We start from the raw sequence: 55,343 nt of genomic DNA, 5'->3' as shown, positions 1-55,343 counted from the left end.
CCCGGTCACCCACCGGGTGCCGCGGACCACGCGCGGGTCCACGAAGAAGGGGATGCCGGTCGAGGACTTCTCGCCGAGCACGGCCTGGTCCGGGGACAGCCCCGGCCCGATGTAGCCCTTGACCAGCAGCGGGCAGGCGCGCAGGTCCTCGTCACCGGCCTGCTCCACCAGCACCTCGCCGGAGACGTCCAGGGCGGCGCCGATGCCGGCCTCGATGCGCTTGAGGTCCACGGCGCGGTCGCCGGGCAGGCCGACCGCCACGAGTCGCCTGGCGCCGTCGGGCAGGACGACGGCGAGCACCACGTTCTTGAGGGTGTCGCCGGCGGTCCAGGGTCCCTCGGCGCGCGGGTGCAGCTCGTTCGAGCGCTGCACGAGCGTGTCGATCGTGGGGCTCTCCGGGGTCTCGAGCACCCGTGCCTCGGGGGCCCCGGCGGGATCGGTCTCCGCGGGCACCACGGTGGTCACCGCCTCGACGTTGGCCGCGTAGCCGCCGGGCGAGCGCACGAACGTGTCCTCGCCGATGACCGTGGGGTGCAGGAACTCCTCGGAGCGGGAGCCGCCCATGGCCCCGGACTGGGCCGAGACGGCGACCACGGGCAGGCCGAGGCGCTCGAAGATCCGGACGTAGGCCTCGCGGTGCCTGGCGTAGGACTCGTCGAGACCGGCGTCGTCGACGTCGAAGGAGTAGGAGTCCTTCATGACGAACTCGCGCCCGCGCAGGAGACCGGCGCGGGGGCGGGCCTCGTCCCGGTACTTCGCCTGGATCTGGTAGAGGGTGACGGGGAGGTCCTTGTAGGAGGAGTACAGGTCCTTGACGAGCAGCGTGAACATCTCCTCGTGCGTGGGCGCGAGCAGGTAGTCGGCGTCCTTGCGGTCCTTCAGGCGGAACAGGTTCTCCCCGTACTCCGTCCAGCGGTTCGTGACCTCGTAGGGCTCGCGCGGCAGCAGCGCCGGGAAGTGCACCTCCTGGGCGCCGATCGCATCCATCTCCTCGCGCACTACCTGCTCGACCTTCCCGAGCACCCGCAGGCCCATCGGCAGCCAGGTGTAGATGCCCGGGGCGGCCCGGCGGATGTAGCCGGCGCGGACGAGCAGCTTGTGGCTGTCCACCTCGGCGTCGACCGGGTCTTCGCGGAGGGTTCGCAGGAACAGGGAGGAGAGTCGCAGCGCCACGAGGGCTCCGTTTCTCCCGGGGAGCGCGGCGTGGTGCGGCCGGGCCCGGGCGTCGAGAGGGTGGGCGGCGCCGACGGCGCCGCTGATTCCGGTCAAATCTACACCCCCCGCCCGGCCCGGCCGCACCGGGATCGGCGGCCCCGGGCGCTCAGAGCAGGACGGTGGCGAAGGTCCCGACCCGCTCGAAGCCGACCCGCCGGTAGGTGGCGAGGGCCCGGACGTTGTAGTCGTTGACGTAGAGGCTGACCACCGGGGTGCGCCGGCGGGCGAGGCGCACGGCCGCCGCCATGCAGGGCGCCGCCAGCCCCCGGCCGCGGTGCGCCGGGTCCACCCACACGCCCTGCACCTGCGCCACGCCGCGGGCCACCGAGCCGAGGTCGGCCTTGAACACCACGCGGCCCCCGTCGTCGGTCAGCACGAGGCAGCGCCCCGCCTCGACGAGCGCGGAGACCCGGTCCCGGTACCCGCGGTCGCCGCCCGTGTACGGGGAGTACCCGACCTCCTCCTCGAACATGGCGGCGCTCGCCGGGAGCACGGCGGGGAGGTCCTCGGGGCGTGCCACGCGCACGCCGGGGTGCGGGGCGGGCGCCGGGTCCCGGTCGATGGCCAGCAGGGGCTGGACGGGGCGCAGGTCGAAGGGCCGGGGCCACGAGCGCTCCACCCGGGACCACAGCCCGAGGACCAGCTCGGCGGGCCCGAACAGCGAGGCGTGCCGGGACCCGCCCCGCCGCAGGTGCCCTCCGACGAGGTCCAGGCCCGGGCCGTCCAGGGACACGGGCACCACGTTCGTGCCCACCCAGCACGCGCCGGTCAGCTCACCGTTCGGCCCGGCGGTGCCGACCACGGGCGGGATCCGCGAGCCTTTGCTCCCGCGGTACGACTCGACGTGGGCGGCCACGAAGGCGTGGGCGACGGGGTCCGCCTCGAGCAGCCGGTCCAGCTGGGCCGGATCGACCTCCCCCGCCGGCACCAGCCGCGGCGCCGTCCTCCGCTGCGTCCTCACCCGCCCGTCACCGGCCCGTCAGCTGACGCTCACGACGGGGCTGCCCGCCGTGGTCTCCCCGTTCTCGTCCGTCTCCATCTCGGCGGCGATGCGGTTGGCCTCCTCGATCAGCGTCTCCACGATGAGGTCCTCGGGGACGGTCTTCACGACCTCGCCCTTGACGAAGATCTGGCCCTTGCCGTTGCCGGAGGCCACGCCGAGGTCGGCCTCGCGGGCCTCGCCGGGGCCGTTGACGACGCAGCCCATCACGGCCACCCGCAGCGGGACGGTGAGCCCCTCGAGGCCCGCCGTCACCTCGTCCGCGAGCGTGTAGACGTCGACCTGCGCGCGGCCGCAGGAGGGGCAGGAGACGATCTCGAGCTTGCGCGGGCGCAGGCCCAGGGACTGCAGGATCTGGTTGCCGACCTTGACCTCCTCGACCGGCGGCGCCGAGAGGGAGACGCGGATGGTGTCCCCGATGCCCTGGGAGAGCAGGGCGCCGAAGGCCGTGGCGGACTTGATGGTGCCCTGGAAGGCGGGGCCCGCCTCGGTCACGCCGAGGTGCAGGGGCCAGTCGCCGCGCTCGGCGAGCAGCTGGTAGGCCCGGACCATGGTGACGGGGTCGTTGTGCTTGACGGAGATCTTGAAGTCGTGGAAGTCGTGCTCCTCGAACAGGGACGCCTCCCACACGGCGGACTCGACGAGCGCCTCGGGCGTGGCCTTGCCGTACCTGTCCATGATCCGCTGGTCGAGGGAGCCGGCGTTCACGCCGATCCGGATGGACACCCCGGCGGCCTTGGCCTCGCGGGCGATCTGGCCGACCTGGTCGTCGAACTTGCGGATGTTGCCCGGGTTCACGCGCACGGCCGCGCACCCGGCCTCGATGGCCGCGTAGACGTACTTCGGCTGGAAGTGGATGTCGGCGATCACCGGGATCGGGGACTTCATGGCGATGATCGGCAGGGCGTCGGCGTCGTCCTGGGACGGGCACGCCACCCGGACGATGTCGCACCCGGTGGCGTTGAGCTCGGCGATCTGCTGCAGGGTGGCGTTGATGTCCGTGGTGGGGGTGGTCGTCATGGACTGCACGCTCACCGGCGAGTCGGAGCCGACGCCCACGGACCCGACCCGGATCTGCCGGGTCTTCCGGCGCGGGGAGAGGACGGGCTGGGGCGCGGCGGGCATGCCGAGGCTGACCGGGGTCAAGGAGTTCCTCCGAGGAATCGAGGGCAGGAGCTGGAGCGGTGGCGCCGGGACCCGCTGGCCGGGCCCGTCACCGGTTCCCATTGTGCCCCATGCTCCGGGGCGGCCCCCGGTGCCGGGGGTGCGATTCCTCCCACGCCGAACGCCCGCCGGCCCCGGGGGCGCGCCGGCCGGCCCGGGCTCAGAACAGCCGGACCGGTTTGACGATGTCCGCGTAGATCAGCAGCACGGACATCCCGATCATCAGCACGGCCACCGCGTAGGTCACCGGCAGCAGCCGGGCGGGGTCGAACGGGCCGGGGTCGCGGCGGCCGAGCAGCCGGGCGCTCCCCCGGCGCAGCGCCTCCCACAGCGCCCCGGCGACGTGCCCGCCGTCGAGCGGCAGCAGCGGCAGCAGGTTGAAGACGAACAGGGCCAGGTTGACGGAGCCGACCAGGCCCACGAGGGAGGCGGCCTTGTCCCGCAGCGCGATCTCCTCGTGCGCGGCGATCTCCCCCGAGATCCGGCCGACCCCCACCACGGAGATCGGCCCGTCCGGGTCCCGGGGCGCGTCGGAGAACGCCGCCTCCCCCACCTCGTAGATCCGCTGCGGCAGGTGCAGGACCACCCCGGCGATCTGCTGCAGCCCGTCCAGCACCGCCCCGGGCACCGCGGTCAGCGGCTGCCGGACGGGCTCGCTCGTGGGGCTGATGCCGATGAACCCGACCTCCTCGTAGCGGGGGGCGCCGTCCTCGCCGGTCACGGCGGCGCCGGAGTCGTCCAGCACGGGCCGCGAGGAGAGGATGGGGGTCAGCGCCGCGGACACGGTCCGGCCGTCCCGCTCGACCACCACCGGGATCCGTTCGCCGGCCCGGTCCCGGATCCGGGCGGTGAGCTCGTCCCAGGAGCCGACCGGGGCGCCGTCGACGGCCGTGACGACGTCCCCGGGGCGCAGCCCGGCGGCGTTCGCGGGGGCCTGGGGGTCCTCCGGCCGGCACTCGGTCTGCCCGGCGGCCTGGCGCTCCGCGGCCACCACGCACTCGGACACCCACGCGACCGTCGTGGTGGGCGTCGCCGTCCCGAAGCCGGAGAGCAGGACGGCCAGGCACAGGGTCCCGAGCAGGAGGTTCATCACGGGGCCGCCGAGCATGATCACGATCCGCTTCCACACGGGCAGCCGGTAGAACACGCGGTCCTCGTCCCCGGGGAGGAGCTGGTCCGCGGCGCCGCCGCGGACCTCGGCCGCCATCTGCTGGAACACGCCGGTGCTCGAGGCGCGGGCCGTCGAGCCCGCGCGCGCCGGCGGGTACATCCCCACCATGGAGATGTAGCCGCCCAGCGGGACCGCCTTGAGCCCGTACTCCGTCTCGCCGCGCCGGCGGGAGAGCACGGTGCGCCCGAAGCCGACCATGTACTGCGTGACGCGCACGCCGAAGAGCTTGGCCGGCACGAGGTGGCCGATCTCGTGGAGGGCGATGGAGACCGCGATGGCGGCGGCGGCCAGCAGCACGCCCACGAGGAACAGCACGACACCCATCCGTCGGACCTCCCGGGATCGTCGAGGGACCCCGGCGGGCGCCGGGGACGTCGGGGCCGTGCGCTCGGCACGGCGAGGACCAGTCTGCACCACGATCCTGGACGTCGGGCACCGGGCGCACCAGGGCACGACGACGGCCGGTGCCCTCCCGGGAGGGAGGCGCACCGGCCGTCGGTGGGCTGCGGGGCGGGGCGCCTCAGCGGCGCAGGATCCGGCGGGCCAGCCGGTTGCCCACCACCTGCACGAGCTGGACCAGGACCACGATGACGGCGACCGCCGCCCACGTGACCTCGTCGTTGAACCGCTGGTAGCCCAGGCGCAGGGCGAAGTCGCCCAGGCCGCCGGCGCCGATGGCACCGGCCATCGCCGACATGTCCGTGATGCCGATGACCAGGAACGTGTAGCCGAGCACCAGGGGGCCCAGCGCCTCGGGCAGGATCACCGTAGTGATGATCCGGCCGCGGGAGACGCCCATGGAGCGGGCCGCCTCCACGACCCCGGGGTCCACGCTCATGAGGTTCTGCTCGACGATGCGCGCCACCGCGAACATGGCCCCGATGGTCATCGCGAAGATCGCGGCGTTGGGCCCCAGCCGGGTCCCGACGACCCCCTGGGTCACCGGTCCCAGCGCGGCCAGCAGGATGATGAACGGGATCGGCCGGACGAAGTTCACCACGAGGTTGAGGCCCTCGTGCACCGCCCGGTTCTCCAGGATGTTGCCCCGGCGGGTGACGTAGAGGCCGACGCCCACGAGCAGACCGAGCAGGCCGGCGAGCAGCAGCGTGACCGCCACCATGTAGAGGGTCTCCCCGAGCGCGGACAGCAGCTCGGGTCCCAGGACGGACCAGTCGTTCACGCGGCCACCTCTCTCAGGGTCGTGATGCGGGACATCTCGTCGACCACGGCCTGCACGGCCGCGTCCGCACCGGTCAGCTCGAAGGTCAGGGACCCGAACGACTGCTCCTGGAGCACGCTGATCCCGCCGTAGGCGATGGTGAAGCGGACCCCGCGGGCAGCGCCGTCCGAGAGCACCCCGCCGATGTCCACGCCGTCGCCGACGTCCACGATCACCAGGCGCCCCCGGTGGGCGCGGCGCAGCCGCTCGACCTCACGGGCGTCGGGCACCGAGTGCAGGACGGAGGAGACGAAGCGGCGGGCGGTCTCGGTGCGGGGCCGGGCGAAGATGTCCACGGTGGAGCCGTGCTCCACGACCTTCCCGTCCTGCATCACGGCCACGCGGTCGGCGATCGCGCGGACCACGTCCATCTCGTGGGTGATGATCACGATCGTGATCCCGAGCTCCCGGTTGACCCGCTGCAGCACCTGCAGCACCTCCTGGGTGGTCTCCGGGTCGAGGGCGCTCGTCGACTCGTCGGCCAGGAGCAGCTTCGGGCTGGTCGCCAGGGCGCGGGCGATGCCCACGCGCTGCTTCTGCCCGCCGGAGAGCTGCTCCGGGTAGTTGCCGGCGCGGGCGGCGAGACCCACGAACTCGAGCAGCTCGGCCACCCGCGCCCGGCGCTTCTCCTTCGGCCAGCCGGCCCGCTTGAGCGGGTACTCGACGTTGCCGGCGACGGTGCGGGAGGTGAAGAGGTTGAACTGCTGGAAGATCATCCCGATCTCCTGCCGCACGGGCGCCAGCTCGGTCTCGCGCCGGCCGGCCACCTCGAAGCCCTCCACGGTCAGGGAGCCCGAGGACACGGGCTCGAGCCCGTTGATCAGGCGCACGAGGGTGGACTTGCCCGCCCCGGAGTAGCCGATCACGCCGAAGATCTCGCCGCGGCGGACGTCGAGGGTGACGTCGTCGACCGCGAGCACCTCGCGCGCCGCCCGCCCCGAGCCGGTGCGGAAGGTCTTGGAGACGTTGCGGAAGGAGACGAGCACCTCGTCCGGGCGCCCGGGTGCGGGCGGCCCGGCGGGGACCGCCGCGCTCACTGCTCCTGGTCCTTCAGCTCCTGCTGGTAGCGCGCGGTCAGCTCCTGGAGCTCCTCCGGCTCCAGCTGCAGCGGCACGGCGGTGTCCTTGGTCTCCTCCATCTCGGCGTCGAGCACGGCCTGCTCGTGGTAGAGGTCCGCGACCTGCCGGAGGGTCTCGTCGTCGGCGAGCTCCTCCGTGGTGGTGAAGAGGTTGACGTAGGCGCGGGAGCCCTCGGACTCGGGGTCGTCCTGGGCGAGCGCGGACTGCGGGTCGATGTCGGCCCGCGAGAGGAAGTCGTTGTTGATGACCGAGCCGGCCACCGAGTCGAGCGAGAGCACCGTCTGCTCCGCGGAGACCGGGGTGACCCGCACCGTGGAGGCCTCGGTGTCGACGTCGAGCTCGGTGGGGATGAGGGTGTCGCTGCTCAGCTCCACGAGACCTGCGGCCTCGAGCACGAGCAGGGCCCGGGAGAGGTTCACGGCGTCGTTGGGCACCGCGATCTCGTCGCCCTCCTGGAACTGCTCCACGGAGTCGTACTGGTTGGAGTACAGGCCCAGCGGATAGATCGAGGTCGAGCCGATCGGGGTGATGGAGCCGCCGGCCGCGTTGTTGTAGTCGGCGAGGAACGGGACGTGCTGGAACCAGGTCATCTCCACGTCACCGGACTCGGTGGCGGGGTTCGGCTGGTTGTAGTCGGAGAAGTCGACGTACTCGACGGTGATGCCCTGCTCCTCGGCCACCCGCTGGAGGGCGTCGTGGGTCGGGTCGGTGCCCACCACGCCGATGGTGACCTTGTCGTCGGCCAGCACGCCCTCGCCGGAGGACTCCCCGGCGGAGCCGCCGCAGGCGGTGAGGGCGAGGCCGAGGGTCGTGGCCAGGGCGAGGAAGGGGAGGCGCTGCGATCGCATGTGGTGCCTTTCCGTGGGTCCGGGGTGTCGGAGGTCTCCACCGGGGCCAACGGGTCCGGCGGCCACGGTCGAGGGCGCGCCGGAGGGCGCGTGCGCGGTCGGACCGTACTTGCCGCCGGCCGTCGTCGGCCGGTGCCGGATGGTTCACCTGGGGCACCCCACTACGGGAGAGGGTTGCCGCCCAGCAAGCCAGGGCTGCACGCTGGGACTCGTCATCCGCCAGACAGACTAGCACGTGCGGCGGGGCCGGGCCCGGCCCGGTCAGCGGGCGAGGACCTCGCGGGCCCGCCCGCGGGCCCAGCGCTCGGCCGCCAGCACGGCCTCGAGCTCCAGCGGGCCTGCGTCGTCGTGCTCGCCCAGCACCGCCTCGACCGTGTCCACGATGGCGGGGAACCGGATCCGGCCGTCGTGGAAGGCGTGCACCGCCTCCTCGTTGGCCGCGTTGAACACGGCGGGGAAGGTCCCGCCCCGCTCCCCCGCCGCCTTGAGGAGCTCGACGGCGGGGAATGCCACCGGGTCGAGGGGCTCGAAGGTCCACTCCGTGGCGCGCGTCCAGTCGCACGGCAGGGCGGCCCCGGGCACCCGGTGCGGCCAGGCCAGACCGAGGGCGATGGGCAGGCGCATGTCCGGGGGCGAGGCCTGGGCGAGGGTGGAGCCGTCCACGAACTGGACCATGGAGTGCACGACCGACTGGGGGTGGACCACCACGTCGATGCGCTCGAGGGGGACGTCGAAGAGCAGGTGGGCCTCGAGCACCTCGAGGGCCTTGTTCACCATGGTCGCCGAGTTGGTCGTCACCATCAGGCCCATGTCCCACGTCGGGTGGCGCAGCGCGTCCCGGGGCGTGACCGTCTCGAGCTCCGCCCGGGACCGGCCGCGGAAGGGCCCGCCGGAGGCCGTCAGCACGAGCCGGTCCACCTCCGCGGCGGTGCCGCCGCGCAGCGCCTGCGCCAGCGCGGAGTGCTCGGAGTCCACGGGGATCAGGGCGTCCGGGTCCCCGGTGGCCGCGGCGGCGGCCTTGACCAGGGCGCCGCCGGCGATCAAAGACTCCTTGTTCGCCAGGGCGAGCCGGTGCCCGGCCCGCAGCGCCGCCAGCGTGGGGGCGAGCCCGATGGAGCCGGTGATCCCGTTGAGCACGAGGTCGGCGTCGGGGTGGGCGGCGACCGCGGACGCGGCGTCGGGCCCGTGCACGACGTCCGGGCGGTATCCCCCGGCCCCGGCGGACGCGGCCCGGTCCGCGATGAGGCCGGCCAGCCGGGCGGCGTCCTGGGCGGTGCCGCTGGTCGCCACGAGCGCGGCGCGGGTCTCGAGGGCCTGCTCGGCGAGGAGCTCGAGGTGCCGTGCTCCGGCGGCGAGGGCGACCACGGTGAACGGGTCCGCGCCCTCGAGCTCGCGGGCGGCCCGCACGACGTCGAGCGCCTGGGTGCCGATCGAGCCCGTCGACCCGAGGACGCTGATCCGGCGGGGGCCGGCGGCGGCCAGGGCGCGCAGCTCGGGTGTCGGGCGGGTGCGGGGCGAGGTGGCGGGGGGCGTCATGGCCCCAGTATCCCCCAGCGCCACTCCTCGGTGCGGTGCCCGCAGGGGGTGCCTGCGGACGGCCCGGAACGGGCCGAGGCCCCGTCCACCGGGAGCGGTGGACGGGGCCTCGGCGACCGACGGGGGTGGGATCAGCGCGTGGCGCGACCCTTGCGGCCGGAGACCGCGCCCCAGATGAAGAGCACGATGAGGGCTCCCACGACGGCGGTGATGATAGTGCCGATGTCGAACGCGGACTCCAGGTCCCCGATGCCGATCAGCGAGCCGAGGAAGCCTCCGAGGAGGGCCCCCACGATGCCGAGGACGATCGTGACGATGATGCCGCCACCCTGGCTGCCCGGCATGATGAGCTTGGCGAGGGCGCCTGCGATGAGGCCGAGGATGATCCAGCTGATGATTCCCATGATGGCTCCTTATCCGTCCCGGGAGGGACTTTTATTGTACGCAACCGGCGAGTATCCCTGGAATACCCTGAGGTTGCTTCTGCGCCTCACCCTAGCCGACGGTCAGCCGCCTGTCTGTTCCCGTTAGCCAATCGACGCGTTCCCCCGGACGCGGACCGGCCCGCCGGAAGCCGGGGCTTCGGGCGGGCCGGTGGATCCTCCCAGGTGGGAGCGGGAATCCGTCAGTGGGCGACGGGCTTCTCGGCGCCGATGCCTGTGAGGGAGCGCACCTCCATCTCGGACTGCTTGATCGGGTCCTCGAGACGGCGCTCCGTCATGGAACCGATGAAGCCGAGCAGGAAGGAGGCCGGGATCGAGACGATGCCCGGGTTCTGCAGCGGGAACCACGCGAAGTCGGCGGTCGGGATCATCGACGTCTCGGAGCCGGACATGACCGGGGAGAAGACGATGAGGCCCACCGAGAGGATCAGGCCGCCGTACATGGACCAGACCGCGCCCCGGGTGGTGAAGCGCCGCCAGTACAGGGAGTACAGGATGGTCGGCAGGTTCGCCGAGGCCGCGACCGCGAAGGCGAGCGCCACGAGGAACGCGACGTTCTGGCCCTGGGCGCCGATGCCGCCCGCGATGGAGACGAGACCGATGACCACCACCGTGGTCTTCGCCACCTTCAGCTCCTTGCGGGGATCGGAGTTCCCCTTCTTGATCACGCTGGTGTAGATGTCGTGGGCGAACGAGGCCGAGGCCGTGATGGCCAGGCCGGCGACGACCGCGAGGATCGTGGCGAAGGCCACCGCCGCGATGATGCCCATCAGCAGGGACCCGCCGAGCTCGAAGGCCAGCAGCGGGGCCGCGGAGTTCACGCCGCCGGGTGCCGCCTGGATCCGCTCGGCGCCGATGAGGGCCGCCGCGCCGAAGCCCAGGATGAGGGTGAAGAGGTAGAACAGGCCGATCAGCGAGATGGCCCAGACCACGGAGGTGCGCGCCTCCTTGGCCGTGGGCACCGTGTAGAAGCGCATGAGCACGTGGGGCAGGCCCGCCGCGCCGAAGACGAGGGCCAGGCCCAGGGAGATGAAGTCCAGCTTGCTGGTCTCGCTCACGCCGTACTTCAGGCCCGGCTCGAGGATGGCCGGGTTGCCGGAGACGGCGACCGCGTCACCGAGCAGGGAGGAGAAGTTGAAGCCGTAGAGCGCCAGGATCCAGACGGTCATGACCGCCACGCCGGAGACCAGGAGCACCGCCTTGATGATCTGCACGTAGGTGGTGCCCTTCATCCCGCCCACGAGGACGTAGACGATCATGAGCACGCCCACGACCACGATGACCAGCGACTGCCCGACCCGCGAGCTGATGCCCAGCAGCAGCGACACCAAGGCGCCCGCCCCGGCCATCTGGGCCAGCAGGTAGAACGCGGACACGGCGAGGGTGGAGATGGACGCCGCGACGCGCACGGGGCGCTGGCGCAGGCGGAAGGACAGGACATCCGCCATCGTGAACTTGCCGGTGTTGCGCAGCAGCTCGGCGATCAGCAGCAGCGCCACGAGCCAGGCCACGAGGAAGCCGATGGAGTAGAGGAACCCGTCGTAGCCCTGGAGGGCGATCGCGCCCACGATGCCCAGGAAGGACGCCGCCGAGAGGTAGTCGCCCGCGATGGCCAGGCCGTTCTGGGTGCCGCTGAAGCCACGGCCGCCGGCGTAGTAGTCGGCCGCCGTGGACGTGGACTTCGAGGCGCGGAGGACGATGACCATCGTGACGACGACGAACGCGCCGAAGATGGAGATGTTGATCCAGGGCGTGCCGACCGTCTCCGTGGTGGCGGCCGTCATGGGCGCGAGCGCGGTGTGCAGCTGGTGCATCGGTCAGTTCTCCTGTCCGTGGACGCCGCCGGTGGTGCCGAGGCTGGGCTCGAGACGCTCCCGGATGGCCGTGGCCTTCGGGTCCAGCTTGCGGTTGGCGAAGGACACGTAGGCCCCCGTGATGGCAAAGGTCGTGACGAACTGGAGCAGGCCCAGGACGACGCCGAGGTTGACGTTGCCGATGACCTGGATGGCGAACAGCTGCGGCGCGTACATGGCGAGCACCACGTACAGCAGGTACCAGACCAGGAAGGCGACGGCGAGCGGGAAGACGAAGCCGCGATGGGTCTTCCGCAGCTCCTGGAACTCTGGCGACCGCTGGGCCGCGGGGAAATCGATGTCGGCGACGAGGTCGTCGGCGTCGATGGGTGGCTGGGTGGACATGGGCTACCTCCTCATGTGATGTGGCCCACACTAGGCCGTTGTATGCACAGGAGCAAGGCGTGACACCCAAAAGTTGCTTTTCAGGGGTCAGGATGAACACGGAACGGCGTTTCTGGACGAGGACCGGTCCAGCATGTATACACAGAGGCTTCGGGGAGCCTGTTTCAGCGAGAGGCCAGGAGCAGTTGGACGGCGCGGTCCAGGAAGGCGTCCACCTGCTGCTCCTCGTAGCTGCGCTCCCCCTGCGCGGGCGGGAACACGGCCCGGCGCAGCTCGGCCGGCGCGAGGTCCGCGGCGCCCTCCAGCCGGGCGCCCAGGCGCTCGCAGAGGACGTCCACGTGGGCCGCGGAGTAGCCCTGGGCCCGCGGCCGGGAGGGGCGCCGGAAGCGCTGCGTGCGCGGCCGGTCGAGACGGTTCCGGAGCAGCCGGGTCAGGGCGTCGACGTGCTCCTGCCAGGCCTCGGGGCCCCGGTCGCGCAGGCACTGCTCGCGCTCGGCCGCGGCCAGCGCGTCCTCGGCCGCGTCCAGCAGCCCGTCGACGGCCTCCGGCCGGTAACCGCCCCGCGCGTCGGCGAAGACGGCGGCGCGCACCTGAGTGCTCAGCACGGCCCCGGACCGGTGCGCCGGTCCGGGACCGGGCGGCGCGTCCTGCAGGGCCGCGTGCACGCCGGCCAGGAGCTCGTCCACCTGGACGACGTCGTAGCCGCGCTCGGCCTCGGTGCACCGCGGGATGCGGGCGGTGGCCGGCCGGGCTCCGGGGCGGTCGGGAGGCATGGGCTGCGGGTCCTGGACGCCGGGCTCAGGCGCTCGCGGCGAAGAGCTCGAACAGCAGGTACCCGGCGGGCACGGCGAAGAGGATGGAGTCGATCCGGTCCATCACGCCCCCGTGGCCGGGCAGGAGGGTGCCCATGTCCTTGATCCCCAGCTCGCGCTTGACCATGGACTCGGAGAAGTCGCCGAGGGTGGCGGCGAGCACGAGCACCGCGGCGAGCACGGCGCCCTCCCACCAGGCGTGGTCGAGCAGCAGCACGGCGCACAGGACGCCGATGAGCACCGAGCCGCCCAGCGACCCGGCGAAGCCCTCCCAGGACTTCTTGGGGCTGATCCGCGGCGCCATGGGGTGGCGGCCCCAGACCACGCCCACGGCGTAGCCGCACGTGTCCGAGCCGACGGCCAGCAGGATGACCGTGAGCACCTTCAGGGGGCCCGCCTCGGTGTGGTAGAGCAGCAGGGCGATGCTCAGCAGGAAGCCCACCCAGACCAGGGCGAACACGGAGCCCATGATGGACAGGATCATGCCGTCCCGGCCCCCCAGGGCCCGCCAGACGATCACGAGCGTCAGCCCCACGATCACGGCCATCATCAGCGCCTCGCCGCCACCGGCGAACGCGGCGACCGGCATCAGCACGCCCGCGGTCACCGCCGGGACGCGCGGGATGACGATGCCGCGGTAGCGCAGGGACCGGCCGACCTCCCAGACGCCGATCCCCGCCGCCGTCCCGGCGAAGAGCGCCAGGACGAGGGGCTGGACGAACAGCCCGACGAGCAGGGTCCCGATGAGCACCACGGCGACGCCCACGGCGGCCGGCAGGTTCCGGCCGGCGCGGGAGGGGGCGGTGTGCCGGCGCCCCGGCGTGCCGGGGGTCGTCGCGGCGCCGGCCCGGACGGGCGCCGGCCGGGCACGCGGGGAGAAGGCCCCCCCGGCGGTTCCCGGGGAAGCCTTCGTCTCCTGGTGCGGTCGCGGCTGGTCCGGCATCAGACCTGCAGCAGCTCCGCTTCCTTGTTCTTGAGCATCTCATCGATCTGGTCGATGTGCTTCTTGGTCGCGGCGTCGAGGTCCTTCTCGGCGCGCTTGCCCTCGTCCTCGCCGATGTCGCCGTCCTTGACGGCCTTCTCGATCTGGTCCTTGGCGTGCCGGCGGATGTTGCGCACGGAGACGCGCGCCTCCTCGGCCTTGTGCCCGACGACCTTGACGTACTCCTTGCGCCGCTCCTGCGTCAGCTCCGGCATGACCACGCGGATGACGTTGCCGTCATTGGCGGGGTTCGCCCCGATGTCCGAGTTGCGCAGCGCCTTCTCGATGTCGTTGAGGGCGGAGCGGTCGTACGGCGTGATGAGCAGCGTGCGGGCCTCGGGGTTCTGGAAGGAGGCGAGCTGCTGGAGCGGGGTGGGAGTGCCGTAGTACTCGACCAGCAGGCTCGAGAAGAGGGAGGGGTTGGCCCGGCCCGTGCGGATCGCGGCGAAGTCCTCCTTGGCGCCTTCCACGGCCTTGCCCATCTTGGTCTTCGCTTCGGACATGGTCTCTGAGATCACGTAGGGGCTCCTTCGTCGTGTCGCACGGAGTCCTCCGCGCGGGGTCGGTTCGGCCGGTCGCCGCGCGGGAACCACGCCGCCCGGCCGTGCTCGCCCCAGTCTAACCGGGGGCCGCCCGGCACCGGCTCACGCGGTGACGAGGGTGCCGATCTGCTCCCCGAGGATCGCGCGGGTGACGTTGCCCTCGCCCTCCATGCCGAACACGCGCATCGTCACGTCGTTGTCGCGGCACAGGCTGAAGGCCGTCTGGTCCATGACCCGGATGTCGCGGGCGAGGGCCTCGCCGTAGGTGAGGGTGGACAGCCGCTGGGCGTCCGGGTTCGTGCGGGGGTCCGCGGTGTAGACGCCGTCCACCCCGTTCTTCGCCATGAGGACCTCGTCCGCGTGGACCTCCAGGGCCCGCTGGGCCGCGACGGTGTCGGTGGAGAAGTAGGGCAGCCCGGCGCCGGCGCCGAAGATCACGACGCGGTCCTTCTCCATGTGCCGGATGGCCCGGCGCGGGATGTAGACCTCGGCCACCTGCTCCATCTTGATCGCGGACTGCACCCGGGTGTCGACCCCGCACTGCTCGAGGAAGTCCTGCAGGGCCAGGCAGTTCATGACGGTGCCCAGCATCCCCATGTAGTCCGCACGGGAGCGGTCCATGCCGGCCTGGGAGAGCTCCGCGCCGCGGAAGAAGTTGCCGCCGCCCACCACGATGGCGGTCTCGACCTGGCCCACGGTGGCCGCGATCTGCTCGGCGATGTCGCGGACCACGCGCGTGTCCACCCCGATGGAGCCGCCGCCGAAGACCTCGCCCGAGAGCTTCAGCAGCACCCGGCGGCGGGCGGGGGCGACCCGGGGGTCCCTGCTCAGGCGCAGGGCCTCGTCCTTGATCTCGGAGGCTGAAGTGGTGGGCATGGTTCCTCCCGGCGACGACGGAGCTGCGTGGACCGGCTCGGCCCCGCGAGGGTGCAGCTGGCGCGGGGGGGCGGGCCTCCCTCAGCATACAGAACGCGTCCGCCCCCGGGCGCCGGCCCCCGGGGCCTCGAGGGCGTCGTCGCAGGCGGGACCGGGAACGACGACGGAGGCGCCCCTGCCGCGCAGGAACGCCTCCGTCGCGAGCGGGCGCCGGGCGCCCGGGAGAGGGCCGGTCAGGCGCCGACGCGGAAGCGGGCGAAGGCCGTGGCGGTCGCACCGGCCTCCTCGAGCACCTTGCCGACGGTCTTCTTGGAGTCCTTGGCGAAGTCCTGGTCCAGCAGGACGACGTCCTTGAAGTAGCCCTTGAGGCGGCCGTTGATGATGTTCGGCAGGATCTTCTCCGGCTTGCCCTCGGCGCGGGCCGTCTCCTCGGCGACGCGCTTCTCCGACTCGACGGTCTCGGCGGGCACGTCCTCCTGGGAGAGGAACGTCGGGGACATCGCGGCGATGTGCACGGCGACGTCGTGGGCGACCTGCCCGGCGTCGGCACCGGCCACGGCCAGCAGCACGCCGACCTGCGCCGGGAGGTCCTTGGAGGTCTTGTGCAGGTAGACGGCCACGTTGTCGCCCTCGACGCGGGCGATGCGCCGGACGACGACCTTCTCGCCGAGCAGGGCACCGGTCTCGGTGACGAGCTCGGAAACGGCCTTGCCGTCGACCTGGGCGTCCATGAGGGACTCGAGCGTGGTGGCGTCGGCGGCCACGGCGGCGTCGAGCACCTTGTTGCCGAACTCGACGAACGGGGCGGACTTCGCCACGAAGTCGGTCTCGGAGTTGACCTCGACCATGTACCCGACGGTGCCCTCGACGCGCGCGGCGACGAGGCCCTCGGCCGTGGCCCGGCCCTCGCGCTTGGTGACGCCCTTGAGACCCTTGACGCGGATGATCTCCTGCGCCTTCTGGAGGTCGCCGTCGGCCTCGTCGAGCGCCTTCTTGACGTCCAGCATGCCGGCGCCGGTGCGCTCACGCAGGGCCTTGATCTCGGTGGCGGTGTAGTTCGCCATGGAAACTCCTCACTCGGTCGGTGGTGCCGGCCGGGGCGGGCACGGGCCCGCCCCGGCCGGCCTCGGGCGGGGACGGTGCCCCGCCGGGGGAAACGGACGGTGGACGGAGACTACTCGGCGGCGGTCTCGGTCTCGGCCGGGGCCTCGGCGGGAGCCTCGGTCTCGGCCGGGGCCTCGGTCGCGGCGGCGGTCTCGGCCTCGGCCGGGGCAGCGGTCTCGGCCGGGGCCTCGGTCGCGGCGGTCTGCTCGGCGGCGTGCTGCTCGAGCAGCTCGCGCTCCCACTCGGCCATCGGCTCGGCGGCCTGGTCGGCACCGCCGGACTTCTTGTTGTGGCGCTCCATGAGCCCCTCGGCCACGGCGTCGGCGATCACGCGGGTCAGGAGGTTGACGGAGCGGATGGCGTCGTCGTTGCCCGGGATCGGGAAGGCGACCTCGTCGGGGTCGCAGTTGGTGTCGAGGATCGCGACGACCGGGATGCCCAGCTTCTGGGCCTCGTCCACCGCGAGGTGCTCCTTCTTGGTGTCCACGATCCAGATCAGGGAGGGGGCCTTGGTCAGGTTGCGGATGCCGCCGAGGGTGCGCTCCAGCTTCTCCTTCTCACGGCGCAGGAGCAGGAGCTCCTTCTTCGTGTACTGCGAGCCCGCGACGTCGTCGAAGTCGATCTCCTCGAGCTCCTTCATGCGCTCGATGCGCTTGGAGACCGTGGCGAAGTTCGTGAGCATGCCGCCGAGCCAGCGGTGGTTCACGTAGGGCATGCCCACGCGGGTGGCCTGCTCGGCGATGGCCTCCTGGGCCTGCTTCTTGGTGCCGACGAAGAGGATGGTGCCGCCGTGGGCCACGGTGGTCTTGACGGCCTCGTAGGCGCGGTCGATGAAGGACAGCGACTGCTGGAGGTCGATGATGTAGATGCCGTTGCGCTCGGTGAAGATGAAGCGCTTCATCTTCGGGTTCCACCGGCGGGTCTGGTGGCCGAAGTGCACGCCGCTGTCGAGGAGCTGGCGCATGGTAACGACGGACATGTCGTCTCCTGGTCTCTCGTGCGGGAGGGCGTGCGACGACGCCCGGCCCGCGGGTTCGGTTCTCGGCTGCGTCCGGCGGACGAGCCCCTGGTGCAGCGGTGGACGGACCCTGCGGGTCCGTCTCCCGGCCGCCGTGCCGCACCCCGCCGGGACGGGGAACGCGGACCGGGGCGGCCGGACCGGGACGGGAGGTCCCGGCGGCGCTGCGCGCGAAGTCAGCTGCTCGCCACCGCGCCGTCGGCTCCGGCGTCGGGGCCGGGTCCGGGTGGGCGCGAGGGCGCGCCACGAGAGGCGCCTCAGAGCACACTGCGGGATCGAGTGTACTACAAGGGCCTCGTCCGCCCTGCACCCGGCCGGGGGCTGCCGGAGGGGCCCCGGGACCGTCCACAGCACGGGGCCGGGCGGCCCTCCGCCCGGCCCCGGTGGCGGACAGTCGGGACATGCCCACCGGACCCTCCCCGCTCCTCCGTCTCCTGCACCGGCCCCGTGCCCGGACCGGGCCGGCCGGCGTGGTGGGGCTCGCGATCGTGCTCGTGCTGGGGGTGCTGCTCCCCTCCCCCGGTTCGGCGGCCCAGGGGTGGGCGTGGCCCCTGTCGCCGCGGCCGGCCGTGGTGGGCGAGTGGGCCCCGCCCGCCCAGCGGTGGGCCCGGGGCCACCGGGGCGTGGACCTGGACGCGGGCCCGGGCGCCGCCGTGCGCGCCCCGGCCGCGGGAACGGTGGCCTTCGTGGGGTTCGTGGTGGACCGCCCGGTGCTCACGCTCGACCACGGCGGGGGTCTGCGCTCGAGCTTCGAGCCCGTCGAGTCGTCCCTGGTCCCCGGGGACCGGGTGCACCGCGGCCAGGTCGTGGGCGTGCTGCGCGGCCGGGACCACTGCGGGCCGGGAACCTGCCTGCACTGGGGCGTGCGCCGGGACGGCGACTACGTCAACCCGCTGCAGTTCGTCGGCGCGCTCGAGCCGTCGGTGCTGCTCCCCGTGCCCGAGCGGCTGCGCGCGGCCGCTCAGCCCTCGTCGTCCTGAGCGTCGTCGACGCCCTCCTCGACCTCCTGCTGGACCTGGTCGGCGCCCTCCTCGACCTGACCGGCGCCCTCCTCGACCTCCTGCTGAACCTGGTCGGCGCCCTCCTCGACCTCCTGCTGGACCTGGTCGGCGCCCTCCTCCACGTCCTCGGTGGAAGTGTCGCAGCCGGTCAGTGCGGCGAGCGCCAGGGCGGCGACGGACAGGAGGCTCCACGGCGTGCGTCGGCTCATCTCGGCGTCCTCTCGGTGGGTGGTGCGCGGATCGGACCACCAGTGCACCACATCCGCGGGGGACGCGCACCCGGTGGACGGCGCGGGCCGGCGGGTGCGCCCTCCCCCGGGCGGACCGTGGTTGCGGTGGCCCGGGATTGCTACTGTGGTGCCGATGTCTTCAGCCGACGAGGAGTCGATCAGCACCACGCCTGGACGGGCCGCAGGGGTCGTCGCCGTGGGCATGTGCATCGCCGTCTGGTGGCCCGCCTTCACCCTGGGTGCCTGGGGACAGCTCTTCTTCGACCAGAAACTGACCGTCTGGGTCGCGGCGACGGCGGCGCTGTTCGTCGTGCTGTTCCGCCGCCACGGAGAGCAGCGGCGCAAACACCGGGCCGCCGCTCTGCTGGTCCCCACGCTGTGGCTGGTGCTCGCGATCGTGGTCGAGGACGACGGAGGGTTCCTCGACGTGCTGACCGAGACCCTCGGCGTCGCCGTGGCCTTCCTGGGGATCCCGGCGACGATGTGGGTGCTGGCACGCATCATCTGGCCGGAGTTCGGCGAGGGCTCCCTGTCCCCGGCGCGGCGCTTCCTGGTGATCGCCCTGGTGCTGTCCATCGCCGCCGCCTCCTACCTGCTCGGGGTCAACCACGCCGCGTTCCTCACGTGCGAGGACTTCGTCGTGAGCGGGAACTCTGAGCCCGCCGGCTGCACGCCCGGAGCGCGGAGTCCCCTGTCCGACCAGTGAGGGTGCACTGACTGCCGGCCCTTTCCGAATCGTCTGCGCCGCGGTCGATGCGGCAGGCCGGGTTCCGGGCGCGCGGCCGGCTCACCCGTGCGGGGTGAGGACAGCGACGGCCACGAGCGGGACGGTGGACGTGCACGGATCCGGTGACCTGACGATGGGCGACCACTCATGGCCGATACGAGTACGCACGAGGGACCGACGGTCCGGATGCAGCTGCAGCTCGCGGGTCCGGCGGTCCTCGTCGGCGCCGTCTCGGCGCTGGGCCTGTTCGTGGTGGACGAACTGGCGCTCGTCGTCGAGCACCTCCTCTGGTCGAGCCTGCCCTCGGCGTGGGAGGTCGATCCGGAGTCGGGCTGGTGGATCTTCGGGGTCCTCGCCCTGACGGGCCTGGTCGTCGGTCTCGTGGTGCAGTTCGTTCCCGGACACGGCGGCCGTGACTCCGCGACCACGGAGCTGATCGCGCCGCCGCTGGCGCTGAGCGCGGTTCCCGGCCTGGTCCTCGTGACAGTGCTGGGCCTGGCCGGCGGGGTGAGCCTGGGACCGGAGATCCCCATCATCGCCGTCAACACCGCGGTCCTGGTGGCACTCGTGGCCCGGTGGCGGCCCGGGGTGCCGACCGGGCTCGTCGTGATGACCACCGCCTCCGGAACCGTCGGCGCCCTGTTCGGGACACCGGTCGCGGCCGCCCTCGTCTTCACCGGAGTCGTCGCCGGGTTCAAGGACGGGGGCGCCCTGTGGGACCGGCTCTTCCTGCCCCTGGCGTTGGCAGCAACGGGCGCGGTCACCATGCGCTGGCTCGACGGGCCCCAGCTGCCCGATGCGGGATTCCCGCCGCTCGGCACCCCCGGTGCGGTGCATCTGGCGACCGGCCTCGCCGTGGCGGTGGGCGGCACCCTGACGGGGCTGGCCGCGGTGCACGCGTTCCCCCACGTGCACCGGTTCTTCCACGGCCTGCGGCATCCGGTGCTCTACACCACCCTCGGCGGCCTCCTGCTCGGGGGCCTGGGGGTCCTGGGCGGTCCGCTCACCCTGTTCAAGGGCGCGCACCAGATGGGCGAGCTCGTCCGGAACCCGGCGGAGCACTCCCCGCAGGAGCTGGTCCTGGTCCTCGTGGTCAAGCTCGCAGCACTGCTCGTGGCCGCCGGCGCCGGCTTCCGGGGCGGGCGCATCTTCCCCGCCGTCTTCATGGGTGCCGTCGTCGGCCTCCTGGGCCACGCGCTGATCCCGGGGATGCCGCTGGGACTGGCCATCGCCTGCGGAATCCTCGGCGTGGTCCTGCCCGTGGCGCGCGACGGGTGGATCGCCCTGTTCATCGCCGTCGCGGTGGTCGGCGACATCACCGTGCTGGTCGTCCTGAGCCTCGTCGTCCTGCCCCTCTGGCTCATGGTGTCCCGGGCGCCCGAGATGATGGTCGAACCGCCTCCGGCGCGCGTCGGGACGGAGCCCGCCCCCTGACCGGCACGTCCCCGGGTGCGGCTCAGGCGGCCGCGGGGGCAAAGGGGAAGAGGTCCACCGCTCCTCCGTGCACGACCACGCAGGTGGACTCCGGCACCTCCTGCCACGCACCGCGCAGATCCCCCAGGGGCTCGGACACCACCATCCGCGAGTCCTCGGAGACGTCGTGGAGCATGGCGTGGTCCGGGTACTGGGCGCGCAGCGCCGAGACGTCAGCGCTGTGGAAGAGCGATCGGGAGCGGCCTTCGCTGGAGTAGCGGAACGCCCAGATGGTCTCCCCGTCGGTGGTGGCCACCGTCATCTGCATCGGGTCCGGGACGCCGTGCCGGCGCCCGGCCTCCTCGACGAGTCCGACCGCCGCGGCCACCGCCGCCGGCGGGTCCTGCGTCAGGCCGAGGGTCAGGGCGAGGTAGAAGAAGACCTCCGAGTCCGTGGATCCCTCGATCTGCGGGAAGAGCCCGGGATCCACGGCCAGGACCAGGTCCCGCTTGAGGGTCAGGAAGTCCCGGATGAGCCCGTTGTGCATCCACAGCCACCGGTCGTGACGGAACGGGTGGCAGTTCGTCTGCTGGACCGCCGTCCCGGTGGTGGCGCGGATGTGGGCGAACACGTGGCTCGGCGATGCATGCAGCGCCAGTTCGTGCAGGTTGCGGTCGTTCCAGGCCGGCTCCGTGCTGCGGAACAGCCCCGGTGTCGGCCGGGACCCGTACCAGCCGACGCCGACGCCGTCGCCGTTGGTGGTCTCGACGCCCAGGCGCGAGTGCTTGCTCTGCATCACCAGAGAGTTCGTGGGTTTGAACAGCAGGTCCTCCAGGCTCACCGGTGAACCGGTGTACGCCAGCCAGCGGCACATCTCATCCTCCCCTGCGGGGTCGTCGGCCCGCGACCGTCCGTCGAGCGTCGTGCGGGACGCGGCCCCGGCCGATCAGCTCCTGTCGTCGGCGGACAGCGCGGCGGCCGGGTCCTCGGCGAACGCGCTGAGCAGCTTCTCCTCCTGGTCCCGGGAGAGGTTGGTGTGCACCAGGTGCATGTCCTGGCCGGCGAAGGCCTCCTGGACCCGGTCCAGCACGGCACCGGAGGTGAGCACGAACAGCGCCGAGGTGCCCGGGGTGACCTCGTCGCGGACCCGGTTGATGAAGCCGTCGTCGATCCCGGTGTCGGTCAGCATCCCGCTCAGGGCCCCGGCAGCGGCTCCCACGGCCATGCCCAGCAGGGGGACGAAGAAGATCAGGCCGAACAGCATGCCCCAGAAGGACCCGCCGAGGGCACCGGCCCCCACCAGGTTGTTGAGCTGCCGGGTCCGGGGCTTCTTCTTCCCCTCCGGCCACGTCACGATCGCGGCGTCGTGGACCCGGATCAGTTCCTGTGTCGTCAGTCGCTGCAGGGTCTGTGCCGCGGCCTCGGCCCCCTCGGCGGTGGTGAACTTCCATACGGTCAGAGTGGCCATCGTCCTGCTCCCGAAGTCGTGCGGCGGTGTGGTGGTGGTGCTCGTCGAGGTGGACGGGACGGGCGCGTCGGCCCGCGGCGGTCCAGCGGCCGCAGGCCGCCGGGCACGGGCCTCGGCGTCCGTGCTCGCCGACCCGTTCCCAGGATGGACGTCCGCGCCCGGTCACGGCTCACCCGTGGTGGGTGAAAACCGGGCGCGGCCCGACGCTGCTCCCGCCCGGGGCACCGGTCCTCGCCGGGCTTCACCCGCGGCGGGTGAAGCACCCGCGTCCCGGATGACCGACGGTGGACACCACGGCAGGGAGGCACGTGATGGCGGAACGGACGAGCGCCGAGACCCCGGGGCCCGGCGGAGGGACCACGGCGCTGCTGGACGGCAGACCGCTGGTGGTGCTCGTGGGACTCGCTGCGGTGGTCGTCGTGGTGATGGGGCTGCGGGCGATGTCGGACCTGCTGAGCCTGGTGTTCCTGGCCCTGGTCATGACGGTGGCGGCCCATCCGCTGCGAGGGTGGTTCCAGCGCCGGGGCCTTCCGGGGTGGATGGGCACCGCCGTCGCCCTGGTCGCCGTCTACACCGCGATCCTGGCCCTGTCCGTCTCCCTGCTCATCGCCGGGGCGCAGTTCGCCACCCTGATCCCGTCCTACCAGGCGGAGCTGGACCGGATGCTGGACGGCGTGACCGGCGGCCTCGAGCAGCTGGGCATCGGTGAGGAGCGGCTGGCCCAGATGTTCGCGGGATTCGATCTGGGGCGACTGGCCGAGTTCGCCGGCGGACTGCTCGGCGGGCTGCTGGGACTGCTCTCCGACGTGTTCTTCATCGTGACGCTGGTGCTGTTCATGGTGGTCGACGCCGGGAGCTTCCCCCAGAAGCTGGCCCGCCTGCGGGGGGCCCACGGGGAGCTCGCCGCGGCGCTGCGGGGCTTCGCCGCCGTGAGCCGCAAGTACCTGCTGGTCACCACCGTGTTCGGACTCGTCGTGGCGGTGATCGACACCGTGGCCCTGGCCTGGCTGGGCGTCCCCGTCGCGGTGCTGTGGGGACTGCTGGCCTTTGTGACCAACTACATCCCCAATATCGGCTTCGTGATCGGCGTGGTCCCGCCGGCGATCATTGCGCTGCTGGAGGGCGGTCCGGGGCTGATGCTCGCCGTCGTGGCGGTCTACAGCGGCATCAACGTGGTGATCCAGTCCTTCATCCAGCCGAAGATCGTGGGCGACGCCGTGGGACTGTCCGCCACCATCACCATGCTGTCCCTGGTCTTCTGGGCCGCGACCCTGGGGGCGCTCGGCGCGCTGCTCGCCGTGCCGCTGACCCTGTTCTTCAAGGCCGTCCTCATCGACGCCGACCCCCGTGCCCGGTGGGTGACGCCCCTGCTCTCCGGAGGGACGGCCCGGGCCCCTGCCCCGGCGCCGGCCGGCGGCGGCGCGGACCGCGGCGTCCCCGCGGGAGCGGGCGCCCCGGGAGGACCGGTGCGGCGGGATCGGCCGCCGGCGGAAGAGCCCGTTCCACCAGGCGGTCGGCCTGGCGGAACGGGTTTCTCGGTAGGGCCGGTGGGGCTTGAACCCACGACCGAAGGATTATGAGTCCTCTGCTCTGACCAGCTGAGCTACGGCCCCGCGCCGGGACGGGCCCGGCGGCGCAGCACCACGTTACCGCACGAGGGAGGCCAGCCTGGTCCGGATCCGTCGTGGCCCCGCGGCGCGGGCGCGCGCCGGCTCCTGGTGCTCGCGCGCTCCCGGAGCAGGAGTGCGCACGGACTCCGGGTGCTCGCCGCGGTAGAGCCGCAGGAACGTCTCCAGGGTCCGCGGGAAGCTGTGCTGCGCGACCTTGCGGCGGCTCTCCCGGCCCATCCGGGCGCGCTCCTCGCGCGGGGCGCCCAGGACGAGGGCGAGCTTGCGCGCCAGGTCCTGGGCGTCGCCGGGGGCGAAGAGCCAGCCGTTGACGCCGTCCTCGGCCAGGTGCGGCAGGGCCCGCGCGTCGGCCAGGACCACGGGCCGGGACGCCGCCATCGCCTCCAGGGTGACCAGCGACTGGAGCTCGGCCGTGCCCGGCTGGCAGAACACGTCGGCCCGCAGGTAGGCCGCGCGCAGGCCCTCGTCCGGGACGTAGCCCAGGAAACGGACCCGGTGGGCGACCCCCAGGGCACGCGCCAGCTTCTCGAGCGCGGGCCGCTGCTCGCCGTCGCCCACGATCTCCAGGTGGGCGTCGAGCTCGGCGGGCAGCACGGAGATCGCCTCGATGAGCACGTCCACGTTCTTCTCCACCGCGAGCCGGCCGGTGAACAGGACGGTCGGGTGCGCGGCCGGCTGCCGCCGCTCGCCGTCGTGGGCCTCGTAGTCGGCGATCCGGATTCCGTTGGACACGGCGAGCACCGTGTCGGGGAAGCCGTTGCGGCGCATGGCCTCCACCGCGAGCGGGGTCGGTGCGGTCACCACGTCGCAGGCGCCGAACACCCGCACCATGTCCCGCCACGACACCGCGCGGTAGCGGTTCAGAACCCATGCCGGGAACGGCAGGAACGGCTCCAGGTTCTCGGGGACGAAGTGGTTGGTGGCCACGGTGCGGATGCCCCGCCGCCGGGCCTCCCGCACCAGCATCCGGCCGAGGATGTAGTGGCACTGGACGTGCACGACGTCGGGGCGCACCTCGTCCAGCACGCGGCGGATCTCCCCGGCCACCTGCCACGGGAAGCACAGGCGGAAGTACGGGTGGGTGAAGGCCCGGTGGGAGCGGAGCCGGTGCTCGACCACGCCGTCGTCCTCGGCCCGGTACGACGGCCCGGGGTCCGGCCGTGCGCACAGGACGTGCACCCGGTGGCCCTGCTCGTGCAGGCCCCGGGCCAGACGGTGCCCGAACTGCGCGGCCCCGTTGACGTCCGGGGGGTAGGTCTCGGCGCCCAGGAGGACGGTCAGGGGGCGTGCGGCGGAGGGGGTGTGGGCGCTCAAGCGTGTCTTCCCGGTCGGTCGTGTGCGGGGCGGTCGGATGCCGTGGGGCGGTCGGATGCTGCGGGGCGCCGTGCGGCGGAGCCCGAGGGGGGCTGCGCCCGGTCCTGCCGTGCGCGTTCGGCCCGGCGCTCGAGCACCTCCGGGTGGTGCTGCGAGAGCACGGCGACCCCGACTATAGCAACGCCGCCTGCCGCGGCCATGAGCATCCCGACCGGGACGGAGAAGCCCGGCACCGCCTCGCCCAGCACCAGCAGCCCCAGGAGGACGCCCACCATGGGGTCGATCACGGTCAGCCCCGCGATCACGAGGTCCGGCGGACCCGACGCGAAGGCCGTCTGCACGAACCACCCGCCCAGCACGGCGGCGACGACGGCGGTGCCCGCGGCCAGCCAGTTGACGTCGTCCAGGGGCGTCCCGGCGCTGCCCTGGATGCGGATCAGGGTCAGCCGCACGAGCACCGCCACGAATCCGTAGAGGATGCCGGCGCCCACCACGTAGAACGTCCCGCCCAGGCTGCGGCCGAACATCGCCGCGGAGACCCCCAGGACGCAGATCAGCACCACGAGCATGACCACCACGGTGTGCTCGGCCCACCGCGAGATGCCCCGGGCGGGGTCGGTCGCCGCCACGGCGCACGTCACGAAGACCGCCCCGCCCGCGGTGCACAGTCCGATCGCCGTCCAGGTGCGCCGGTTGATCCGCAGCCGGCGGTGCCGTGCGTGCAGCAATGTGGTGATCACCAGGGCCACCACGCCGATCGGCTGGACCACCGTCACGGTGGCGAGTCCCAGGGCGGTGACGTTGAGGCCGGTGCCGAGGCCCAGCAGGGTGAGACCCAGCAGCCAGCGGGGACGGCGCAGCAGGACCGCGATGCTGCGCAGGCGCAGCCGTCCCTTCGCGACGTCCGCCACGGCACTGCCCTGCTGCTGCGTCCCGACGGCCAGGCACACGGCCGAGAGCAGCGCCAGGGCGACCGCCAACCACTGGCTCATGGCATCCACCGATCTGTCGTCACGCCCGGGAGTCTATCGAGCCGGCCCGCCCGTCCGGCCCGGGGCGCGTGGACACCCGGTGAACGCACGGGGAAGGCCCGGAAGCCTGTGGCTTCCGGGCCCTCGACCGGTGCGCTCGTCCACGGGGAACCCATGGACGGCGACGTCACCGGAACAGCTTGCGGAGGAAGACGACGAACGCGCTCCCCGCCACGGCCAGCACCGTGAGCGGCTGCCACCGCTCGCCGAGGCCGGACCCGGCGGACGAGCCGGAGGTCGAGCGGGACTTCGCGCCGCCCTGGGCGAGGAGGCCCTTCACGTCCTTCGGGGTGGTCTTCACGGTGCGGCTGGTGCGGTCCACGAAGCCCTTGGTGGTGGACTGGATGGTCTCCGCACGGCCCTGCACGTCGTCGCGCAGCGTCTTGAGGTGCTCGCGGCGCAGCTTGAGCCGGTGCCGCAGCTGCTCCTCGGTGGGCGCCGGGGGCTTCTGCTGGGCCGGGTCCTGCGCGGCCTCCCGCTTCTCCTGCTCCTTGCGCTCGCGGGCCAGCTGCTCCTCGCGCTGGACACGGCTCTCGGTGTAGGCGGAGCCCTCCTTGACCACGCCGAGGTCGTACTTGACCCCGAAGAGCGCCTTGCGCGGCACGAGCGGAAGGGCCTTCTTGATGGTGGACACCCCGATGAGCGCCGCGACGGTCAGGATGATCAGGAACAGCACGGCGAGCAGCAGGGCGGCCAGCCAGGCCGGCATGATCTGCGACAGACCCGCGATCGCCGCGCCGACCAGGGCGATCGTGGCGAGCAGCAGGAACACGAGGCCGACGACGACGAAGGCCGCGCCCTTGCCCAGCGTCTTCGCCTTCTCCGTGAGCTCGAGCTTGGCGAGCTGCGCCTCGTCCTTGAGCTGCTTGGGCAGCAGCCTGGCGAAGACCTTGACGACATCGAGGATCGACGCCGATCCGGGATCGGAGTGCTCCGACCCCGCTCCCGACGCTCCGCCCGTGCTGGGGCCTACCGAATGACTCATGCCCGCCTCCGTTGATGATGAGAAAAGTACGTGGACTGAGCACCAAGCTACCATCGGGGACGCCGCCGGCGGGCGCGCACGGGCCGGTCGTCCGCCGGAGCGGCGCACACGGAAGGTGCCCGTCCGATCGCCGGACGGGCACCTTCCGTGTGCGGGTGACTAGTGCCGCTTCTTGTCGTCCTTCTTCTCCTTGTTGTCGACGAAGTGCACCTTGACGTACTCCTTCTTGCCCTTCTTGCCCTTCTCGTCGGAGCAGACGAGGACCTTCCACTTCGCGTCGTGCTTGTCGACGGACCACGCCTGGCGCCGCAGGTCCTTGAGCGCCCGCTCGCTCTTCAGACCGCACTTGTTGGCGGCCCGCTTGGCGGCCTTGTCATAGGACAGGTCCTTGGTCTCGACGCTCTTCTTGGCCCCGTTCTTCTTGTAGGTCTCGATGTGCACGACGACCTTGCCGTCCGTGGTGTCCCTGTCGCCCCACCCCCCGGCGAGCGCCGGCGTCATGGACCCACCCGTCACGAGCAATCCCGCCAGTGTGGCGGCGGCCAGCCTGCTGCGCAGATTTTTCACTTTGTCCCCCTCGTCGGAAAAGATGAGGTGAGCCTAAGTCCGGCCTGACTAGGGGTTCAATAGCAAATCTTGACAAAGACAAATCATTACGTTCACAAATCGGCTCTGTCACGAGCGCGACCCGTCGGTAGTATCCAGGACCCCCGCCCGGGCCTAGTGGCGCCCCGCCCCGGAGGATCCCAGGAACCGTCGCCGCGCACTCTTCGTCACGGCGCCGAGCGCCCGCTCCAGCGGCCCCTGCCCCATGGTCCGCTGCCACGTCACGGCGAACAGGACCGCCGACACGAGCTGGACGGCGAGCCACAGATGGGGCCGGTCCTCGTGGACCTCGAACGACAGGACGACCAGGTGCGCGGTGTACAGGGTCAGGGTCATCGAGCCCATCGCCGACAGGGGCAGCAGCCAGGCGCCGACCACGCGGGAGATCAGCAGGAAGGCGCCCAGGACGGCCATGCCCGTGCCGAGGCTGACCGCGATGGCCAGGGGGGTGTTGGTGTGCGGCGCGTCGACGGCGAGCGACCACCAGGTGTCGGTGGGCAGCCAGTCCTCGCCCCAGACCAGGATCTTGTCCAGTTGCCTCGCGTCCCCCGACGAGGAGGCCAGCAGCCGTTCGTAGCCGCCGAGGCCGTGGAGCAGGACGTACGAGGCCGCCTGCGCGCAGACCGACAGACCCACGCCGACCGCCAGGAGGCGCAGCTGGGTCGCCCTCCTCCGCAGATCGAGCCGGCCGAGCCCCATGCCGGTCAGCAGGTAGGTCAGGTAGGCGAGCGCCGGATAGGTGCCGGTCAGCAGCAGCTGGGCCGCCGTCGCCCCCGGCTCCGTCAGCAGCTCCCCGAACGCGGGGTTGTCGGCGACGGGCTCGGGCAGTGCGTCGCGCAGCGACTGCATGAGCACCGGAGCCACGAGCAGGAAGACCGCCGCCGAGCCGAACAGCGGCTTCGGGCCCGCGCGCAGGAAGGGAACGGCCAGGAGGAAGAACACGCCGTAGTAGATGAGGATGTTGTCCGCCGGCAGGTCGTCGGCCAGCAGGGATCCGATGGCCAGTCCCAGCACCGCGATCAGCACCGCCCGCACCACGAGCGCCACACGGTCGGCGCCCAGCTCCCGGGCTCCGTGCGGGCGGGGTCCACCGGTGGACAGGGCGAGTCCCACGCCCGCCAGCAGCGCGAACAGCGCCGCCGAGTCCCCGGAGAAGAGGATCTGCGACCAGGTCGGCTCGCCGGTCTCGTCGTCGGAGGACGGCAGGACGTGAACGGACATGAGACCGATGAGCGCCAGACCGCGGGCCGCGTCGACGCCGGTCAGACGCCTCGACGGCTTCCCCGCGGCGCCCCGCTCCCGGGACGGGGCGGGTCCGCCTGCCCTGGCCGACCAGCGCATGGTGCCCCCTGAGATGCCGAGCCTCGTCCGGAAGCCCGCCGAGGATGCGGTCCGGTGCGTCCAGGATCTCGGCTCGTCCGGGACCGCCCTGGACTCATGATGCGCCCCGGACTTCCGTGCCCGCTAGGAGAAACATAAGGATTCCATAAGACCTGCGCGCGCCTCGGACCGGGGCGGGCAGTCCGCTCCCCGCCGCTTCCGCCCTGTCGGGCAAAGAGCGGGCATTACTTTTGCCACTGGATGCGGGTCAATGGAAGGGAGCTTGATCCGAGCTCCCGCCGGAAGGACGACCACCATGACCGCCATCCCCCGGGCCCATCCCGCCGAGTCCCTCGTCCGGGCCGGCGTCGTCGGCGCGCTCGCCGCCCGCGGCGTCACCGTCACCTCCGTCGAGATGCTGTTCGACGGCCAGGAGTGGGCCGTGACCGTGTCCCACCACCCGCCCGACATGTCGGAGAGCGACGTGCGGGTGGCGGTCTGGACCGCCGTCCTCAACTACACGGCCGTCTTCGACGTGCCGGCCCCTGCGGAGGGGGTCCGGATCAGCGTCACCGGCTGACGCGCGACGCGCCGGGGCGTCACGGCCATGAGGTTGGCCGCGTCGTGGGTGCGACACCGTCGAGGTGCCCCTGAACGCCACGGACGAGCAGGTCCGGGCCGCAGCCCGCGAGCTCGCCGCCGAGTACGCGCACTGGAGGCAGTGGGTAGCACTCCTAGGCGGTCACCGACCGGCCGGGAGTGATACCGGCGGCGAATGCGCTGGAGAAACCATAGGGCTGTCTCAGCATCACCACAGGGCCAGTCCGTACAAATGGATCATGACCCGGGGCTACCGTATCCGGGTCAGACCCCGAGGAGACCCCCGTGGAGCACGAGCCCCCTGTCGAGCACGACGCGGACGCAGAGGTCGCCGCCGCCCTGGAATCCCGCCATCCGGGACTGCAGTTCCGCCGTGACGAGGACGGGGCGCTGCACCGCTTCAGTGACATCCCGCTCACGGCCACCGGCGTGCTGTCCGGTCGCCCCTTCGTCTTCACCTACCGGGGCGACCTCGCCCGCTTCCGTGTGTGGCCCACCGGCACCCAGACCCCGAGCGTCCATGACCACCGGCCCTCCGGGTTCCCGAAGCTGGAGTCCTCCCGCGGCAAGATCGTCGGCGACCCGCTGTCCAGCTCCCTGACGGCCGACCAGCTCATCGAGGTGCTCGGCGAGATGATCAAGATGGCTCTCACCCATCTGAAGCCGGGCCCCGACTCCCTCCTCCCGGTCACGATCACCATGCCGGGTAGGCTGCTGGAGCCCGAGCAGGTCACCGCGCTGCTGGCGCCGTTCACCGGCCGGGACCTGCCGCCGCAGGAGGCGTTGCTGGACTGCGCAGATCTGAGCAGCTTCTCCCTGGAGGCCCTGGGCCTGCTGGCGGAGCGCACTGCCGACCTGTTCAACATCATCACCCTGGTCGGGGCCAGTACCGAGCTCGCCGAAGCGTTCACCGACGATGCGCAAACAGAGGCGATACGCCACATGAAGCACGCCCTGATGGCTCGGCGCCGGGCCGAGCGCGAAAGGCGCGAGGGGCGCGGCTGAGACGGGCTGTCAGCACACATGGTCTCCTGACCCGCGCGCGGCCGCCCGACACCAGAGGACTCCCTGATGATCCTCACTCGCCCCCAAGGAGGCGGCCACCGCCCTGGAGGACCGATTCCTTCGCCCTGCTCCTGAAGCACCGGGGCGATCAGTTCCCACAGGCGGTCATCGACCATCCACGACTGCGTCCTCGTCGTCGTGCAGGCACTGTGAACCACTCACACACGAGTGAGCAATGACGGACCGGGTCCTGAGACCAGGTCCCGGTGTCCCCAGGATGCAGCCGTCGTCGGGGACGACGGAGGCCCCCACCGGCGTTTCCGCCGGTGGGGGCCTCCTGTGCTGCTCCCCCGACTGGACTCGAACCAGTAACCCTTCGATTAACAGTCGAATGCTCTGCCAATTGAGCTACGGGGGACCGTGCACGCGGACGTGCAACGAGCCATCACTTTACCGTTCCCAGCGGGCTTCGACAAATCCGGTTCCGCCCGGTGGCGTCAGTCCTGGCGGAGGCCGCGCCGCTGCATCTCCAGCTCCAGCAGCTCCCGCTGGAGCTCCTGGTAGCGCTCGCGCTGCCCGGTGGGATCCGTGCGCTGGAGCTCCGCCAGCCGGTCCGACTTCCGCCGGTTGATCTGCAGCTCGAAGAGTCGGTTGAGGATGTCCGCGGTGTAGCGCTCCAGCTGTTGCTGCGTGGTGGCCGGCAGCGGGGTCACGGCGAGCTCGGCGAGGTAGCCGTGCAGCGGCTCCGGAAGGTGTCCGCGCACCCCGTCCACCCATGCCTGCCCGCTCGGCACGGCGGACCCGTCGCCGAGGAGCTCGGCGCGCGCGGCGAGCACGGCGTCGTGCACGGCCCCGTGCACGGGGTAGCGGAAGGCGCTGAGCCCGAACTCCTCCCAGTGCCGCGCGAGCATCAGGTCCGGGCACTGGATGACGGTCTCGAGGGCCTCGCGCTCCATCCGGGCCACGGGCTCGCGCGGGTCGGGCAGCTCGACCGGGGCCGGCCCGGACGACTCCGGCTCCGCCGGCCGGTGCGGCGCGGGGGCCTCCTCCCGGTGGGCGCGGCCGGCGGCGTCGACGGCCCGCTGGACCTCCGCCGGCTCGAGCCCGAGCCAGCCCGCGAGCTGCCGCGCGTAGGCGGGGCGCAGGGAGCGGTCGCGGATCCGCGCCACGATGGGCGCACAGGCGCGCATCGCCCGGATGCGGCCCTCGATGGTGTCCAGGTCGAAGTTCTTCAGCGTCGCGCGGATCGCGAACTCGAACAGGGGGCGGCGGTTCTCCACGAGCTCGGCCACGGCGGCGTCCCCGCGGGCGAGCCGGAGGTCGCAGGGGTCCATGCCGTGGGGCTCGACCGCCACGTAGGTCTGCGCCACGAATTTCTGGTCCTCCTCGAACGCGCGCAGGGCGGCTTTCTGCCCGGCGGCGTCGCCGTCGAAGGTGAAGACGACCTCTCCCCCGCCGCCGTCGTCGGAGAGGAACCGCCGGACGATCTTGATGTGCTCGGCCCCGAAGGCGGTGCCGCACGTGGCCACCGCCGTGGTCACGCCCGCGAGGTGGCAGGCCATGACGTCGGTGTAGCCCTCGACGACGACGAGGCGCCGCTGCCTGGCGATCTCCCGCTTCGCGAGGTCGATGCCGTAGAGCACCTGGGACTTCTTGTACAGGGCGGTCTCGGGGGTGTTGAGGTACTTCGGGCCCTGGTCGTCGTCGTGGAGCTTGCGGGCGCCGAAGCCGATGACCTCGCCGGCGACCGCGCGGATGGGCCAGACGAGCCGGCCGCGGAACCGGTCGTAGAGCCCGCGGTTGCCCTCGGAGAACATCCCGGTGAGCTTGAGCTCCTGGTCCGTGAAGCCGCGCTCCCGCAGGTGCTTGAGGAGGTGGTCCCAGCCGCGGGGCGCGTAGCCCACGCCGTAGCGCCGGGCCGCCTCGCCGTCGAAGCCCCGCTCGCCCAGGAACTGCTGGGCGGGGGCGGCCTGGCGGGTGTAGAGGTTGCGCTGGAAGAACTCCGCGGCGACCTTGTGCGCGTCCAGCAGGCGCTGGCGGCGGCCGACCTCCTCCTTGTTCGGCCCGGAGCCCTGCTCGTAGTGCAGCTCGTAGCCCACCCGGGCCGCGAGCTTCTCCACGGTCTCGGAGAAGGTGGTGTGGTCCATCGTCATGAGGAAGGAGATGACGTCCCCGGACTCGTCGCAGCCGAAGCAGTGGTAGGTGCCCATCTGCGGCCGCACGTGGAAGGACGGGGTGCGCTCGTCGTGGAACGGGCAGAGCCCCTTCCAGGAGCCGATGCCGGCGCTCTTGAGGGTGACGTAGCCGTCGACGATCTCCTTGATGTCGGTGCGCGCCCGCACCTCGTCGATGTCCTCGCGTCTGATCAGTCCTGCCACACCGCCAGTCTAGGCGCGCGGCCGGACGGCGGAGGGCCGCCCCGGGCCGCACGGTGGATCGCCGTGCGGCCCGGGGCGGCCCGTGGAGCGGGAGCCGTCAGCGGCTCAGCGGGAGCGTTCCCGCAGGTCCTGCCGGGTCCGGGTACCGGTCAGGGCGAGGCCGCCCAGGGCGCCCACCGCGGCGAAGGCGAAGAAGCCCCACGGGTAGGCCAGGCCCGCCGTCAGCAGGGTGCCCCCGATGATCGGGCCCGAGATCGCCCCGAGCCGGCCGACCCCGGCGGACATGCCCAGCGCCGTGGCGCGCACGCGCGGCGGGTGATTGGCGGCGGTGAACGCGTAGACGAGCACCTGGGAGGAGAACACGAAGCAGCCGGTGACGAAGACCATGGCGTAGATCCCGAGCAGCGGCAGCTTGATCGCCAGGGCCGCGAGCAGCCCGGCCGAGCCGAGGAACCAGATGATGCCCGCTGCGCGCGGGGTGATCCGGTCGGCCACCCGGCCGGCGACCGCCAGCCCCGCGATGGCGCCCACGTTGAGGATCAGCAGGAAGCCGAGGGAGTTGCCGAGGTCGTAGTCGGCCGCCCGCATGATCTGCGGCAGCCAGGTGTTGAGCCCGTAGACGAGCAGCAGGCCCATGAAGGAGGCGACCCAGATGGCGATCGAGTTCCGGCGCCAGCCGGTGGAGAGCAGCATGGTGGCGCCGACCTTCTCGGCCTGCTCCTCGGCGGTGTGGTGCTCGAGGTGCACGCCGTAGTGCTCGGCCACGGCGCGGGCCTCGGCCATCCGCCCCTTGGACGCGAGGAACGAGGGGGACTCGGGGAGGAACACGAGCATGAGAGGCACGAGGACGAGCGCCGGCAGGGAGCCCAGGACGAACATCTCCTGCCAGCCGAACTGGACGACGACGACGATGGCGAGCGCCGCGGTGAGCACCGCGCCCACGTGGTAGCCGGTCATCACCAGGGTCGTGGCGTTGGAGCCCCGGCCGAGGCGGGCGAACTCGGTGACCATCGCGATGGCGGTGGGCAGGCAGCCGCCGAGGCCCAGGCCGGCGAGGAAGCGCAGGAGGCCGAAGACGAACACGCTCGGGGAGAACGCCGCGGCGAAGGTCAGCAGGGAGAACATGACCACGGCGCCGATGAGCATCTTGCGGCGTCCGAGCCGGTCGGTGAGGTAGCCCATGGTCAGCGCGCCGATCATCATGCCCACGAGGCCGACGGTGGCCACGGCGGTGCCCTGCGCGGTGGTCATCCCGAGCTCGTTGTTCTCGAGCATGGACGGCAGCACCGCGCCCAGGACCACGGCGTCGAAGCCGTCCAGCAGCACCGCGATCCAGCACAGCGGCGCCACCCACGCCCGGGAGCGGAGGACGGGCCGGGCGCCCGGGGAGGAGGGGGACGCGGCCTGCGGGGCGGGTCCGGTGGAGTTTTCCATGACGATCAGACCTTTGTGAGGAGGAGCACAAACGCGCCGAGTCTAGGGAGCGGCGCCGCGTGCGACCCAGCGCACAGTCATTGAACGGGATCGGCCGCCGCTCCGGTGGGACGGCTCACCAGAGCGGCTTGTCCCCCACCCGCCAGTGGGTGCCGCGGATCCGGTCGTGCAGGGACACGGCGGACAGGTCGGTGAGGGACGCGATCTGGTCCACCACGAGGCGCAGGCGGGCGGCCTCCGTGCCCGGCCCGTCGCCGAGGTCGTGCCAGTCGGCGGTGAAGGCGGGCGAGAGGAAACGGCCGTCGGAGTCCATCAGCGCCCCCACCAGGATCGAGAGCACCTCCTGCTGGTTGTCGTAGATCGGCTGGGCGTCGCGCACCGTGATGACGTAGGTCGTGGCGATGCCCTTGAGCACGCCGATCTCCTCCGTGGTCCCCTCCGGCACCACGAGCTGGGCGTCGTAGCGGGTCAGCGGGTCCTCGCCGTAGATGTCCCGGGTGGCGCCGACCGCGGACATCGCGAAGCGGCCGATGAGCTGGCTCGTCATGTTCTTCAGCCGGGCGAGGTCCTTGCGGGACCCGTCCATCTCCCGGACCCACAGGGACGAGTCCTCGAGGCGGGTCAGGGCGGCGTCGAGGGACTCCGGCGCGGCCTCGGGCAGGTACCAGCGCCGGGTGAGCTCGAGCACCCGGTCCCGCTGGGTGGTGTCGGCGAGCCAGCCCAGCTGCACGAGCCCGGAGGCGATCGCGTCCTCGACGTCGTGCACGGAGTAGGAGATGTCGTCCGAGAGATCCATGACCTGGGCCTCGAGGCACTTGGTGCGCGCCGGGGCGCCGTCGCGCAACCACGCGAACACCGGCAGGTCGTCCGTGTAGACCCCGAACTTCGGGGACCTGGTCCCGTCCGGGCGCAGCGGCGCCTCGTGGGCCTCCCAGGGGTACTTGCACACGGCGTCCAGCACGGCGCGGGTGAGGTTCAGGCCCGCAGGCCGCCCGTCGTCGTCGAGCACCTTGGGCTCGAGCCGGGTCAGCAGGCGCAGGGTCTGCGCGTTGCCCTCGAAGCCGCCGATGTGCTGGGTCAGCCGGTGCAGGGCCGCCTCCCCGTTGTGCCCGAACGGCGGGTGCCCGAGGTCGTGGGAGAGGCAGGCGGCGTCGACGACGTCGGGGTCGCAGCCGAGCATCCGGCCCAGCTCCCGGCCGATCTGGGCGACCTCGAGGGAGTGGGTCAGGCGGTTGCGCACGAAGTCGTCGGTGTCCGGGGAGACGACCTGTGTCTTGGCCGCCAGCCGCCGCAGCCCCGAGGAGTGCAGGATCCGGGCGCGGTCCCGCTCGAAGTCGGAGCGGTACTTGTTGTGGTGGTCCTCCGCCACCCAGCGCGCGACGTCGCGGGCCTCGTAGCCCGGGGCGGGCGCGCCGGTGCGGTCGATCTCGATGGACGTGTGGGGCATGCCCGGTCCTTTCCGTGTGGTGGGGACGGCTCAGCCGCCGGAGACGTCGAGCTCCGCCGCGACCAGCCCCAGCCGCTCGGCGTCCCCCAGCTCGCGGGAGCCCAGCCAGCCGTCCGGCAGGTGCGGCTTCTTCGGGGAGCCGGCGCGGCCGCGCGGGCCCTCGACCGCCTCGCCCGGGTAGCCGAGGGACAGGTCGAGCTCGTCCAGCAGCTCGCGCAGGGTCGCGAGATCCGGCACCTGGGCCATCCTGGCGCGCAGCTCACCGCCCACCGGGTAGCCCTTGAAGTACCAGGCGACGTGCTTGCGGATGTCGCGCAACCCCTTGGCCTCGTCGCCGAACATCTCCACGAGCAGCTCGGCGTGGCGGTAGATCGTGCGGGCGACCTGGTCCACCCCGGGGCGGAAGCGGTCGGGGCGGCCTTCGAAGGCGGCCTGCAGGTCCCCGAAGAGCCAGGGCCGGCCCTGGCAGCCGCGGCCGACGACCACGCCGTCCACGCCGGTCTGCTCGACCATGCGCACGGCGTCCTCGGCGCTCCAGATGTCCCCGTTGCCGAGCACGGGCACGTCCGGCAGGGCCTCGCGCAGCTGCGCGATGGCGTCCCAGTCCGCGGTCCCCGAGTAGTGCTGCTCGAGGGTGCGCCCGTGCAGGGCCACGGCCGCGACGCCGCTGTCGCGGGCGATCCGGCCGGCTTCGAGGAAGGTGAGGTGACCGTCGTCGATGCCCTTGCGCATCTTGACCGTCACGGGGACGTTCCCGCGGGAGGCCTCCTGGACGGCGGTGCGCACGATCGCGGTGAACAGGTCGGTCTTCCAGGGCAGGGCGGAGCCGCCGCCGCGCTTGGTGACCTTGGGGACGGGGCAGCCGAAGTTCAGGTCGATGTGGTCGGCCCGGTCCTCCTCCACGACCATCCGCACGGCCTGCCCGACGTGGACGGCGTCCACGCCGTAGATCTGGATGGAGCGGGGCGTCTCGTCCGGGTCGTGGTCGATGATCCGCATCGACTCGGGCCGGCGTTCCACGAGGGCGCGGGCCGTGACCATCTCGGTGACGTACAGGCCGCCGCCGTACTCGCGGCACAGTCGGCGGAACGCCTTGTTGGTGACCCCGGCCATCGGCGCCAGCACCACGGGGACGTCGATCGTGAGCGCGCCCAGGTGCAGCGGCGGCAGGTCGAGCCGGGCGGGGTGGTTCTCGGTACGGGTGTCCATCACCGGGGAATTCTCTCACGGACGGCAGCGGCACAGGGCCCCGGGGTGCTCCCCGGGGCCCTGCGCCGGCCGGCGCGGGTCAGATCCAGCGCGGGTTCGCCACGTCGGCGCCGACCTCGAGGCGGGCCCCGCCGCGCCCGGAGGCCCACTGCGCGACCGCGGCCAGGTCCCCGCGCACCAGGATCCCCGCGTCCTGGCCGGCGCCGGCCCCGAGCTCACCGAGCTCCGGGGCGTCACAGACCTGGATCCGCAGCCCGGGGTCCTTGTCCTGTCCCGCCCAGTTGCCGGTCACGTCCTTCAGCAGCCGGGTCAGGACCTCGGCCGGGACGTCCGAGAAGCGGGCCCCGTTGTCGAGGTCGACCGCGTGGATCCAGACCTCGCGGTTGCGCATCCAGACGGTCTCCGTGGCCGGCACGGTCCTGCCCTGGGCGGTCCGCACCTCGTGGCTCCACGCCGCCTCCGGGGTGTCCCGCCACTCGACGTTCAGGGACACCGAGGCGTGGTCGTTGAGGTGGCGCAGCGCCCGGGCCGGCAGGGTCGCCCCGTAGGCGATCTCCTGGTTGCGGGCCTGAGGGGAGGAGTACATCGGGGTCTCCACCCCGGTGTTGGCCCACTGCACGAGCCGGGTCAGGGCGCGGGCGTTGTAGCCGACGTGGGCGATGACGTGCCGGCGGGACCAGCCGGGCAGCAGCGAGGGTCCGTCGAGCTCGTCGTCCGTGAGCTCGTTGACCTTGCGGGACCAGAACGCCGTGCCGCGGCGCACCAGCAGCAGCTGGGCCTTGAGGTCCTCGTCGGTGGTGAGGTCCTGACGGGCGACCATGCCTGACTCCTCTCGTGCCCGCGCTCAGGCGGGGTCGACGATCTTGTTGGTGAGCACGCCCAGACCGTCGATCTCGACCTCCACCACGTCGCCGGACTTCAGGAAGACCTGCGGGTTGCGGGCCCGGCCCACCCCGCCGGGGGTGCCGGTGAGGATGATGTCCCCGGGGTTCAGCGGCAGCATCGTGGAGAAGTAGGCCACGAGGTGCTCCGGGGTGAACAGCAGGTCCCCGATCGAGTGCTCCTGCATGGTCTCGCCGTTGACCCGGGTGTGCAGGACGGCCTGCTTCGGGTCGAACTCGTCGGCGGTGACCATGACGGGGCCCACCGGGGTGGACTTCGCCCAGATCTTGCCCTGCAGCCACTCCTTGGTGCGGAACTGCCACTCGCGCATGGAGATGTCGTTGGCGGCGGCGTACCCGGCGATGTACTGACCGGCGTCGGCCTCGTCCACCTTGTACGCGCGCTTGCCGACGACGACGACGAGCTCGCCCTCCCAGTCCAGCTGGGGGTCCTCGGCGACGGCCTCGATGTCGTCGTTCGGGCCGGTGAGGGTCTCGGTGAACTTGGCGAAGATCGTGGGGTAGGACGGCAGGTCGCGGCCCATCTCCTGGATGTGGCTCTTGTAGTTGAGCCCCACGCACAGGACCTTGCCGGGGTCGGCGACGATCGTCTCGAGCTCGGCGCCGGCGGCCGGGTGCGTCGGCCCGGAGGCGTCGGCGGCGATTCCGCGCCAGTTCTCCTCCGCGAGCAGGGCGCCGAGGTCGGGGCAGCCCTCGATCTCGGTGAACACCTCGCCGTCGAGGCGGGCGGCCGTGGTGGTCCCGTTGGTGCGCAGGGTTGCAAGCTTCATCGGTCAGTGTCTCCTGGGTCGGGATGTGGGGGTCGGTGTGCGGCGGCGCCCGGCGGGGCGCCACGGACATGGTCCGGCGCGCGGGGCGGTCCGCTCCGCGCGCCGGAGGTGCGGTGCTACTTCTCCTCGCCCTCCACGAAGGTGCGGTTGAAGTTCAGCTTCTCGACGATCGGCTGGTCGCCGAACTTGAACAGGTCGAACCCGGTCTCTGCCTGGATCTGCCAGGCCGTCCAGGACGGGACGACCACCAGGTCGCCCTTCTCCACGACCCGGACCTCGCCGTCGAGCACGAACCGGCCGCGGCCCTCGAAGACCTGGTAGACGCTGGAGCCGACCTCCCGCGTCGTGCGGGTCTCGGTGCCGGGGCGGAACCGGTGGAACTCGGCCCGGATGGTGGGCATGACGTCCCCGCCGGTGGTGGGGTTCACGAAGCGCACGGCGGCGTGGCCCTGCTCCACGGTGGCGGGGTAGCCCTCGTCCTCGATCGCCAGCTGCTCGGTGAGCGCCCGGTCGGTGTGCTCCCACCGGTAGGCCCCGATCGGGGAGGACACGGTGTTGCCCAGACCCGACAGGGGCCGCAGGCCCGGGTGGCACCACAGCCGCTCGCCGCGGGAGAACTCCGGGGTGGACTCGTCGGTCACCCGGTCGATGCCGAACTCGAAGAACGCGGTGTCGGTGTAGTGCACGAACGGGATGTCGAGGCCGTCGATCCACGCCATGGGCTGGTCGAGCTCGTTGTGGTGGCCGTGGAAGTTCCAGCCCGGGGTGAGCAGGAAGTCCCCGCGGGACATCCGCACCGGGTCGCCGTTGACCACGGTCCACACGCCCTCGCCCTCGACCACGAAGCGGAAGGCGTTCTGGGAGTGCCGGTGCTCGGGCGCCACCTCGTGGCCGCCGAGGTACTGGATGGCGCACCACAGGGTGGGGGTGGCGTACGGGCGCCCGCCCAGACCAGGGTTGGCCAGCGCGATGGCCCTGCGCTCCCCGCCGCGGCCCACGGGCACCAGGTCCCCGGCCCGCTCGGCCAGCGGCAGCAGGTTCTTCCACTCCCACACGAACGGGACGGCCGCCGAGGCCGGGGCCTCCGGCATGAGGTTGCCGATCTCCGTCCACAGCGGGACCATGTGGCCCGACTCGAAGTCCTGGTAGAGGGCGTCGAGCTGGGCCTGCTCCTGAGGCGTGGGGGCCGGGACCGTCATCTGGTTGTCGTGACTCATGGTGAGCTCCTCGGTGCTCGCGGGTCGCGGGGCGGACCACCCTGCGCTGTGATGTGAGTTACTGGCCACGCTAGAGCAGGCACCGGCGGGACCGGCAATGAATTCTGCTGGATGGAAACTTCCTCCGGTGCTCCACGGCCGCTTCACCGGGGCCGGGCGGACTCGATCTCCGCGGCGATCTCGCCCTCGATCTCCCGGCACACCTCCCGCAGCGCCCGGATCACCGCCCGGTCCTCGATCACGCCGGCCCGCTGCACGGGCACGGACACCGACAGGGCGGCCAGGGGGCGCCCCTCGGGATCGCGCACGGCGCAGGCCACGGCGGAGACGCCGCGCTCGGCCTCCTCGCGATTGAAGGCCAGTCCCACGGAGCGGATCATCGCCAGGGACCGGACGAAGGAGCCGAAGGCGGCCTCGTCCAGGTACTCCCCCACGGTCCGGGCCGAGCCCGTGCGGAACAGCCGCGCGAGGTCCTCCTCGGAGAGGTAGGACAGCAGGAGCTTGCCCGCGGACGTGGCGGCCGCCGGGAGGACGGCGCCGCGCCGGTCGCCGACCTTGAGCAGCCCCGCCCCCTCCACGGAGCTGAGGAAGCGGACCGTGGTGCCGACCCTGACCATGAGGTTCGTGGTCTCGTGGGTCCGTTCGCTGAGCAGCTCCAGGTAGGGCTGCACGAGAGCGCGCAGCCGGCTGTGCGAGCCGGACTCGGGGACCGAGACGCCGAGCCCCGGCCCCGCGAGGTAGCGGCGGGAGTCGTCCTGGACGGCGAAGCCGCGGTAGACGAGCATCGACAGGAGGCGGTGCGCGGTGGAGGGGGCGACCCCCAGCTCCTGCGCCACGTCCTTGAGCCGCACCCCGCCGGAGTCGCGCAGCATCTGGAGCAGGCGCAGGACGTTGTCCACGGACTGCAGGGAGTAGGCCGGCTTCCGCTCCAGGTCCTGGTTCTGCACGGGCCCAGTCTAGGCGCCCGCCGCACCCCGATGGAGATCCACGACACACCGCTTGTTCCATCCAGCAGAATAAGTTTCGGGACGTGCCGGTCACGGGCACATCCTGGTGTGACGCGCCGCACGCCGGTGGCGCCCCTCACCTGTGAAACGGAGTCCCGATGTCCGCAACGGCTCTTGCCGCCGCCGCCCCGCCCGCCCCGGTGGGCCGGCGCGCCCGATGGATCGCCGTGCTGGTCTGCTGGCTGCTCATCGTCTTCGACGGCTACGACCTCATCGTCTTCGGCACGGTCAAGCCCTCCCTCATGGAGGAGTGGGGGATGTCCCAGGCGACCGCCGGCACGGTGGGCTCCTCGGCGTTCCTCGGCATGATGATCGGGGCGGTCTTCGCCGGGCGGCTCTCCGACGGGCTGGGCCGGAAGAAGACGGTCGTCGGGTGCACGGTGGTGTTCTCCCTGGCGACCGTGGCGTGCGCCGTGGCCCCCGACGAGTGGGTCTTCGCGCTGCTGCGCCTCGTGGCGGGACTCGGCCTGGGCGGTCTCGTGCCCTCGGCCAACGCCCTCGCCGCGGACTTCATCCCGCCCCGGTGGCGCTCGGCCATGGCCACGCTCATGATGTCCGGCGTGCCGATCGGCGGCTCGCTCGCCGCCCTGACCGGCATCCCCGTGATCCCGGCGGACTGGCTCGGCTGGGAGGGCTGGCGGTGGATGTTCGTCTTCCCCGTCCTGGCCCTCGTCGTGCTCGTGCCCGTGGCCCTGAAGGTGATCCCCGCCGACCCCGGCCCGGAGCAGCGGGCCGCCGCGGCCGCCGCGCAGGTGCACGGGCCCGGCTTCGGGTCCCTGCTCCGCCCGCCCCACCTGACCATGAGCATCCTGTTCGCCGCCGCCACCCTCGCGACCCTCTTCGCCTGGTACGGGCTGGGCACCGAGCTGCCGAACCTCATGCGGCTGCAGGGCGCGCAGATCGGCGGGGCCCTGACGTTCGCGCTCGTCCTCAATCTCGGCGCGGTGCTGGGCTCCGTGCTCACGGCCTGGGCCGGGGACCGGTTCGGTCCGGTGCTCACCGGCGCCGTCGCCTCGGGCGCCGCCGCGGCCGGGCTGCTCGTGATCATGGTCGTCGGCGACGAGCCGGTCTGGCTGATCTACCTGATGCTCGTGCTCGCCGGTGTCGGCACGCACGGCACGCAGTCCCTGATCATCGGCGCCATCACCCTGTACTACCCGGACAGCCTCCGCGGCACCGCGATCGGCTGGGCCCTGGGCGTGGGGCGCATCGGCGCCGTCCTCGCCCCGCAGACGGCGGGGCTCGTGCTCGGCGCCTACGCCGACCCCGCCGACGGCGTCCACCCCGTGTTCCTGCTCTTCGCGGGTGCGGCGGCCGTCGCCACGGTCCTGCAGTTCGCCCTCCTGCCCGTCATCACCAAGGCCCGCCAGGCGCCCCGGGTCGTACGGACCCAGCCGGTTGCCTGACAACGTCCCGCACAGCTCGAAAGGAATCACCACCATGGCACAGCACACCAAGGTCCTCGTCATCGGAGGCGGCATCGGCGGCTTCGGCAACGCCCTCGCCCTGCGCCGGCTCGGCGCGGAGATCGAGCTCGTGGAGCAGGCCCCCGAGTTCGGGGAGGTCGGCGCCGGCCTGCAGATGTCCCCCAACGCCACCCGCCTGCTGCGCGAGTGGGGGGTGCTCGACCGGGCCGTCGAGACCGGCGTGGCCCCCCGGTACATCGTCTTCCGCGACGCCCTCACGGGCGAGGAGCTGCTCCGGGAGGACGTCACCGGCGAGTACTACGAGCGCTACGGCGCCCCCTACATCGTGGCCCACCGCTCGGACCTGCACCGCCTGCTCATGGAGGAGTGCGCCGAGCTCGGCGTGACCCTGCACAACAACGTCCGGGTCGCGAAGACCGAGAACGTGGAGGTCGACGGGCGCGCCGTGGCCCGGGCGACCGCCGACGACGGCCGGGTCTTCGAGGCCGACGCGATCGTCGCCGCGGACGGGATCAGGTCCGTGGTCCGCGCGCAGCTCTCCGACGACCAGCCCGTCGGCTCCGAATACGTGGCCTACCGCGGCGCGCTGCCGATCTCGCAGATCACCCACGCCGGGGACATGGAGGCCGTGGTCGTGTGGATGGGCCCCGAGTGCCACCTCGTGCAGTACCCGCTGCGCCAGGGGGAGCTGTTCAACACCGTGGCCGTCTACCGCTCGCCGTCCTTCGCCGCCGGTCAGCTCGTCTACGAGGGCGACGCCGAGCTGCGCGAGGCCTACCGGGACTGCGTGCCGGAGGTCCGGGCAGCGCTCGACAACCTCAGCCACGTGCAGCGCTGGCCCATGTTCGACCGTGTCCCGATCGAGAACTGGGTGGACGGCAACATCGCCCTGGCCGGCGACGCCGCGCACCCGATGCTGCAGTACCTCGCCCAGGGCGCCTGCCAGGCACTCGAGGACGCCGCCGCCCTCGAGGCCATCGCCGCGAGGTCCGTGTTCGCGGACCCGGAGCACCACGACGCCTCCCGGTGGAACGCCGTGTTCCGGGAGTACAACGCCGTCCGCCAGCCGCGCACCGCGCGGATCCAGACGACGGCGCGGGTGTGGGGCGAGTCCTGGCACCTCACCGGCCCGGTCGAGCGGACCGTGCGCAACATGCTGTGGAAGTCCGCGGACCGGCACGGCATCTGGGACTACACCGACTGGCTCTACGGGGAGCAGGACTACACCGGCGCCGAGGTCAGCACCGAGGCCGGCGACCGGGCCGAGGTCCGGCGCGTCGACGCGAGCACGGCCGGCTGAGCCCGTCCCCGCGCCGGCGCTCGGCCCGTGCGCTCAGTCCCCGGGCTCCGCGAGGACGACGGAGGTCTCCACGACCGTGGCGGCGCCGGCCGCCAGGAGGTTGTCGACGACGGCGGTCAGCGGCTCCATCGACCCGTCCACCTGGAACTGCACGGGGTGGTGGTGGGCCAGCAGCGCGAGCAGCTGCTCGAGCGCGGGACCTGCCGCGGCGTCCCCCGGCGTCCAGCCGAGCACGACGTGGGCGGGCTCGTCCGGCGCGTTCTCCGGGACGGGGGCGCCGGGGGCGGCGTCGAGCTCGACGGGCCGGTAGCTCACGGCGAACGCGGAGATCCTGCCCCGCTCCCCCGGGCCCACGCCGTTGCGCAGCACGAGCGCCCCGAAGGCGTGCGCGGCGTCGGAGAGGAACAGCTGGTTGACCCGTCCCACGGACAGGTCCGCCGGCTCGTCCCAGGCGTGCACGGCCCGGTAGAACGCCCACAGCGCCCGGGTCAGCTCGACCGAGCCGGTGGCCAGGTCCTCGACGGCCTGCGCCGGTGTCCTGTCGGGGTGCTCCCGCAGCGGCTGGAGGGGCAGGGCCCCGGCCGCCACCCGGACCACGCGTGAGTCCTGGACGGGGTCCAGGCCGGCGGCCCGGGCGAAGCGCTCGCCGGCCGAGCCGGGCGCCGCCTTCGTGCGCAGGGCCTGCACGCCCGAGGGCGAGCCCGCCGCCTCGGTGCGCAGCCGCTCCAGCAGGGCGCGCCCCAGCCCTTCGCCGCGGCGGTCGGGGGCGACCTCCACGTAGGCCCACAGCCTCGAGGGGTGCAGCGCCGACTCGTAGACCGTGCCGGCGGCGACCGGCACGCCGGAGTCCTCCGCCACGACCGTGCGGGACCACGGGGCGTCGTCGTCGGGGCGCAGGGTCGCCCGGAAGGCGGCGGCCTGGGGCGTCTCCGGGTCGGGCCACACCTCGAGCAGCCGCAGGTCGTCCCCGTCCCGCCAGGGCCGCAGCCCGGGGCCGGTCAGCGCGCCGCTCATCAGCGGACGAGCTTCCCGGCGAGGTAGGACTTCACCTGGTCGAGGGCCACGCGCTCCTGGGTCATCGCGTCCCGCTCGCGGATGGTCACGGCCTGGTCCTCGAGGGTGTCGAAGTCCACCGTGATGCAGAACGGGGTGCCGATCTCGTCCTGGCGGCGGTAGCGGCGCCCGATCGCCCCCGAGTCGTCGAAGTCGATGTTCCAGTTCCGGCGCAGCTCGGCGGCCAGGTCCTTGGCCTTCGGCGAGAGGTCCTCGTTGCGGGACAGCGGCAGCACCGCGGCCTTGACCGGGGCCAGGCGCGGGTCCAGCTTGAGGACCGTGCGCTTGTCCACCCCGCCCTTCGAGTTGGGCGCCTCGTCCTCGGTGTACGCGTCCACGAGGAAGGCCATCATCGACCGGGTCAGGCCGAAGGACGGCTCGATCACGTAGGGGACGTAGCGCTCGTTGGTCTGCTGGTCGAAGTAGCTGAGGTCCGTGTTGGAGTGCTCGTTGTGCACGCCGAGGTCGTAGTCGGTCCGGTTGGCCACGCCCATGAGCTCGCCCCACGGGTTGCCCTGGAAGCCGAACCGGTACTCGATGTCGATGGTGCCGGCGGAGTAGTGCGCCCGGTCGTCCTCGGGGACGTCGTAGCGGCGCATGTGGTCCGGGTCGATGCCCAGGTCCGTGAACCAGTTCCAGCACGCCTCGACCCACTCGTCGAAGAAGTGCCCGGCCTCGGACGGGTGGGTGAAGTACTCGATCTCCATCTGCTCGAACTCGCGCGTGCGGAAGATGAAGTTGCCGGGGGTGATCTCGTTGCGGAACGCCTTGCCGATCTGCCCGATGCCGAACGGCGGCTTCTTCCGGGCGGCGGTGACCACGTTGTTGAAGTTCACGAAGATGCCCTGGGCGGTCTCGGGCCGCAGGTAGTGCAGGCCCTCCTGGTTGTCGACCGGGCCGAGGAACGTCTTGAGCAGCCCGGAGAACTGCTGCGGGTCGGTCCACTGGCCCTTGGTCCCGCAGTTGGGGCAGGGGATCTCGGCCATGCCGTTCTCGGGGGCGCGGCCCTTCTTCTCCTCGAAGGCCTCGACCAGGTGGTCCTGGCGGGCGCGCTTGTGGCAGGAGGTGCACTCCACGAGCGGGTCCGTGAAGGTCGCCACGTGGCCCGAGGCCTCCCACACGGCCTTCGGGAGGATGATCGAGGAGTCGAGGCCCACCATGTCCTCGCGCCCGCGCACGAAGGTCTGCCACCACTCGTGCTTGATGTTCTCCTTGAGCTCCGCGCCGAGGGGCCCGTAGTCCCAGGCCGAGCGGGAACCGCCGTAGATCTCACCCGCCTGGAACACGAAACCGCGGCGCTTGGCCAGCGAGATGACGTTGTCCAGCGTGGACTTGGGGGCCATGTGGGATTCCTCCAGGGTCTCGCCCGACCGCCGGCTGCGGACGCGCGTGGTGGGTGGTGTGGCCCGGCGGTGCGCCGGGCGGGGACCGGCCGTCGTCGGCCGTCACGAACGAGGACGCCGCGGGCGACGTCCTCGTCCCAGGGTAGCCAATTCCCGCCGTGCCCGACGACCGGACGGGACCTGGGACAATGGGGGCATGACGACTCCCCAGCAGCCTGGCGGCCCCGACGAACTGCCCATCCGCGACGACATGATCCGGCTGGGCCAGGCCCTCAAGCTGGCGAACCTCGCCGAGGACGGGGCGCACGCCCGGGGCCTGGTGGAGGACGGTCAGGTCTCGGTCAACGGCGAGGTCGAGACGCGGCGCGGCCGGCAGCTGCACCCGGGGGACGTCGTCTCCGCCGGGGGCGCCTCGGTGCGGATCACCGCGGGCGGCTGACCGCGCGGTCCGGGTCCCCCAGCACCACGTGGGTGAGGTACTCGCGCACGTGCCCCACCTCCTGCGGGCTGATCCCGTGGCCGACCCCGGTGTAGTGCACCTTCATGACGTCGGCGTGCTCCAGCGCCCACTCGGCAGTGGAGTCGACGAGCTCCTGCGGGATGACCGGGTCCTGCGGATCACGGCCCCAGAACATCCGCAGCGGCCGCTCCCGCAGCTCCTCGTCGGCGAACAGGGGGTGCTCGCCGGGGACCACGAAGCCGGAGAGCCCCACCACGGCGGCGATCTCTCCCGGCATGTGCCGGGCGAGGGACGTGGCCATGGCCATGCCCTGCGAGAACCCCAGCAGCGTGGTGCTGGGGTGGTCCGCGGCCAGCTCCCGCAGCCACGCCGCGACGGGCTCCACGGCCTCGGCCACCCGGTCGAGGGAGAAGCTGAGGTCCGCGGCCAGCGGGAACCACTGGTAGCCGGACCCGGCGGGCTGGGGGGCGCGCACGGACGCCACGCTGAACTCGCCCGGCAGGGCCGGGACGAGACCCATGAGGTCCTGCTCGTGCGAGCCGTAGCCGTGCAGGAGCACGAGCAGCGGGGTGCCGGGGCGGGCGTCGGCGTCCCTGCTCCACACGGCGAAGGGGGTGGCGGTCCCGGTCGGGACGGTGGCGTCGGTCATGGCACCAGTGTGCCACCCGGTCCCGGGGGCCCGCGGCGCGGGCGCGTGGACGCCCGCCGGGCCCGGTGGTAGACCGGGAGGCATGACCGAGACGACACCGGGCCCCCCGGACACCGCACCTCCCGTCCACCCGTGGCGCCGCATGGTGGCGATCGGCGACTCGTTCACGGAGGGCATCGGAGACCCGGACCCCGGCTCCCCCGGCGGGCACCGCGGCTGGGCGGACCGGGTCGCCGAGGAGCTGGACCGTCTCGCCCCCGGCCTGTCCTACGCCAATCTCGCGATCCGCGGCCGGCTCTTCCGCCAGATCGTCGACGAGCAGGTGGGGCCGGCCCTGGAGCTGACCCCGGACCTCGTGACGGTCTGCGCGGGCGGCAACGACATGCTGCGCCCCGGCGGGGACCCGGACGCGATCGCCGAGGAGATGGACGACGTCGTGGGCCGGCTCGCGGCGGACGGGGCGACCGTCGTGCTGGTCGGCGGCCCGGACATCGGCGCCACGCCCGTGCTGCGCGGGATCCGGGGCCGGATCGCGGTCTACAACGAGAACGTGCGCGTGGTCGCGTCCCGGCACGACGCCGTGCTGGTGGACCTGTGGGGACTGCGGGAGCTGGCGGACCCGGCGATGTGGGACCCCGACCGGCTGCACTTCTCGCCCCTGGGCCACCACCGGATCGCGGTCGAGGCCCTCGACACCCTGGGCCTCGCGCACGGCCTCGTGCCCGAGGTGGTGCCCGACCGCCCGCCCTCGTCCTGGCGGCAGGCCCGCGGCGAGGACCTCGTCTGGGCCCACCGCTATCTGCGCCCGTGGGTGGCCCGCCGGATCCGGCGCACCAGCTCCGGGGCGCAGGTCCGGCCGAAGCGGCCGCACTTCGGCACCCCCACCGTGCCCGGGGGCGGCATCGCGCCCGGCGAGTCCCCCGGGGAGGGGCCCGGCGACGGCCGGGGGGCCGCGGACGGCTGATCGAGCGGGAACGGCTGAGGATCCCGTCCCGGCTCAGCGCTCGGGCAGCACGGTCTCCACGAGCAGCTTGCCGAGCTGGGGCGCCTCGATGAGGAAGCCGTCGTGGCCCGAGGGCGAGGTCAGGGTGTGCCGCCGGACGTCCCCCGGCAGCGCGGCGGCCAGGACGTCGGACTCGCGGGGCAGGTAGAGCCGGTCGGAGTCCACCGCCGCCACGAGCCACTCGCACGAGGTCACGGACAGCGCCTCCTCGAGCGTGCCGCGGCCCCGGGCGACGTCGTGGGACATCAGCGTCTCGTTGACGGCGAGGTAGCTGTTGGCGTCGAAGCGGCCCGCCAGCTTGGACGCCTGGTGGTCGAGGTAGCTCTCCACCTGGTAGCGCCCCCGCCCGCCGGCGTGCGTGTCGATGACCTGTTCGTCGGCCTGCGGCGAGCGCCCGAACCGGTGGTGCAGCTCGTCGGCCGAGCGGTAGGTGATGTGGGCGATCCGCCGGGCCAGGCCCAGGCCCGTGACGGGCGGCGGGCCGTCGTAGTAGTCCCCGCCGCGGAAGTGCGGGTCCTGGCGGATCGCGAGGTTCTGCGCCTGGCCCCAGGCGAGCTGCTCGGCGCTGGACTGGGCGCACGCGGCGACCACCGCGCACGCCCGGACGCGGTCCGGGTGGGTCACGGCCCACTCCAGGGCGCGGGCCCCGCCCATGGAGCCGCCGATGACCAGGCGCCAGGCGTCGATGCCGAGGGCGTCGGCCAGCGCCGCCTCGGCGTGCACGGAGTCCCGGACGGTGATGAGCGGGAAGCGGGAGCCCCAGGGGCGGCCCTCGGGGTCCACGCTCGGCGGCGCGGGGGTCGCCGGGCCCGTGGACCCGTAGCAGCCGCCCACGATGTTGGTGCAGACCACGAACCACCGGTCCGTGTCGATGGCGGCGCCGGGGCCGATCAGGCCCTCCCACCAGCCGCCGCTCTCGGCGGCGCGCCGCTCGGCCTCGGGGGCGCCGGGGCGGGCCCGGCCGGCCGCCACGTGGGTGTCCCCGGTGAGGGCGTGCTCGACGAGCACCGCGTTGGAGGCGTCCGGGGCGAGCGTCCCCCACGTCTCGTAGGCGATCCGGACGTCGGGCAGCCGGAAGCCCGACTCGAGCTCCAGCTCGCCGATCCCGGCGACCCGCGGCACGCCGTCCTCGCGGACGGCGGTCCCGGCGCCGGAGCCCCTCACGACCGTCACGGTCACTCCTGTCCTCCCTGCGCGGCCGCGGCCGCTGCGAAGCCCTGCTCCAGGTCCGCCAGGATGTCGTCGATGTGCTCCAGACCCACGGACAAGCGCACGAAGCCGGGCTCCACGCCGGCGGCCAGCTGCTCCTCGGGCAGGAGCTGGCTGTGCGTGGTGGACGCGGGGTGGATCACCAGGGAGCGGACGTCGCCGATGTTGGCGACGTTCGAGTGCAGGGTCAGGGCGTCCACGAAGGCGGCCCCGGCCTCCCGTCCGCCGTCGAGGACAAAGCCCAGGATCGACCCGGCGCCCCGGGGCGCGTACTTCTGCGCCCGCCCGTGCCACGGGGAGGACTCCAGCCCGGCCCAGGTCACCGAGCGCACGTCCTCGCGGGCCTCGAGCCAGCGGGCCACCGTCCCGGCGTTGGCCACGTGCCGCTCCATCCGCAGGGACAGCGTCTCGATGCCCTGCTCGATGAGGAACGCGTTGAACGGGGAGATCGCCGAGCCGAGGTCGCGCAGCAGCTGCACCCTGGCCTTGAGGATGTAGGACAGGTTGACGCCGAAGGGCCCCTCCGCGCCCAGGGCCTCGGCGTAGACGAGACCGCCGTAGGACTCGTCCGGCTGGTTGAAACCGGGGAAGCGGTCCGGGTAGCGGCCGTAGTCGAAGGCCCCGGAGTCCACGATCACGCCGCCGATGGCCGTGCCGTGCCCGCCGAGGAACTTGGTGGCCGAGTGCACCACGACGTCCGCGCCCCAGCGCAGGGGCTGGACGAGGTAGGGGGTCGCCACGGTGTTGTCCACGATGAGCGGGACCTCGTGGTCGTGGGCGATCCCGGAGACCGTCTCGATGTCGAGGACGTCGTTGCGCGGGTTCGGGATCGTCTCGGCGAAGAAGGCCTTCGTGTTCGGCCGGACCGCCCGCCGCCACGCCTCGGGGTCGTCGGGGTCGGAGACGAAGGTGGTCTCGATGCCGAGCTTGGGCAGCGTGAACTTGAAGAGGTTGTAGGTCCCGCCGTACAGGCTGGGGCTGGCCACGAGGTGGTCCCCCGCGCCGGCGACGTTGAGCACGGCGAACGTCGTCGCCGACTGCCCCGCGCTGAGCATGAGGGCGCCCACGCCGCCCTCCAGGGCGGCGATCCGGTTCTCCACGACCTCCGTGGTCGGGTTGCCGATCCGCGTGTAGATCGGGCCGAGCTCGGCGAGCGCGAAGCGGTCGGCGGCGGCCTGGGCGTCGGGGAAGACGAAGGACGTGGTCTGGTGGATCGGCAGGGCGCGCGAGCCGGTGACCGGGTCGGGGCTCTGCCCCGCGTGGATCTGCCGGGTCTCGAAGGCCCAGCCCCCGGGGTTCTCGGGGGTGGGGCGCTCGGCCGCGTCGGTGCGGGCGGCGGAGGCGTCGGTGCGGGAAGCGGGGAGATCGGACATGCCGTGGGACTCCTTGTGGATCTCAGGGGTCCCGTCCCGGCCGAGGCGGTGCGGCCGGGAACGGCCGGGCGCCGGGGACCCGCGCTTGCTCGCTCGCTGGTCGCGAGGAGCCTGGTCTTCACCCAGGGCACCCCACCGCGGTGGAGGGTTGCCGGCCAGCTAGCTGGGGCTTGGACGCTGGCGCTCATGACCTGGACAGCATTCTCCGGATCAGGCCCGCACGGCGTCAAGCCGGGGCCGGGCGTGACGCTGCGGCAGGGGTGCCGCCCGCACGGTGCCCGGCGCGTCGCGGACCGATTTGGAGACGAAACTCACAGGGTGCCACGATGTGCCCATGAGAGTCGATCACGTGTCCTACGCCTGCCGCCCGGAGGGCCTGGAGGCCACCACCGAGCGCATCGCCGACCAGCTTGGGATCGAACCGGTCAAGGGCGGGGTGCACCCCCGTTTCGGCACCCGCAACATGATCCTGCCGCTCACGAACCACCAGTACGTGGAGGTCGTCGAGGTCCTCCAGCACCCGGCGGCGGAGAAGGCCCCCTTCGGGCAGGCCGTGCGGGCCCGGTCCGCCGCCGGCGGCGGCTGGCTGGGCTGGGTCGTGGAGGTCGAGGACCTCGCCCCCTTCGAGCAGCGCCTGGGGCGCCGCTCCGTGCCCGGCCACCGGGTGTTCCCGGACGGCCGGTGCCTGGAGTGGCACCAGATCGGCGTCAAGGGCCTGATCGCCGATCCGCAGCTGCCGTTCATGATCCACTTCGACTCCGCCCCGGAGATGCACCCGTCCCAGGCGCGGATCACGGACGTCGGGCTCGCGGGAATGACCATCGCCGGTGCCCCGGAACGGGTCGCCGAGTGGCTGGGCGCTCCCGTCGAGACCGCGCTCGAGGACCTCGAGGTCGACTGGCGCTATCCGGACGGCACCCCCGGGGTGCTCTCCGTCTCGTTCAGCACCCCGGACGGCGCCGTCACCATCTGAGGCCGGGCACCGCGGGGCGGGCTCAGCCCAGCAGCCGGGCTGCCCCGAGGAAGCCGACGGCGTCCAGCAGGAAGTGCGCGACGACGAGGGGCATCACCCGGCCGGTGCGCCGGTAGAGCTCCGCGAAGACGAGGCCCATCACCACGTTGCCGAGGAAGGGCCCGATCCCCTGGTAGAGGTGGTAGCTGCCGCGGAACAGGGCCGTGACCACCAGCACCACGGGCCAGCTCCACCCGATGCGGGTCAGCCGGTCGGTCAGGAACGCGACCACCACGACCTCCTCGACCAGGGCGTGGCGCACGGCCGAGAGCAGCAGCACGGGCACCGTCCACCAGTGCGCGGCGAGCCCGGACGTGGTCACCTCCGCGGTGACGCCCAGGGCCCGGCCGGCGCCGTAGAGCGCCAGCGTGCCCAGGCCCATGAGCAGGAAGAGCACGGTGCCGAGGCCCAGGTCCGGGAGGGGCATCCGGGCGTCGAGGCCGATCCGCCGGCGGACGGTGCCCAGCGCTCCGGCGGAGCCGGCGAGCAGGTAGAGCGCGAGCAGCACCGGCACCAGGTCCAGGGCGATCCCGGTGAGCTGGCGCAGCAGGTCGATGAGGGGCTGCGGGCTCAGCGGCGGGTTCATCGTGGCCTGCGCCTCGGACAGCGGTCCGCGCGCCAGGTGCTCGGCGAGGGACAGCGCGGCCCAGAGGGCCGAGGCGCCCAGGGACACCCCGAGCACGAGGAGCACTTGCAGCCACAGGTCGGCGCGGGTGGAGCCGAAGGCGGGCGGTCGCGGGGCGAGGTGGGCGGGGGTGCTCATGCGGCCATTCTGGCACCGGCCCGCCGGCCGCCCTGCGCAGCCCGCGCCGGGCGCCCCCGGGCCCGACCGGACCGCCCCCTCCCCACCCATGACGTCTTCCCTAGGATGGGGACCATGACTGTCCTTCCCCCGCAGATCCGCCAGCAGCCCGTCGAGCGCGCCTTCCACGGCCACGTGTTCTCCGACCCGTACGAGTGGATGCGGGACAAGGACTCCCCCGAGGTGCTGGCCCACCTCACCGCGGAGAACGAGTACGCGGAGTCCGCCACCGCCCACCTCACGGGCCTGCGGGAGACGATCTTCGGGGAGATCAAGGACCGCACCCAGGAGACCGACCTGTCCGTGCCCAGCCGGCGCGGCGCCTGGTGGTACTTCGCCCGCACCGTGGAGGGCGGCGCGCACCAGGTGTTCTGCCGGGTCCCGGCCGTGACCACCGGTGACGTGCTCGCGGACTGGACCCCGCCCGTCGTCGAGCCCGGCACCCCCATGGCCGGGGAGCAGGTGCTCCTCGACGCCAACGCGGAGGCCGCGAAGCACGAGTTCTACTCCCTGGGCAGCTTCGACGTCTCCGAGGACGGGGAGCTGCTGGCCTGGGCCGAGGACGTCACCGGCGACGAGCGCTTCACCCTGCGGGTCCGGGACCTCACCACGGGGGCGCTGCTCGCCGACGAGATCCCCGGGACGTTCTACGGGTCCTTCCTCACCCCGGACGCGCGCGCCGTGTACTACACGGTGGTGGACGAGTCCTGGCGCCCCCACCAGCTGCGCCGGCACGAGCTGGGCACCCCGGTGGCCGAGGACGTCGTCGTCCACGAGGAGACCGACCCCGGCCTGTGGCTCGGGGCGGGCCTGTCCGCGGACCGGCGCTGGATCGTGGTGGAGGCCATGTGCTCCGAGTTCTCGGAGCAGCTCATCCAGCCGGTCGCGGACCCGGCGGCGCCGCTGCGGGTGGTGCTGCCCCGCACCGACCGGGTGCTCTACGAGGCGGAGCCCCTGCTGCTGGACGGGCGGGAGCAGATCCTGCTGACCCACGACCACGAGGCCCCGAACTCCCGGATCTCCCTCATGGACCCGGCCGACCTCGGCCGCCCGGTCGCGGAGGTGGCCCTGCGCGACGTCGTGCCGGCCTCGGACACCGTCCGCGTCAACGGCTGCGCCGTGACGGCCACGCACCTGGTGGTCTCCGTCCGGGCGGACACCACGCTGCGGGTCCGGCTGCTCCCGCTCGCCGGGCTGGGCACTGACGCCCAGGCCGCCCCCGTGGAACCGGCCTTCGCCGAGGAGCTCTACACCGCGAGCGTCTCCGCCGCGGAGCACGACGCCCCCGTGGTGCGCCTGTCCTACACGTCCTTCACGACGCCCCCGCGCGTCTACGACCTCTTCGTGGCGGGCGCCACCGGGGGCGACGGCGCACTGCCCGCCGAGCCGCTGCTGCGGCGCGAGGCCACGGTGCTCGGCGGCTACGACCCCGCCGACTACGCGGTGGAGCGGGACTGGGCCACCGCGGCGGACGGGACCCGCATCCCCGTCTCCCTGGTCCGCCGCGCCGACCTCGACCCCTCCGTGCCGGCACCGGTGCTGCAGTACGCCTACGGCTCCTACGAGCACAGCACCGACCCCGCGTTCTCGGTCTCCCGGCTGTCCCTGCTGGACCGCGGCGTGGTCTGGGCCGTGGCCCACGTGCGCGGCGGCGGGGAGCTGGGGCGGACCTGGTACGAGCACGGCAAGAAGCTGCACAAGACGAACACGTTCACCGACTACGTGGCGGTCACCGAGCACCTCGCCGCCCGTCCGGACGTCGACGAGCGGCGGATCCTGGTGATGGGGGGCTCCGCCGGCGGCCTGCTGGTGGGCGCGGTGCTCAACCTCGCCCCGGAGCGGTACTGCGGCGCGCTGGCGGCGGTGCCGTTCGTGGACCCGCTGACCTCCATCCTCGACCCGTCCCTGCCGCTCACGGCCCTGGAGTGGGAGGAGTGGGGCAACCCCATCGAGGACGCGCACGTCTACGGGTACATGCGCGACTACTCCCCCTACGAGAACGTCCGGCCGCTGCCCTACCCCCCGGTCCTCGCGGTCACGAGCCTCAACGACACCCGGGTGCTCTACGTGGAGCCCGCCAAGTGGGTCGCCGCGCTGCGGGAGGCCTCGACCTCCGGCGAGCCGGTGCTGCTGCGCTGCGAGATGGCCGGGGGCCACGGCGGCGCCTCGGGGCGGTACTCGCAGTGGAAGGACACGGCCTGGGAGTACGCCTGGGTGCTGGACCGGATGGGCCTCGCCGGCGCCTGACCCGGGCCGGCGGGTCCCGCGCGCGGTCTGCCCCGCCGACCCCCGCGGCCGAGCGGCACGGCGCCCGACGGCACGGCGGTCGACGGCGCCCGCCGCGCCGGCCCCCGGGGGCTCAGCGCCGGAAGCGGCCCGGGTCCAGGGCGGCGGCCGTCTCCCGGGAGCACCACGGGCCCACCGTCCCGTCCAGGAGGACGTCCGCGGCCGCCCGGGCCATGGCGGCGCTGGTCTGGAACCCGTAGCCACCCTGGCCGGCCAGCCACAGGAGCCCCGGGACGTCAGCGTCGGCGCCGCACACGGGCACGCCGTCCGGGGCCTCGGTGCGCAGACCGGTCCAGGCCCGCTCGATCCCCGTGGCGCCGAGGGAGGTCACGGTGTTGAGCCGCCCCAGGAGGTCCTCGACGTCCTCGAGCACCGGCTGCGCGTCGCAGGGCTCGCTCGGCACGGCCTCGGACGGGGAGACGAGCGCGCCGTTCCCGGCCCGCCGGTAGTACCAGCCGGAGTCCGCGGCGACGACCATGGGGTGGTCCGGGGCCAGCGGCTTCGCGAGCCGCACGAGGGCCGCGGTG

52 protein-coding genes, 2 tRNA genes and 2 riboswitches (1 of these 56 running past the window's edge) are annotated in these 55,343 nt (G+C 72.7%); of the genes, 12 read left to right on the top strand and 42 right to left on the bottom strand.

The window, feature by feature from the left end; genetic code table 11:
* The 17 genes from CRM73_RS04520 to rpsB all read right to left on the bottom strand — a co-directional run.
* On the bottom strand, window positions 1-1,173 hold the 5' portion of the coding sequence (locus tag CRM73_RS04520; protein WP_229586951.1) for a proline--tRNA ligase. The gene continues 627 nt to the left of window position 1, outside the view; 1,173 of the gene's 1,800 nt are visible here — the first part of the coding sequence; the start codon lies at window positions 1,171-1,173; its stop codon lies beyond the left edge, outside the window.
* A gap of 148 nt (window positions 1,174-1,321) precedes the next feature.
* Complete coding sequence (locus CRM73_RS04515) at window positions 1,322-2,176, bottom strand: DUF4081 domain-containing GNAT family N-acetyltransferase (RefSeq protein ID WP_229586950.1); 855 nt, start codon at window positions 2,174-2,176, stop codon at window positions 1,322-1,324.
* A gap of 18 nt (window positions 2,177-2,194) precedes the next feature.
* A complete protein-coding gene (gene ispG, locus CRM73_RS04510; RefSeq protein WP_017832938.1) occupies window positions 2,195-3,361 on the bottom strand; it encodes a flavodoxin-dependent (E)-4-hydroxy-3-methylbut-2-enyl-diphosphate synthase in 1,167 nt (388 codons plus the stop codon).
* Window positions 3,362-3,539: 178 nt separating this feature from the next.
* Window positions 3,540-4,874: a site-2 protease family protein gene (locus tag CRM73_RS04505; protein ID WP_229586949.1), complete on the bottom strand. Its 1,335-nt coding sequence runs from the start codon at window positions 4,872-4,874 to the stop codon at window positions 3,540-3,542.
* Window positions 4,875-5,070: 196 nt separating this feature from the next.
* Window positions 5,071-5,670, bottom strand: coding sequence for a methionine ABC transporter permease (locus CRM73_RS04500; protein ID WP_081615817.1), 600 nt, complete (start codon window positions 5,668-5,670; stop codon window positions 5,071-5,073).
* A gap of 56 nt (window positions 5,671-5,726) precedes the next feature.
* Entirely contained in the window at window positions 5,727-6,806 is a 1,080-nt protein-coding gene (locus CRM73_RS04495) for a methionine ABC transporter ATP-binding protein (RefSeq protein ID WP_017834140.1), read from the bottom strand.
* Entirely contained in the window at window positions 6,803-7,696 is an 894-nt protein-coding gene (locus CRM73_RS04490) for a MetQ/NlpA family ABC transporter substrate-binding protein (protein WP_035929727.1), read from the bottom strand. The genes CRM73_RS04495 and CRM73_RS04490 overlap by 4 nt, the downstream gene beginning before the upstream one ends.
* 100 nt (window positions 7,697-7,796) lie before the next feature.
* Window positions 7,797-7,913: riboswitch (SAM riboswitch) on the bottom strand.
* A 44-nt stretch (window positions 7,914-7,957) separates the two neighbouring features.
* Entirely contained in the window at window positions 7,958-9,232 is a 1,275-nt protein-coding gene (gene dxr, locus CRM73_RS04485) for a 1-deoxy-D-xylulose-5-phosphate reductoisomerase (RefSeq protein ID WP_229586948.1), read from the bottom strand.
* Between the two features lie 131 nt (window positions 9,233-9,363).
* Window positions 9,364-9,636: a GlsB/YeaQ/YmgE family stress response membrane protein gene (locus tag CRM73_RS04480; protein WP_017834137.1), complete on the bottom strand. Its 273-nt coding sequence runs from the start codon at window positions 9,634-9,636 to the stop codon at window positions 9,364-9,366.
* Between the two features lie 221 nt (window positions 9,637-9,857).
* Window positions 9,858-11,489, bottom strand: a complete 1,632-nt coding sequence (locus CRM73_RS04475) for a cation acetate symporter (protein WP_017834136.1) — start codon at window positions 11,487-11,489, stop codon at window positions 9,858-9,860.
* Between the two features lie 3 nt (window positions 11,490-11,492).
* Entirely contained in the window at window positions 11,493-11,873 is a 381-nt protein-coding gene (locus CRM73_RS04470; RefSeq protein ID WP_017834135.1) for a DUF485 domain-containing protein, read from the bottom strand.
* Between the two features lie 164 nt (window positions 11,874-12,037).
* A complete protein-coding gene (locus tag CRM73_RS04465; protein ID WP_095651366.1) occupies window positions 12,038-12,646 on the bottom strand; it encodes a DivIVA domain-containing protein in 609 nt (202 codons plus the stop codon).
* Window positions 12,647-12,671: 25 nt separating this feature from the next.
* Entirely contained in the window at window positions 12,672-13,628 is a 957-nt protein-coding gene (locus CRM73_RS04460; protein WP_017834133.1) for a phosphatidate cytidylyltransferase, read from the bottom strand.
* The gene (gene frr / locus CRM73_RS04455) at window positions 13,628-14,185 is read right to left on the bottom strand and encodes a ribosome recycling factor (protein ID WP_017834132.1); all 558 of its coding nucleotides are present in this window, start codon (window positions 14,183-14,185) and stop codon (window positions 13,628-13,630) included. Before frr ends, CRM73_RS04460 begins: the two co-directional genes overlap by 1 nt.
* A 126-nt stretch (window positions 14,186-14,311) precedes the next feature.
* Window positions 14,312-15,085 carry a UMP kinase gene (gene pyrH / locus CRM73_RS04450; RefSeq protein WP_017834131.1) on the bottom strand — a complete coding sequence of 258 codons (774 nt, stop codon included), beginning with the start codon at window positions 15,083-15,085 and terminating at the stop codon, window positions 14,312-14,314.
* Window positions 15,086-15,318: 233 nt separating this feature from the next.
* Complete coding sequence (gene tsf, locus CRM73_RS04445; RefSeq protein ID WP_017834130.1) at window positions 15,319-16,149, bottom strand: translation elongation factor Ts; 831 nt, start codon at window positions 16,147-16,149, stop codon at window positions 15,319-15,321.
* A gap of 110 nt (window positions 16,150-16,259) precedes the next feature.
* Window positions 16,260-17,168: a 30S ribosomal protein S2 gene (gene rpsB, locus CRM73_RS04440; protein ID WP_017834129.1), complete on the bottom strand. Its 909-nt coding sequence runs from the start codon at window positions 17,166-17,168 to the stop codon at window positions 16,260-16,262.
* A gap of 440 nt (window positions 17,169-17,608) precedes the next feature.
* Here rpsB and CRM73_RS04435 point away from each other — a divergent pair, with 440 nt between their 5' ends.
* A complete protein-coding gene (locus CRM73_RS04435) occupies window positions 17,609-18,187 on the top strand; it encodes a M23 family metallopeptidase (protein WP_229586947.1) in 579 nt (192 codons plus the stop codon).
* Here the strand turns inward: CRM73_RS04435 and CRM73_RS04430 are convergent.
* A complete protein-coding gene (locus CRM73_RS04430) occupies window positions 18,169-18,417 on the bottom strand; it encodes a hypothetical protein (protein WP_017834127.1) in 249 nt (82 codons plus the stop codon). The two genes, CRM73_RS04435 and CRM73_RS04430, sit on opposite strands and share 19 nt — an antisense overlap.
* A 154-nt stretch (window positions 18,418-18,571) precedes the next feature.
* Here CRM73_RS04430 and CRM73_RS04425 point away from each other — a divergent pair, with 154 nt between their 5' ends.
* Together CRM73_RS04425 and CRM73_RS04420 are read left to right on the top strand one after the other, a co-directional pair.
* Window positions 18,572-19,144 carry a hypothetical protein gene (locus CRM73_RS04425; RefSeq protein ID WP_229586946.1) on the top strand — a complete coding sequence of 191 codons (573 nt, stop codon included), beginning with the start codon at window positions 18,572-18,574 and terminating at the stop codon, window positions 19,142-19,144.
* A gap of 207 nt (window positions 19,145-19,351) precedes the next feature.
* The gene (locus CRM73_RS04420) at window positions 19,352-20,599 is read left to right on the top strand and encodes an ion channel protein (protein ID WP_229586945.1); all 1,248 of its coding nucleotides are present in this window, start codon (window positions 19,352-19,354) and stop codon (window positions 20,597-20,599) included.
* 22 nt (window positions 20,600-20,621) lie between these two features.
* Here CRM73_RS04420 and CRM73_RS04415 read toward each other — a convergent pair whose 3' ends face one another.
* Window positions 20,622-21,452: a class II glutamine amidotransferase gene (locus CRM73_RS04415; RefSeq protein ID WP_229586944.1), complete on the bottom strand. Its 831-nt coding sequence runs from the start codon at window positions 21,450-21,452 to the stop codon at window positions 20,622-20,624.
* Between the two features lie 72 nt (window positions 21,453-21,524).
* Window positions 21,525-22,046 (bottom strand): DUF1269 domain-containing protein, encoded by a 522-nt coding sequence (locus CRM73_RS04410; RefSeq protein WP_229586943.1) that lies wholly within the window; start codon window positions 22,044-22,046, stop codon window positions 21,525-21,527.
* A gap of 311 nt (window positions 22,047-22,357) precedes the next feature.
* Here CRM73_RS04410 and CRM73_RS19900 point away from each other — a divergent pair, with 311 nt between their 5' ends.
* Window positions 22,358-23,626 carry an AI-2E family transporter gene (locus CRM73_RS19900; protein WP_370658520.1) on the top strand — a complete coding sequence of 423 codons (1,269 nt, stop codon included), beginning with the start codon at window positions 22,358-22,360 and terminating at the stop codon, window positions 23,624-23,626.
* Here the strand turns inward: CRM73_RS19900 and CRM73_RS04400 are convergent.
* From CRM73_RS04400 to CRM73_RS04375, 6 genes are all read right to left on the bottom strand, one after another.
* Window positions 23,586-23,659: transfer RNA gene (locus CRM73_RS04400), tRNA-Ile, on the bottom strand. The genes CRM73_RS19900 and CRM73_RS04400 overlap by 41 nt on opposite strands.
* Window positions 23,660-23,692: 33 nt before the next feature.
* Window positions 23,693-24,988 (bottom strand): glycosyltransferase, encoded by a 1,296-nt coding sequence (locus CRM73_RS04395; protein ID WP_229586941.1) that lies wholly within the window; start codon window positions 24,986-24,988, stop codon window positions 23,693-23,695.
* On the bottom strand, window positions 24,985-25,980 hold the full coding sequence (locus CRM73_RS04390) for a DMT family transporter (protein WP_035926345.1): 996 nt from the start codon (window positions 25,978-25,980) through the stop codon (window positions 24,985-24,987). The genes CRM73_RS04395 and CRM73_RS04390 overlap by 4 nt, the downstream gene beginning before the upstream one ends.
* A 166-nt stretch (window positions 25,981-26,146) precedes the next feature.
* Entirely contained in the window at window positions 26,147-27,004 is an 858-nt protein-coding gene (locus CRM73_RS04385; RefSeq protein ID WP_229586940.1) for a phage holin family protein, read from the bottom strand.
* Between the two features lie 159 nt (window positions 27,005-27,163).
* Entirely contained in the window at window positions 27,164-27,571 is a 408-nt protein-coding gene (locus CRM73_RS04380; RefSeq protein ID WP_141246824.1) for a hypothetical protein, read from the bottom strand.
* A 153-nt stretch (window positions 27,572-27,724) separates the two neighbouring features.
* Window positions 27,725-28,951 carry a heparan-alpha-glucosaminide N-acetyltransferase domain-containing protein gene (locus CRM73_RS04375; RefSeq protein WP_255662419.1) on the bottom strand — a complete coding sequence of 409 codons (1,227 nt, stop codon included), beginning with the start codon at window positions 28,949-28,951 and terminating at the stop codon, window positions 27,725-27,727.
* A gap of 295 nt (window positions 28,952-29,246) precedes the next feature.
* Between CRM73_RS04375 and CRM73_RS04370 the strand changes: the two genes are divergently transcribed.
* On the top strand, window positions 29,247-29,510 hold the full coding sequence (locus tag CRM73_RS04370; RefSeq protein ID WP_115162527.1) for a hypothetical protein: 264 nt from the start codon (window positions 29,247-29,249) through the stop codon (window positions 29,508-29,510).
* Between the two features lie 305 nt (window positions 29,511-29,815).
* Window positions 29,816-30,535: a hypothetical protein gene (locus CRM73_RS04365; protein WP_115162526.1), complete on the top strand. Its 720-nt coding sequence runs from the start codon at window positions 29,816-29,818 to the stop codon at window positions 30,533-30,535.
* 345 nt (window positions 30,536-30,880) lie between these two features.
* Here CRM73_RS04365 and CRM73_RS04360 read toward each other — a convergent pair.
* The 9 genes from CRM73_RS04360 to CRM73_RS04320 form a co-directional block, all read right to left on the bottom strand.
* Window positions 30,881-30,953 (bottom strand) — tRNA-Asn (locus tag CRM73_RS04360).
* A gap of 79 nt (window positions 30,954-31,032) precedes the next feature.
* Complete coding sequence (dnaG, locus tag CRM73_RS04355; protein WP_229586938.1) at window positions 31,033-32,913, bottom strand: DNA primase; 1,881 nt, start codon at window positions 32,911-32,913, stop codon at window positions 31,033-31,035.
* 105 nt (window positions 32,914-33,018) lie between these two features.
* Window positions 33,019-34,347, bottom strand: a complete 1,329-nt coding sequence (locus tag CRM73_RS04350; RefSeq protein WP_229586937.1) for an aromatic acid/H+ symport family MFS transporter — start codon at window positions 34,345-34,347, stop codon at window positions 33,019-33,021.
* 115 nt (window positions 34,348-34,462) lie between these two features.
* Window positions 34,463-35,794, bottom strand: a complete 1,332-nt coding sequence (locus CRM73_RS04345) for a deoxyguanosinetriphosphate triphosphohydrolase (protein ID WP_017834111.1) — start codon at window positions 35,792-35,794, stop codon at window positions 34,463-34,465.
* Window positions 35,795-35,824: 30 nt separating this feature from the next.
* Window positions 35,825-37,003, bottom strand: coding sequence for a tRNA dihydrouridine synthase DusB (gene dusB / locus CRM73_RS04340; RefSeq protein WP_017834110.1), 1,179 nt, complete (start codon window positions 37,001-37,003; stop codon window positions 35,825-35,827).
* 79 nt (window positions 37,004-37,082) lie between these two features.
* Window positions 37,083-37,823, bottom strand: a complete 741-nt coding sequence (locus CRM73_RS04335) for a maleylpyruvate isomerase family mycothiol-dependent enzyme (RefSeq protein ID WP_095651360.1) — start codon at window positions 37,821-37,823, stop codon at window positions 37,083-37,085.
* A 24-nt stretch (window positions 37,824-37,847) separates the two neighbouring features.
* A complete protein-coding gene (locus tag CRM73_RS04330) occupies window positions 37,848-38,675 on the bottom strand; it encodes a fumarylacetoacetate hydrolase family protein (protein WP_035926373.1) in 828 nt (275 codons plus the stop codon).
* A gap of 116 nt (window positions 38,676-38,791) precedes the next feature.
* On the bottom strand, window positions 38,792-39,892 hold the full coding sequence (locus tag CRM73_RS04325) for a cupin domain-containing protein (protein ID WP_109243398.1): 1,101 nt from the start codon (window positions 39,890-39,892) through the stop codon (window positions 38,792-38,794).
* A 143-nt stretch (window positions 39,893-40,035) separates the two neighbouring features.
* Entirely contained in the window at window positions 40,036-40,839 is an 804-nt protein-coding gene (locus CRM73_RS04320; protein ID WP_229586936.1) for an IclR family transcriptional regulator, read from the bottom strand.
* Between the two features lie 158 nt (window positions 40,840-40,997).
* Between CRM73_RS04320 and CRM73_RS04315 the strand changes: the two genes are divergently transcribed.
* Together CRM73_RS04315 and CRM73_RS04310 are read left to right on the top strand one after the other, a co-directional pair.
* Window positions 40,998-42,305, top strand: a complete 1,308-nt coding sequence (locus CRM73_RS04315; protein ID WP_229586935.1) for an aromatic acid/H+ symport family MFS transporter — start codon at window positions 40,998-41,000, stop codon at window positions 42,303-42,305.
* Between the two features lie 34 nt (window positions 42,306-42,339).
* The gene (locus CRM73_RS04310; RefSeq protein ID WP_229586934.1) at window positions 42,340-43,626 is read left to right on the top strand and encodes an FAD-dependent monooxygenase; all 1,287 of its coding nucleotides are present in this window, start codon (window positions 42,340-42,342) and stop codon (window positions 43,624-43,626) included.
* A 33-nt stretch (window positions 43,627-43,659) separates the two neighbouring features.
* On the opposite strand, the gene CRM73_RS04305 is transcribed toward CRM73_RS04310, so the two are convergent.
* Window positions 43,660-44,640 carry a GNAT family N-acetyltransferase gene (locus tag CRM73_RS04305; protein ID WP_229586933.1) on the bottom strand — a complete coding sequence of 327 codons (981 nt, stop codon included), beginning with the start codon at window positions 44,638-44,640 and terminating at the stop codon, window positions 43,660-43,662.
* Window positions 44,640-46,022 carry a glycine--tRNA ligase gene (locus CRM73_RS04300; protein ID WP_017833819.1) on the bottom strand — a complete coding sequence of 461 codons (1,383 nt, stop codon included), beginning with the start codon at window positions 46,020-46,022 and terminating at the stop codon, window positions 44,640-44,642. The genes CRM73_RS04305 and CRM73_RS04300 overlap by 1 nt, the downstream gene beginning before the upstream one ends.
* 196 nt (window positions 46,023-46,218) lie before the next feature.
* On the opposite strand from CRM73_RS04300, the gene CRM73_RS04295 reads away from it, so the two are divergent.
* Window positions 46,219-46,461 (top strand): RNA-binding S4 domain-containing protein, encoded by a 243-nt coding sequence (locus CRM73_RS04295; protein WP_035926391.1) that lies wholly within the window; start codon window positions 46,219-46,221, stop codon window positions 46,459-46,461.
* Here the strand turns inward: CRM73_RS04295 and CRM73_RS04290 are convergent.
* The gene (locus tag CRM73_RS04290; protein ID WP_095651355.1) at window positions 46,445-47,131 is read right to left on the bottom strand and encodes an alpha/beta hydrolase; all 687 of its coding nucleotides are present in this window, start codon (window positions 47,129-47,131) and stop codon (window positions 46,445-46,447) included. The genes CRM73_RS04295 and CRM73_RS04290 overlap by 17 nt on opposite strands.
* An 82-nt stretch (window positions 47,132-47,213) precedes the next feature.
* On the opposite strand from CRM73_RS04290, the gene CRM73_RS04285 reads away from it, so the two are divergent.
* The gene (locus CRM73_RS04285; RefSeq protein WP_229586932.1) at window positions 47,214-48,095 is read left to right on the top strand and encodes an SGNH/GDSL hydrolase family protein; all 882 of its coding nucleotides are present in this window, start codon (window positions 47,214-47,216) and stop codon (window positions 48,093-48,095) included.
* Between the two features lie 33 nt (window positions 48,096-48,128).
* Here the strand turns inward: CRM73_RS04285 and CRM73_RS04280 are convergent, their stop codons facing one another.
* Window positions 48,129-49,313 (bottom strand): homoserine O-acetyltransferase, encoded by a 1,185-nt coding sequence (locus CRM73_RS04280; protein WP_229586930.1) that lies wholly within the window; start codon window positions 49,311-49,313, stop codon window positions 48,129-48,131.
* Window positions 49,310-50,716 carry a bifunctional o-acetylhomoserine/o-acetylserine sulfhydrylase gene (locus CRM73_RS04275; protein WP_095651354.1) on the bottom strand — a complete coding sequence of 469 codons (1,407 nt, stop codon included), beginning with the start codon at window positions 50,714-50,716 and terminating at the stop codon, window positions 49,310-49,312. The genes CRM73_RS04280 and CRM73_RS04275 overlap by 4 nt, the downstream gene beginning before the upstream one ends.
* A gap of 76 nt (window positions 50,717-50,792) precedes the next feature.
* A riboswitch (SAM riboswitch) is annotated at window positions 50,793-50,908 on the bottom strand.
* Between the two features lie 142 nt (window positions 50,909-51,050).
* Between CRM73_RS04275 and CRM73_RS04270 the strand changes: the two genes are divergently transcribed.
* Window positions 51,051-51,689 carry a VOC family protein gene (locus tag CRM73_RS04270; RefSeq protein WP_031283179.1) on the top strand — a complete coding sequence of 213 codons (639 nt, stop codon included), beginning with the start codon at window positions 51,051-51,053 and terminating at the stop codon, window positions 51,687-51,689.
* A gap of 22 nt (window positions 51,690-51,711) precedes the next feature.
* Here CRM73_RS04270 and CRM73_RS04265 read toward each other — a convergent pair whose 3' ends face one another.
* Window positions 51,712-52,491 (bottom strand): CPBP family intramembrane glutamic endopeptidase, encoded by a 780-nt coding sequence (locus CRM73_RS04265; RefSeq protein WP_095651353.1) that lies wholly within the window; start codon window positions 52,489-52,491, stop codon window positions 51,712-51,714.
* Window positions 52,492-52,605: 114 nt separating this feature from the next.
* Between CRM73_RS04265 and CRM73_RS04260 the strand changes: the two genes are divergently transcribed.
* On the top strand, window positions 52,606-54,777 hold the full coding sequence (locus tag CRM73_RS04260) for a S9 family peptidase (protein ID WP_095651352.1): 2,172 nt from the start codon (window positions 52,606-52,608) through the stop codon (window positions 54,775-54,777).
* Window positions 54,778-54,889: 112 nt separating this feature from the next.
* Here the strand turns inward: CRM73_RS04260 and CRM73_RS04255 are convergent.
* A partial coding sequence (locus tag CRM73_RS04255; RefSeq protein ID WP_229586928.1) for an FAD-dependent oxidoreductase occupies window positions 54,890-55,343 on the bottom strand: 454 nt, incomplete at its 5' end.

Origin of the sequence: Kocuria sp. CCUG 69068 (genome assembly GCF_020833785.1) — a bacterium.
Classification (GTDB): domain Bacteria; phylum Actinomycetota; class Actinomycetes; order Actinomycetales; family Micrococcaceae; genus Kocuria; species Kocuria rosea.
Note: the sequence above shows the minus strand (reverse complement) of the source record. Positions and strands in the feature narration are given on the sequence as shown.

Bases quoted from the DNA above. Each gene is read 5' to 3' on its own strand.
- CRM73_RS04505 (WP_229586949.1), bottom strand. From the start codon at position 4,874: ATGGGTGTCGTGCTGTTCCTCGTGGGCGTGCTGCTGGCCGCCGCCGCC.
- CRM73_RS04500 (WP_081615817.1), bottom strand. From the start codon at position 5,670: ATGGTGGCGGTCACGCTGCTGCTCGCCGGCCTGCTCGGTCTGCTCGTG.
- CRM73_RS04490 (WP_035929727.1), bottom strand. From the start codon at position 7,696: ATGCGATCGCAGCGCCTCCCCTTCCTCGCCCTGGCCACGACCCTCGGC.
- dxr (WP_229586948.1), bottom strand. From the start codon at position 9,232: ATGACGCCCCCCGCCACCTCGCCCCGCACCCGCCCGACACCCGAGCTG.
- CRM73_RS04480 (WP_017834137.1), bottom strand. From the start codon at position 9,636: ATGGGAATCATCAGCTGGATCATCCTCGGCCTCATCGCAGGCGCCCTC.
- CRM73_RS04475 (WP_017834136.1), bottom strand. From the start codon at position 11,489: ATGCACCAGCTGCACACCGCGCTCGCGCCCATGACGGCCGCCACCACG.
- CRM73_RS04470 (WP_017834135.1), bottom strand. From the start codon at position 11,873: ATGTCCACCCAGCCACCCATCGACGCCGACGACCTCGTCGCCGACATC.
- CRM73_RS04465 (WP_095651366.1), bottom strand. From the start codon at position 12,646: ATGCCTCCCGACCGCCCCGGAGCCCGGCCGGCCACCGCCCGCATCCCG.
- CRM73_RS04460 (WP_017834133.1), bottom strand. From the start codon at position 13,628: ATGCCGGACCAGCCGCGACCGCACCAGGAGACGAAGGCTTCCCCGGGA.
- pyrH (WP_017834131.1), bottom strand. From the start codon at position 15,085: ATGCCCACCACTTCAGCCTCCGAGATCAAGGACGAGGCCCTGCGCCTG.
- tsf (WP_017834130.1), bottom strand. From the start codon at position 16,149: ATGGCGAACTACACCGCCACCGAGATCAAGGCCCTGCGTGAGCGCACC.
- rpsB (WP_017834129.1), bottom strand. From the start codon at position 17,168: ATGTCCGTCGTTACCATGCGCCAGCTCCTCGACAGCGGCGTGCACTTC.
- CRM73_RS04435 (WP_229586947.1), top strand. From the start codon at position 17,609: ATGCCCACCGGACCCTCCCCGCTCCTCCGTCTCCTGCACCGGCCCCGT.
- CRM73_RS04430 (WP_017834127.1), bottom strand. From the start codon at position 18,417: ATGAGCCGACGCACGCCGTGGAGCCTCCTGTCCGTCGCCGCCCTGGCG.
- CRM73_RS04425 (WP_229586946.1), top strand. From the start codon at position 18,572: ATGTCTTCAGCCGACGAGGAGTCGATCAGCACCACGCCTGGACGGGCC.
- CRM73_RS04420 (WP_229586945.1), top strand. From the start codon at position 19,352: ATGCAGCTGCAGCTCGCGGGTCCGGCGGTCCTCGTCGGCGCCGTCTCG.
- CRM73_RS04415 (WP_229586944.1), bottom strand. From the start codon at position 21,452: ATGTGCCGCTGGCTGGCGTACACCGGTTCACCGGTGAGCCTGGAGGAC.
- CRM73_RS04410 (WP_229586943.1), bottom strand. From the start codon at position 22,046: ATGGCCACTCTGACCGTATGGAAGTTCACCACCGCCGAGGGGGCCGAG.
- CRM73_RS19900 (WP_370658520.1), top strand. From the start codon at position 22,358: ATGGCGGAACGGACGAGCGCCGAGACCCCGGGGCCCGGCGGAGGGACC.
- CRM73_RS04390 (WP_035926345.1), bottom strand. From the start codon at position 25,980: ATGAGCCAGTGGTTGGCGGTCGCCCTGGCGCTGCTCTCGGCCGTGTGC.
- CRM73_RS04385 (WP_229586940.1), bottom strand. From the start codon at position 27,004: ATGAGTCATTCGGTAGGCCCCAGCACGGGCGGAGCGTCGGGAGCGGGG.
- CRM73_RS04375 (WP_255662419.1), bottom strand. From the start codon at position 28,951: ATGCGCTGGTCGGCCAGGGCAGGCGGACCCGCCCCGTCCCGGGAGCGG.
- CRM73_RS04370 (WP_115162527.1), top strand. From the start codon at position 29,247: ATGACCGCCATCCCCCGGGCCCATCCCGCCGAGTCCCTCGTCCGGGCC.
- CRM73_RS04350 (WP_229586937.1), bottom strand. From the start codon at position 34,347: ATGGAAAACTCCACCGGACCCGCCCCGCAGGCCGCGTCCCCCTCCTCC.
- CRM73_RS04345 (WP_017834111.1), bottom strand. From the start codon at position 35,794: ATGCCCCACACGTCCATCGAGATCGACCGCACCGGCGCGCCCGCCCCG.
- dusB (WP_017834110.1), bottom strand. From the start codon at position 37,003: ATGGACACCCGTACCGAGAACCACCCCGCCCGGCTCGACCTGCCGCCG.
- CRM73_RS04335 (WP_095651360.1), bottom strand. From the start codon at position 37,823: ATGGTCGCCCGTCAGGACCTCACCACCGACGAGGACCTCAAGGCCCAG.
- CRM73_RS04330 (WP_035926373.1), bottom strand. From the start codon at position 38,675: ATGAAGCTTGCAACCCTGCGCACCAACGGGACCACCACGGCCGCCCGC.
- CRM73_RS04325 (WP_109243398.1), bottom strand. From the start codon at position 39,892: ATGAGTCACGACAACCAGATGACGGTCCCGGCCCCCACGCCTCAGGAG.
- CRM73_RS04315 (WP_229586935.1), top strand. From the start codon at position 40,998: ATGTCCGCAACGGCTCTTGCCGCCGCCGCCCCGCCCGCCCCGGTGGGC.
- CRM73_RS04310 (WP_229586934.1), top strand. From the start codon at position 42,340: ATGGCACAGCACACCAAGGTCCTCGTCATCGGAGGCGGCATCGGCGGC.
- CRM73_RS04305 (WP_229586933.1), bottom strand. From the start codon at position 44,640: ATGAGCGGCGCGCTGACCGGCCCCGGGCTGCGGCCCTGGCGGGACGGG.
- CRM73_RS04300 (WP_017833819.1), bottom strand. From the start codon at position 46,022: ATGGCCCCCAAGTCCACGCTGGACAACGTCATCTCGCTGGCCAAGCGC.
- CRM73_RS04295 (WP_035926391.1), top strand. From the start codon at position 46,219: ATGACGACTCCCCAGCAGCCTGGCGGCCCCGACGAACTGCCCATCCGC.
- CRM73_RS04290 (WP_095651355.1), bottom strand. From the start codon at position 47,131: ATGACCGACGCCACCGTCCCGACCGGGACCGCCACCCCCTTCGCCGTG.
- CRM73_RS04285 (WP_229586932.1), top strand. From the start codon at position 47,214: ATGACCGAGACGACACCGGGCCCCCCGGACACCGCACCTCCCGTCCAC.
- CRM73_RS04275 (WP_095651354.1), bottom strand. From the start codon at position 50,716: ATGTCCGATCTCCCCGCTTCCCGCACCGACGCCTCCGCCGCCCGCACC.
- CRM73_RS04270 (WP_031283179.1), top strand. From the start codon at position 51,051: ATGAGAGTCGATCACGTGTCCTACGCCTGCCGCCCGGAGGGCCTGGAG.
- CRM73_RS04265 (WP_095651353.1), bottom strand. From the start codon at position 52,491: ATGAGCACCCCCGCCCACCTCGCCCCGCGACCGCCCGCCTTCGGCTCC.
- CRM73_RS04260 (WP_095651352.1), top strand. From the start codon at position 52,606: ATGACTGTCCTTCCCCCGCAGATCCGCCAGCAGCCCGTCGAGCGCGCC.